The 55,726-nt window shown below is 74.0% G+C and carries 54 protein-coding genes and 1 riboswitch (2 of these 55 only partly in view); of the genes, 13 read left to right on the forward strand and 41 right to left on the reverse strand.

Annotated features, from left to right (window positions below; all coding sequences use genetic code 11):
• Nucleotides 1–7, forward strand: the 3' end of a protein-coding gene (locus tag CLT75_RS09930) for a hypothetical protein (RefSeq protein ID WP_135240532.1). It extends 2,543 nt beyond the left edge of the window; 7 of the gene's 2,550 nt are visible here — the last part of the coding sequence; its start codon lies beyond the left edge, outside the window; the stop codon is at nucleotides 5–7.
• Between the two features lie 43 nt (nucleotides 8–50).
• On the opposite strand, the gene CLT75_RS09935 is transcribed toward CLT75_RS09930, so the two are convergent.
• The gene (locus CLT75_RS09935) at nucleotides 51–503 is read right to left on the reverse strand and encodes a hypothetical protein (protein WP_135240533.1); all 453 of its coding nucleotides are present in this window, start codon (nucleotides 501–503) and stop codon (nucleotides 51–53) included.
• A 64-nt stretch (nucleotides 504–567) separates the two neighbouring features.
• Nucleotides 568–1,830 carry a hypothetical protein gene (locus CLT75_RS09940; RefSeq protein ID WP_135240534.1) on the reverse strand — a complete coding sequence of 421 codons (1,263 nt, stop codon included), beginning with the start codon at nucleotides 1,828–1,830 and terminating at the stop codon, nucleotides 568–570.
• 180 nt (nucleotides 1,831–2,010) lie between these two features.
• Between CLT75_RS09940 and CLT75_RS09945 the strand changes: the two genes are divergently transcribed.
• The 6 genes from CLT75_RS09945 to CLT75_RS09965 all read left to right on the forward strand — a co-directional run bounded on the left by CLT75_RS09945 (nucleotide 2,011) and on the right by CLT75_RS09965 (nucleotide 7,085).
• Nucleotides 2,011–3,486 (forward strand): NAD(P)/FAD-dependent oxidoreductase, encoded by a 1,476-nt coding sequence (locus CLT75_RS09945; RefSeq protein WP_135240535.1) that lies wholly within the window; start codon nucleotides 2,011–2,013, stop codon nucleotides 3,484–3,486.
• A gap of 109 nt (nucleotides 3,487–3,595) precedes the next feature.
• Nucleotides 3,596–4,246, forward strand: a complete 651-nt coding sequence (locus CLT75_RS09950) for a hypothetical protein (RefSeq protein WP_135240536.1) — start codon at nucleotides 3,596–3,598, stop codon at nucleotides 4,244–4,246.
• A gap of 55 nt (nucleotides 4,247–4,301) precedes the next feature.
• Nucleotides 4,302–4,412, forward strand: a riboswitch (SAM riboswitch).
• Nucleotides 4,413–4,445: 33 nt separating this feature from the next.
• The gene (locus tag CLT75_RS33120; RefSeq protein WP_013286752.1) at nucleotides 4,446–4,571 is read left to right on the forward strand and encodes a hypothetical protein; all 126 of its coding nucleotides are present in this window, start codon (nucleotides 4,446–4,448) and stop codon (nucleotides 4,569–4,571) included.
• A gap of 110 nt (nucleotides 4,572–4,681) precedes the next feature.
• Nucleotides 4,682–5,536: an ABC transporter substrate-binding protein gene (locus CLT75_RS09955; RefSeq protein ID WP_135240537.1), complete on the forward strand. Its 855-nt coding sequence runs from the start codon at nucleotides 4,682–4,684 to the stop codon at nucleotides 5,534–5,536.
• 38 nt (nucleotides 5,537–5,574) lie between these two features.
• On the forward strand, nucleotides 5,575–6,351 hold the full coding sequence (locus CLT75_RS09960) for an amino acid ABC transporter permease (protein ID WP_135240538.1): 777 nt from the start codon (nucleotides 5,575–5,577) through the stop codon (nucleotides 6,349–6,351).
• Nucleotides 6,348–7,085 carry an amino acid ABC transporter ATP-binding protein gene (locus tag CLT75_RS09965; RefSeq protein ID WP_135240539.1) on the forward strand — a complete coding sequence of 246 codons (738 nt, stop codon included), beginning with the start codon at nucleotides 6,348–6,350 and terminating at the stop codon, nucleotides 7,083–7,085. Before CLT75_RS09960 ends, CLT75_RS09965 begins: the two co-directional genes overlap by 4 nt.
• A gap of 13 nt (nucleotides 7,086–7,098) precedes the next feature.
• On the opposite strand, the gene CLT75_RS09970 is transcribed toward CLT75_RS09965, so the two are convergent.
• The 22 genes from CLT75_RS09970 to CLT75_RS10075 form a co-directional block, all read right to left on the reverse strand.
• On the reverse strand, nucleotides 7,099–8,019 hold the full coding sequence (locus CLT75_RS09970; protein WP_135240540.1) for a carbohydrate ABC transporter permease: 921 nt from the start codon (nucleotides 8,017–8,019) through the stop codon (nucleotides 7,099–7,101).
• The gene (locus tag CLT75_RS09975; protein WP_135240541.1) at nucleotides 8,016–9,041 is read right to left on the reverse strand and encodes an ABC transporter permease subunit; all 1,026 of its coding nucleotides are present in this window, start codon (nucleotides 9,039–9,041) and stop codon (nucleotides 8,016–8,018) included. The genes CLT75_RS09970 and CLT75_RS09975 overlap by 4 nt, the downstream gene beginning before the upstream one ends.
• Nucleotides 9,038–10,717 carry an extracellular solute-binding protein gene (locus CLT75_RS09980; RefSeq protein ID WP_135240542.1) on the reverse strand — a complete coding sequence of 560 codons (1,680 nt, stop codon included), beginning with the start codon at nucleotides 10,715–10,717 and terminating at the stop codon, nucleotides 9,038–9,040. The genes CLT75_RS09975 and CLT75_RS09980 overlap by 4 nt, the downstream gene beginning before the upstream one ends.
• A 107-nt stretch (nucleotides 10,718–10,824) precedes the next feature.
• A complete protein-coding gene (locus CLT75_RS09985) occupies nucleotides 10,825–11,514 on the reverse strand; it encodes a RibD family protein (RefSeq protein ID WP_135240543.1) in 690 nt (229 codons plus the stop codon).
• A complete protein-coding gene (locus tag CLT75_RS09990; protein WP_135240544.1) occupies nucleotides 11,511–12,140 on the reverse strand; it encodes a GTP cyclohydrolase II in 630 nt (209 codons plus the stop codon). Before CLT75_RS09990 ends, CLT75_RS09985 begins: the two co-directional genes overlap by 4 nt.
• 69 nt (nucleotides 12,141–12,209) lie before the next feature.
• The gene (locus tag CLT75_RS09995; protein WP_209310448.1) at nucleotides 12,210–13,115 is read right to left on the reverse strand and encodes a lysylphosphatidylglycerol synthase domain-containing protein; all 906 of its coding nucleotides are present in this window, start codon (nucleotides 13,113–13,115) and stop codon (nucleotides 12,210–12,212) included.
• 138 nt (nucleotides 13,116–13,253) lie between these two features.
• Nucleotides 13,254–14,063, reverse strand: a complete 810-nt coding sequence (locus tag CLT75_RS10000) for a class I SAM-dependent methyltransferase (protein ID WP_135240546.1) — start codon at nucleotides 14,061–14,063, stop codon at nucleotides 13,254–13,256.
• Nucleotides 14,060–15,097 carry a glycosyltransferase family 4 protein gene (locus tag CLT75_RS10005; protein ID WP_135240547.1) on the reverse strand — a complete coding sequence of 346 codons (1,038 nt, stop codon included), beginning with the start codon at nucleotides 15,095–15,097 and terminating at the stop codon, nucleotides 14,060–14,062. Before CLT75_RS10005 ends, CLT75_RS10000 begins: the two co-directional genes overlap by 4 nt.
• Nucleotides 15,098–15,101: 4 nt before the next feature.
• Entirely contained in the window at nucleotides 15,102–15,500 is a 399-nt protein-coding gene (locus CLT75_RS10010; RefSeq protein WP_013286764.1) for a 6-pyruvoyl trahydropterin synthase family protein, read from the reverse strand.
• A 2-nt stretch (nucleotides 15,501–15,502) separates the two neighbouring features.
• Complete coding sequence (locus tag CLT75_RS10015; protein WP_486485338.1) at nucleotides 15,503–16,522, reverse strand: zinc-dependent alcohol dehydrogenase; 1,020 nt, start codon at nucleotides 16,520–16,522, stop codon at nucleotides 15,503–15,505.
• Nucleotides 16,523–16,571: 49 nt separating this feature from the next.
• Nucleotides 16,572–16,844, reverse strand: coding sequence for a hypothetical protein (locus CLT75_RS10020; protein ID WP_135240549.1), 273 nt, complete (start codon nucleotides 16,842–16,844; stop codon nucleotides 16,572–16,574).
• Between the two features lie 95 nt (nucleotides 16,845–16,939).
• Nucleotides 16,940–18,007 carry an ABC transporter ATP-binding protein gene (locus CLT75_RS10025; protein ID WP_209310299.1) on the reverse strand — a complete coding sequence of 356 codons (1,068 nt, stop codon included), beginning with the start codon at nucleotides 18,005–18,007 and terminating at the stop codon, nucleotides 16,940–16,942.
• Nucleotides 17,989–18,786 (reverse strand): ABC transporter permease, encoded by a 798-nt coding sequence (locus tag CLT75_RS10030; protein WP_135240551.1) that lies wholly within the window; start codon nucleotides 18,784–18,786, stop codon nucleotides 17,989–17,991. Before CLT75_RS10030 ends, CLT75_RS10025 begins: the two co-directional genes overlap by 19 nt.
• Nucleotides 18,783–19,565 (reverse strand): molybdate ABC transporter substrate-binding protein, encoded by a 783-nt coding sequence (modA, locus tag CLT75_RS10035; protein WP_135240552.1) that lies wholly within the window; start codon nucleotides 19,563–19,565, stop codon nucleotides 18,783–18,785. The genes CLT75_RS10030 and modA overlap by 4 nt, the downstream gene beginning before the upstream one ends.
• On the reverse strand, nucleotides 19,562–19,969 hold the full coding sequence (locus CLT75_RS10040; protein WP_135240553.1) for a TOBE domain-containing protein: 408 nt from the start codon (nucleotides 19,967–19,969) through the stop codon (nucleotides 19,562–19,564). The genes modA and CLT75_RS10040 overlap by 4 nt, the downstream gene beginning before the upstream one ends.
• 94 nt (nucleotides 19,970–20,063) lie before the next feature.
• Nucleotides 20,064–22,127 (reverse strand): heavy metal translocating P-type ATPase, encoded by a 2,064-nt coding sequence (locus CLT75_RS10045; RefSeq protein ID WP_135240554.1) that lies wholly within the window; start codon nucleotides 22,125–22,127, stop codon nucleotides 20,064–20,066.
• Between the two features lie 73 nt (nucleotides 22,128–22,200).
• Nucleotides 22,201–22,494 carry a macro domain-containing protein gene (locus tag CLT75_RS10050; protein ID WP_209310300.1) on the reverse strand — a complete coding sequence of 98 codons (294 nt, stop codon included), beginning with the start codon at nucleotides 22,492–22,494 and terminating at the stop codon, nucleotides 22,201–22,203.
• A gap of 29 nt (nucleotides 22,495–22,523) precedes the next feature.
• The gene (locus tag CLT75_RS10055; RefSeq protein ID WP_135240555.1) at nucleotides 22,524–22,907 is read right to left on the reverse strand and encodes a DUF1622 domain-containing protein; all 384 of its coding nucleotides are present in this window, start codon (nucleotides 22,905–22,907) and stop codon (nucleotides 22,524–22,526) included.
• Between the two features lie 86 nt (nucleotides 22,908–22,993).
• Entirely contained in the window at nucleotides 22,994–23,659 is a 666-nt protein-coding gene (locus tag CLT75_RS10060; RefSeq protein WP_135240556.1) for a TcmI family type II polyketide cyclase, read from the reverse strand.
• 38 nt (nucleotides 23,660–23,697) lie between these two features.
• Nucleotides 23,698–24,924 (reverse strand): cytochrome P450, encoded by a 1,227-nt coding sequence (locus CLT75_RS10065; RefSeq protein WP_135240557.1) that lies wholly within the window; start codon nucleotides 24,922–24,924, stop codon nucleotides 23,698–23,700.
• Entirely contained in the window at nucleotides 24,921–25,241 is a 321-nt protein-coding gene (locus tag CLT75_RS10070; RefSeq protein WP_135240558.1) for an antibiotic biosynthesis monooxygenase family protein, read from the reverse strand. The genes CLT75_RS10065 and CLT75_RS10070 overlap by 4 nt, the downstream gene beginning before the upstream one ends.
• Nucleotides 25,238–27,517, reverse strand: a complete 2,280-nt coding sequence (locus tag CLT75_RS10075) for an FAD-dependent oxidoreductase (protein WP_135240559.1) — start codon at nucleotides 27,515–27,517, stop codon at nucleotides 25,238–25,240. The genes CLT75_RS10070 and CLT75_RS10075 overlap by 4 nt, the downstream gene beginning before the upstream one ends.
• A gap of 183 nt (nucleotides 27,518–27,700) precedes the next feature.
• On the opposite strand from CLT75_RS10075, the gene CLT75_RS10080 reads away from it, so the two are divergent.
• Complete coding sequence (locus CLT75_RS10080; protein WP_135240560.1) at nucleotides 27,701–28,459, forward strand: class I SAM-dependent methyltransferase; 759 nt, start codon at nucleotides 27,701–27,703, stop codon at nucleotides 28,457–28,459.
• Nucleotides 28,460–28,517: 58 nt separating this feature from the next.
• Here CLT75_RS10080 and CLT75_RS10085 read toward each other — a convergent pair whose 3' ends face one another.
• Both CLT75_RS10085 and CLT75_RS10090 read right to left on the reverse strand, forming a co-directional pair.
• The gene (locus CLT75_RS10085) at nucleotides 28,518–31,235 is read right to left on the reverse strand and encodes a LuxR family transcriptional regulator (RefSeq protein ID WP_135240561.1); all 2,718 of its coding nucleotides are present in this window, start codon (nucleotides 31,233–31,235) and stop codon (nucleotides 28,518–28,520) included.
• 93 nt (nucleotides 31,236–31,328) lie between these two features.
• The gene (locus CLT75_RS10090; protein ID WP_135240562.1) at nucleotides 31,329–32,219 is read right to left on the reverse strand and encodes a poly(ethylene terephthalate) hydrolase family protein; all 891 of its coding nucleotides are present in this window, start codon (nucleotides 32,217–32,219) and stop codon (nucleotides 31,329–31,331) included.
• Nucleotides 32,220–32,351: 132 nt separating this feature from the next.
• On the opposite strand from CLT75_RS10090, the gene CLT75_RS10095 reads away from it, so the two are divergent.
• Nucleotides 32,352–33,677, forward strand: coding sequence for an aminotransferase class V-fold PLP-dependent enzyme (locus CLT75_RS10095; protein ID WP_135240563.1), 1,326 nt, complete (start codon nucleotides 32,352–32,354; stop codon nucleotides 33,675–33,677).
• Between the two features lie 13 nt (nucleotides 33,678–33,690).
• On the opposite strand, the gene CLT75_RS10100 is transcribed toward CLT75_RS10095, so the two are convergent.
• From CLT75_RS10100 to CLT75_RS10135, 8 genes are all read right to left on the reverse strand, one after another.
• On the reverse strand, nucleotides 33,691–34,572 hold the full coding sequence (locus CLT75_RS10100) for a YwqG family protein (protein ID WP_135240564.1): 882 nt from the start codon (nucleotides 34,570–34,572) through the stop codon (nucleotides 33,691–33,693).
• 57 nt (nucleotides 34,573–34,629) lie between these two features.
• A complete protein-coding gene (locus CLT75_RS10105) occupies nucleotides 34,630–35,784 on the reverse strand; it encodes a glycosyl hydrolase (protein ID WP_135240565.1) in 1,155 nt (384 codons plus the stop codon).
• Nucleotides 35,778–37,646, reverse strand: coding sequence for a glycosyltransferase family 2 protein (locus CLT75_RS10110; RefSeq protein WP_135240566.1), 1,869 nt, complete (start codon nucleotides 37,644–37,646; stop codon nucleotides 35,778–35,780). Before CLT75_RS10110 ends, CLT75_RS10105 begins: the two co-directional genes overlap by 7 nt.
• Nucleotides 37,647–37,756: 110 nt before the next feature.
• Nucleotides 37,757–38,848 carry a glycosyltransferase family 39 protein gene (locus CLT75_RS10115; RefSeq protein ID WP_135240567.1) on the reverse strand — a complete coding sequence of 364 codons (1,092 nt, stop codon included), beginning with the start codon at nucleotides 38,846–38,848 and terminating at the stop codon, nucleotides 37,757–37,759.
• 149 nt (nucleotides 38,849–38,997) lie between these two features.
• On the reverse strand, nucleotides 38,998–41,322 hold the full coding sequence (locus CLT75_RS10120) for a beta-xylosidase/alpha-l-arabinosidase (protein ID WP_135240568.1): 2,325 nt from the start codon (nucleotides 41,320–41,322) through the stop codon (nucleotides 38,998–39,000).
• A gap of 39 nt (nucleotides 41,323–41,361) precedes the next feature.
• Nucleotides 41,362–42,228, reverse strand: a complete 867-nt coding sequence (locus tag CLT75_RS10125; RefSeq protein ID WP_135240569.1) for a carbohydrate ABC transporter permease — start codon at nucleotides 42,226–42,228, stop codon at nucleotides 41,362–41,364.
• On the reverse strand, nucleotides 42,225–43,223 hold the full coding sequence (locus CLT75_RS10130) for a carbohydrate ABC transporter permease (protein ID WP_013286792.1): 999 nt from the start codon (nucleotides 43,221–43,223) through the stop codon (nucleotides 42,225–42,227). Before CLT75_RS10130 ends, CLT75_RS10125 begins: the two co-directional genes overlap by 4 nt.
• Nucleotides 43,220–44,524, reverse strand: coding sequence for an ABC transporter substrate-binding protein (locus tag CLT75_RS10135; RefSeq protein WP_486485113.1), 1,305 nt, complete (start codon nucleotides 44,522–44,524; stop codon nucleotides 43,220–43,222). The genes CLT75_RS10130 and CLT75_RS10135 overlap by 4 nt, the downstream gene beginning before the upstream one ends.
• A gap of 141 nt (nucleotides 44,525–44,665) precedes the next feature.
• On the opposite strand from CLT75_RS10135, the gene CLT75_RS10140 reads away from it, so the two are divergent.
• Both CLT75_RS10140 and CLT75_RS10145 read left to right on the forward strand, forming a co-directional pair.
• Nucleotides 44,666–45,670, forward strand: coding sequence for a LacI family DNA-binding transcriptional regulator (locus tag CLT75_RS10140; protein ID WP_135240571.1), 1,005 nt, complete (start codon nucleotides 44,666–44,668; stop codon nucleotides 45,668–45,670).
• A 210-nt stretch (nucleotides 45,671–45,880) separates the two neighbouring features.
• Nucleotides 45,881–47,074 (forward strand): glycoside hydrolase family 10 protein, encoded by a 1,194-nt coding sequence (locus CLT75_RS10145; RefSeq protein WP_135240572.1) that lies wholly within the window; start codon nucleotides 45,881–45,883, stop codon nucleotides 47,072–47,074.
• Between the two features lie 69 nt (nucleotides 47,075–47,143).
• Here CLT75_RS10145 and CLT75_RS10150 read toward each other — a convergent pair whose 3' ends face one another.
• The 4 genes from CLT75_RS10150 to CLT75_RS10165 all read right to left on the reverse strand — a co-directional run bounded on the left by CLT75_RS10150 (nucleotide 47,144) and on the right by CLT75_RS10165 (nucleotide 49,651).
• Entirely contained in the window at nucleotides 47,144–47,704 is a 561-nt protein-coding gene (locus tag CLT75_RS10150) for a DUF5872 domain-containing protein (RefSeq protein WP_135240573.1), read from the reverse strand.
• A 37-nt stretch (nucleotides 47,705–47,741) separates the two neighbouring features.
• The gene (locus CLT75_RS10155) at nucleotides 47,742–48,266 is read right to left on the reverse strand and encodes a hypothetical protein (RefSeq protein ID WP_135240574.1); all 525 of its coding nucleotides are present in this window, start codon (nucleotides 48,264–48,266) and stop codon (nucleotides 47,742–47,744) included.
• A gap of 67 nt (nucleotides 48,267–48,333) precedes the next feature.
• Nucleotides 48,334–49,047, reverse strand: coding sequence for a hypothetical protein (locus CLT75_RS10160; RefSeq protein WP_135240575.1), 714 nt, complete (start codon nucleotides 49,045–49,047; stop codon nucleotides 48,334–48,336).
• Complete coding sequence (locus CLT75_RS10165) at nucleotides 49,040–49,651, reverse strand: RNA polymerase sigma factor (protein WP_135240576.1); 612 nt, start codon at nucleotides 49,649–49,651, stop codon at nucleotides 49,040–49,042. The genes CLT75_RS10160 and CLT75_RS10165 overlap by 8 nt, the downstream gene beginning before the upstream one ends.
• A gap of 40 nt (nucleotides 49,652–49,691) precedes the next feature.
• Here CLT75_RS10165 and CLT75_RS10170 point away from each other — a divergent pair, with 40 nt between their 5' ends.
• Complete coding sequence (locus CLT75_RS10170; RefSeq protein WP_135240577.1) at nucleotides 49,692–51,266, forward strand: FMN-binding glutamate synthase family protein; 1,575 nt, start codon at nucleotides 49,692–49,694, stop codon at nucleotides 51,264–51,266.
• Here the strand turns inward: CLT75_RS10170 and CLT75_RS10175 are convergent.
• The 3 genes from CLT75_RS10175 to CLT75_RS10185 all read right to left on the reverse strand — a co-directional run bounded on the left by CLT75_RS10175 (nucleotide 51,263) and on the right by CLT75_RS10185 (nucleotide 54,890).
• Nucleotides 51,263–52,165 (reverse strand): hypothetical protein, encoded by a 903-nt coding sequence (locus CLT75_RS10175; RefSeq protein WP_135240578.1) that lies wholly within the window; start codon nucleotides 52,163–52,165, stop codon nucleotides 51,263–51,265. The genes CLT75_RS10170 and CLT75_RS10175 overlap by 4 nt on opposite strands.
• On the reverse strand, nucleotides 52,162–53,304 hold the full coding sequence (locus CLT75_RS10180) for a WxL protein peptidoglycan domain-containing protein (protein ID WP_135240579.1): 1,143 nt from the start codon (nucleotides 53,302–53,304) through the stop codon (nucleotides 52,162–52,164). Before CLT75_RS10180 ends, CLT75_RS10175 begins: the two co-directional genes overlap by 4 nt.
• A 92-nt stretch (nucleotides 53,305–53,396) precedes the next feature.
• Nucleotides 53,397–54,890 carry an HtaA domain-containing protein gene (locus CLT75_RS10185; RefSeq protein ID WP_135240580.1) on the reverse strand — a complete coding sequence of 498 codons (1,494 nt, stop codon included), beginning with the start codon at nucleotides 54,888–54,890 and terminating at the stop codon, nucleotides 53,397–53,399.
• A gap of 191 nt (nucleotides 54,891–55,081) precedes the next feature.
• On the opposite strand from CLT75_RS10185, the gene CLT75_RS10190 reads away from it, so the two are divergent.
• Nucleotides 55,082–55,726 carry the 5' portion of a hypothetical protein gene (locus tag CLT75_RS10190; protein WP_135240581.1) on the forward strand. 192 nt of this gene lie beyond the right edge of the window, so only the first 645 of its 837 coding nucleotides appear in the window; the start codon lies at nucleotides 55,082–55,084; its stop codon lies off the right edge, out of view.

Genomic DNA, 55,726 nt, shown 5'->3' on the forward strand with positions numbered 1-55,726 from the left:
CGCCTGAGCCGGGCCGCCGACTGCGCGGGCACCCGCACCGGGCGGACCGGTCAGGTGCCGCTGTCCCGGGGCAGGTAGCCGCGCAGCGCGTCGAACTGGGCGACTGTCAGGTAGGACGGGTTGGCCGCCTGCGGCTGCCGGAACACCTCCGCACCGGCCAGCCGCGGGTCGGCGCGCAGCAGGTCACGGCGTACCCGCAGGGGCTCGTCCAGGATCGTCAGGTCCAGCGGCGCGGTCCACGGCTGGCCCGGCGTCCCGGGCTCGGGAGCGGCGGCGATCCGGCCGACGCCCCACACGCCGTACGGCGCCCGGCCCCTGCTGCCGCTGGCCCAGAACACCACCGGCTGGCCGGCGCGCATGAGGCGTACCCGGTAGCCGGGACGGACGCACCAGCCGGCCACACGCGGGTCGGCGGCGACGCGGGCCGTCAGGTCCACCGCGTCCGCGTTTCCCTTGATCAACCAGGCGCCGAGGTCGTCGAGTGTCACCCGCCGGTCGTTCATCCGCCCATTCTGCGGCCCGCCCGGCCGTCCCGCCGGGCAGCGCCCGCGGCCACAGCCGCGGCGGTCAGATGATCAGGTGGGTCCAGTAGGTGAGCCACACCGCGAACAACGCGCCCTGGAGCAGCGCCAGCGCGGCGGTGAGCCAGCCGTCGACGCCGCGCCGCCGCGCCCAGCGGGCCAGGACGAACGCGACCGGGAAGGCGGCGAGCAGGTAGCGCAGCAGGCTCTTGTACACCGGCGGCCCCATCGACAGCGGCACCAGCACCGTGACGAGCGTGTAGACCAGGTACGGCCAGTCGGCGCGGCGGCGCAGCCCGACGACCGCCACGGCCAGCGTCGCCACCGCGATCCAGACCCGCAGCGCGTCGGCGGAGTTACCGCCGGTCAGCGCGGACGCGGCGGTCCCGAGCGGGTTCTGCAGCCGGATCCCCCAGCCGGTCTCCTGGGCGTGCTGGTAGGCGAACCAGTCGCCGCTCTGCCAGCGGCAGAACGCCATGAACGTCAGCCAGCCCGCCGGGACCAGCAGCAGCGGCCAGCCCCGCCGCAGCAGGCGCGGCCAGGCCCGGGGTCCGGCCCGCCAGCCGTGCTCGCGCAGCAGCACCAGCGCCAGCGGCACCACCACGAGGAAGCCGACCGAGCGGCTCATCGCCAGGAAGTAGCCGACGACGCCGACGAGCAGCCAGCGACTCCGCTCGGCGTACCAGAAGGCGGCCAGCGCCAGGCAGACGAACAGCGACTCGGTGAGCGCCGCCTGGAACAGGAACGCCGTCGGCAGGAGCAGCAGGTACCGGACCGCTCGCCGGCCGCCGGCCGGTCCCGCAGCGCCGAGCAGCCGGCCCCCCAGCCGGTACGCGTAGTAGAGCTGGAACACCAGCGCCACGTTGCTCACGAGCAGCAGCGCCCATGCGGTGTGCCCGCCGAGCAGCGGCGCGATCGGCCGGGCCAGGAACGGGTAGAGCAGCGGGAAGCCGAAGTCCGGCCAGGGCCGGTCCAGCGGCAGCCGGGCCAGGTGCTCGTAGAGGAACGAGTCCCAGGCGAACCAGAGCGAGAACCAGCGGTGGGACGAGATCGCGTCCTGCTGGGCCCGCATCGCGGTCTCGCCGGGCGGCGGCGCACCAGGCACCCCGTCCCAGGCGGTGAGCACCAGCACGCCGATCAGGCTGAGCACGAGCTTCGAGCCGGCGAAGACGGCGAGCACGAATCCCCACGGCTCGGGCACCCGGCGAGCGACCGAAGCTGCCCGCGACCACCACCGGGTACGCCCGGCGCGCGCCGGGCGATCGGGCCGGGCCGTGTCGCCGGGGTCGGCCCGCCGTTCGTCCGCCATCGCGCTCCCACCGTCCGGCCCTCGGGCCGACTCACCCGGCCGCAAAACCCGGTGCGCGTTCCCCGTCCGGACCGGTCCACACCCGCGCAGCCGTCGCGGATCGGCGCATACCGGCAGGTGAGGACGCCGTCAGGGTGGGTATGCGCGCTGCCGCATCGGCAGGCGGGAGGCGCGTACGGCATGGGCGACGGCGACGGGACCGTGATCATCGGGGCGGGGCCGGCGGGGCTGACCGCCGCGTACGAGCTGCTGCGGCACGGCGAGCCGGTCCGGGTCTACGAGGCCGACGACGTGGTCGGCGGGATCAGCCGGACGGTGGAGCGCGACGGCTGGCGCTTCGACATCGGCGGGCACCGCTTCTTCACCAAGGTGTCCCGGGTCGAGGACTTCTGGCACGAGATCCTCCCCGACGAGGACTTCCTGCTCCGGCCGCGGATGAGCCGGATCTACTACCGGGGCGCGCTGTTCGACTACCCGCTCAGCGCCGGCAACGCGCTGCGCAACCTCGGCCTGCTCGAGGCGGTGCGCTGTCTGGGCTCGTACGGCCGGGCCCGGCTGCGCCCGCCGAAGGACCAGTCGCACTTCGAGGGGTGGGTGTCGGCGCGGTTCGGCTGGCGGCTCTACTCGATCTTCTTCAAGACGTACACGGAGAAGGTCTGGGGGATGCCGGCGGACCGGTTGCAGGCCGACTGGGCGGCCCAGCGGATCAAGAATCTGTCACTGGCCACGGCGATGCGCAACGCGCTGCTGCCCCGGCGCAACCGCACGGACGTGACGAGCCTGATCGAGGAGTTCCAGTACCCGAAGCACGGCCCGGGGATGATGTGGGAGCGGTGCGCCGAGGAGGTCGCCAAGCGCGGCGGCACCGTTCGTACCGGCGTCTGGGTAACCGAGGTGCACCGGGATCCGGCGGCGCGGCGGGCCACCGCCGTGACGGTGGCCGACGCGGGCGGGGAACGCACCGAGCCGGCCGCGCACGTGATCTCCTCGATGCCGATCTCCGCGCTGGTGCGGGCCATGCGCCCGGAGGCGCCGCCCGAGGTGCGGGCCGCCGCCGACGACCTGCGGTACCGGGACTTCCTGACCGTGGCGCTGGTGGTGCCGGAGGAATTCTCGTTCCCGGACAACTGGATCTACGTGCACGACCCGGCGGCCCGGGTGGGCCGGATCCAGAACTTCGGCTCCTGGTCGCCGTACCTGGTGAAGGACGGGCGGACCTGCCTGGGGCTGGAGTACTTCGTGTTCGAGGGCGACGAGATGTGGCGGACGCCGGACGCCGAGTTGATCGCGTTCGCCACCGCCGAGCTGGAGCGGCTGGGTCTGGTGAAGCCCGGGTGCGTGGAGGCGGGCTACGTGGTCCGGATGCCGAAGGCGTACCCGGTCTACGACGAGCGGTACCAGCGCAACGTCGACGTGATCCGGGACTGGCTCGCAGCGAACGTGCCGAACGTGCACCCGGTCGGCCGCAACGGCATGCACCGGTACAACAACGCCGACCACTCCATGCTGACGGCGATGCTGACCGCGGAGAACATCGCGCACGGCGCGGAACACGACGTCTGGACCGTCAACGTCGAGCAGGACTACCACGAGCAGCGCAGCCCGTCGCGGCACGGCACGGGCCGGGACGCGCCGGTCGTCCCGGCCCGGCGGTGAGGCCCCGGCGCGTGAGGTGGTCGTGACGGGCGGCGTTGTGCCGGTCACCTAGCGTGGACCGGGACCGGCCCCCTTCCGGCGTCGCCACCTCCGGGCCCTGCGAGGACTGATGACCTTCAGCATCGGCATCTTCGACCTCTTCACCTACCTCACCCCCGGGTCGCTCTACCTCACGCTGTCCGCCTACCTCGCGGTCCGGCAGGACTGGGTGCGGCTGGACGACCTGAGCCGACAGCCCACGCCGCTGCTCCTGCTCCTGGCCCTGCTGCTCGCCTACGTGCTGGGCAATGCCACGTACGGCCTCGGTCGTGTCGTCGACCGGGCGCTGCCGTTCTGGAACTGGGGCCGATTCGACGCCCGCCGGGTGTTCGCGGAGCAGGCCCTCGGCGCGGCCGGCTCGCGGATGCTCACCGCGCCCTGGGGGGTGCTGCTCGCCGCGGCCGAGTTGCACAACCGCGAGGTGGCCGCCGAGGCGACGCGGATGCGGGCGATCGGGCTGATGATGCGGAACGCCACGGTGCCGCTGCTTCTCGGCGCGGTCCTGGCCGTGGTCGAAGCCGGTCGCGGGTTCGGCGGGACCGCGACGGTCCTCGCCGGGCCGGCTCTGCTCGCCGTCGCGGGTGGCGCCGCCTGGCGGAGCGTCGTGCTGCGGTTCTGGGCCGAGTTGAAGACGTTGGAGATCTGCTTCGTCATCCCGGACATCGAGGACCGGCTCCGCGGTCCGGCCGGAACGGAACCGGCTGGAGGCCCCTGCGCGTGAGGGTGGTCATAACCGCTGGACGACCGCCGCGGCGGTGCTGCTAGCCTTCTGGGCAGGTCATGAGCGCCAGCGCGAAGCCCCGGCTCGCTGGCCGGCAACCCTCCTCCGCGGTGGGGTGCCCCGGGTGAAGACCAGGCACCGGCAGCCGCCGGTGCAAGCGTGGCCTGGCACCCAGGTCAGCAACAGACCAGGGAGACCGATGTCCGCACCACCCTCCACCCCGTCCGGCGACGTCGCCGCGTACCCGGCCCGCTTCGCGCTGGTCAAGCGCCGCCACGTCGACCTGATGCGGGTGTGCAGCGACGCCTGTCGCCTCGCGCGCTGAGCGAGCGCCACCCCTCCTTTTCCCGATCCGCCCTTCTCCGGCCCGGCCGTCCGTCCGTCGGGCCGGCGCCGACGCGCACCTCGCGCGTCCATCCACTCTGGAGAGACATCGTGCGTTTCCGTACCGCCCTGACCCGTGCCGCCGCCGTCGGCGCGGCCGCCCTGCTCGCCGTCACCGCGCTCACCGCCTGCGGCAACGACGACACCGCCGCGGCCGACAACCCGTACGGCCTGCTCCAGCCCGGCGTGATCCGCGCCGGCACGCTCACCGACGCCCCGCCGAACGTCTTCCTCAAGGACGGCAAGTTCACCGGCTTCGACAACGAGCTGCTGCGTGCCGTGGCCGCCAAGATCGACCTGAAGGTGGAGTTCGTCGGCACCGACTTCTCCGGCCTTCTCGCGCAGGTCAACAGCGGCAAGTTCGACGTGGGCAGCTCCTCGATCACGATCACCGAGGCACGCAAGAAGACAGTGGACTTCGGCAACGGCTACGACTTCGGCTACTTCGGCCTGGACGTGCCCGCCGGCTCCTCGATCACCGGCTTCGACCAGCTCGCCGGCAAGCGCGTGGTGGTGGTCCAGGGCACCGTGCAGGACGACTACGCCACCAAGCAGAACCTCGACCCGGTGCGGGTGCCCGACTACAACAGCGCGATCAACCAGCTCAAGGCCGGTACCGCTGACGCCTGGATCGCCCCGGCCGAGATCGGCGACAAGTCCGCCGCCGACAGCAACGGCAAGATCAAGGTCGCGGCGAAGCAGCTCAGCCCCACCCCGACCGCGTACGCGGTGGCGAAGGGCGACGACAAGCTGCGCGAGGCGCTGAACAAGGGCCTCGACGAGGTCATCGCCGACGGCACGTGGAGCCGCCTGCAGGCCGAGTACTACCCGGGGCGGCCGGTCCCGGCCGACTTCAAGCCGGGCAGCGGGTCGGTGGCGGTGCCGTCGCCGTCGGCCGCCTCCTGAACCGGTAACCGAGCACGAGCGGGGCGGACGGAGCGGACATGGATCCACTGAGCACGCTGTGGGAGACGTTCTTCGACTGGGACTCGATGCGCGAGGCGCTGCCCGAGATGCTCACCGTCGGGCTGCCCAACACGCTCACCCTGGCGGTCTCCGCCGCCCTGCTCGGCTCGGTGCTGGGCATGCTGCTGGCCGTCGCCGGCATCTCGCGTACCCGATGGTTGCGGTGGCCGGCGCGGGTCTACACCGACGTGTTCCGCGGCCTGCCGGCCGCGGCGACCATCCTGCTCATCGGCGTGGGCCTGGCGCCGCTCGGCATGCAGGTGTGGGGCCCGAACCCCTATCCGCTGGGCGTGCTGGCGCTGTCCCTGATCGCCGCCGCCTACCTCGGTGAGATCTTCCGAGCCGGCATCCTGAGCGTGGAGGCCGCCCAGTTGGAGGGCGCGCGGGCGCTGGGCTTCTCCTGGGGCGAGGCGATGCGCCTGGTGATCATCCCGCAGGGCGTACGCCGGGTGCTGCCCGCCTGGGTCAACCAGCTCATCGCACTGATCAAGGACTCCAGCCTGGTCTACTTCCTCGGCCTGCTGGCCAGCCAGCGGGAGCTGTTCCGGATCGGGCAGGACTACGCGGCCAACACCGGCAACCAGTCCGCGCTGCTGCTGGCCGGGTTGTTCTACCTGGTGCTGACCGTGCCGCTGACCCACGCGGTGAACTGGCTGGACCGGCGCCTGCGGCAGGGCCGCCCGGCCGCGCCGCCCGAGCCCGAGCCCGACGCCGAGCCGGCGGATCTCACCCCGTCCGGAAAGGACCCGCGATGACCACCACGACCTCGGTCAGCCTGGCCGTCCGTGACGTGCACCTGGCCTTCGGCGCGCACCGGGTGCTGCGCGGCGCGGACCTGGACGTGGCCCGGGGCCGGGCGGCCTGCGTGATCGGCCCGTCCGGCTCCGGCAAGTCGACGCTGCTGCGCACCATCAACCGGCTGATCGAGCCGGACCGGGGTGACGTGCTGCTGGACGGGCGCAGCGTGCTGCGCGACGACCCGGACGCGCTGCGCCAGCGCGTCGGCATGGTGTTCCAGCAGTTCAACCTGTTCCCGCACCTGAGCGTGCTGCGCAACATCACGCTGGCGCTGCGCAAGCTCAAGAAGCTGAGCGAGGACGAGGCGGTGGCGCTGGCCCGCGCCCAGCTCGACCTGGTCGGCCTGGCCGGCAAGGCGGACGCGCGGCCCGCGCAGCTCTCCGGCGGCCAGCAGCAGCGCGTCGCCATCGCGCGGGCGCTCGCGCTGCGCCCGCAGGTGATGCTGTTCGACGAGGCGACGAGCGCGCTGGACCCGGAACTGGTGAAGGGTGTGCTCGCGGTGATGGCGGACCTGGCCGCCGCCGGGATGACGATGGTCGTGGTCACCCACGAGATGGGGTTCGCGCGCAGCGTCGCCGACACGGTGGCGTTCATGGACGCGGGCGTGGTGCTGGAGGCCGGGCCGCCGGAGGCGGTGTTCGAGGCACCGGAGCACCCGCGGCTGCGACGCTTCCTGTCCCAGGTGCTGTGACAGACCCGCGGCCTCAGCCCTTCACCGCGCCGATCAGCACGCCCTTGACGAAGTGCCGCTGGATGAACGGGTAGACAGCGACGATCGGCGCGACGGTCAGCACCACCACCGCCATCTTGATCGCCTCGGTCGGCGGCATGGTCACCCCGCTGCTCGCGCCGGAGGTGTGCGGGGCCTGCCCGGCCAGCAGGTAGCTCTGGAGCACCCGCTGGATCGGGTACATGTCGTTGCGGTCGATGAACAGCAGCGCGTCGAACCAGACGTTCCAGTAGCTGACCGCATAGAACAGGCCGACCACGGCGATCACCGCGCGGGACAGCGGCAGCACGATGCGCGCGAGCGTCCGGAAGTCACTCGCGCCGTCGATGCGGGCGCTGTCCAGCAGTTCCGACGGGATGCCCTGGAAGAACCCGCGCACCACGACCAGGTTGAACACGCTGATCGCCGGCGGCAGGACCAGCGCCCAGATGGTGTCCTTCAGGCCCAGCCCGGTGACGACCAGGTAGCGCGGCACCAGCGGCGGATAGACCAGGAACGGGATCAGGAAGTACGCCAGCAGCCAGCGGTGGCCCAGCGAGCCTGGCCGGGACAGCCCGTACGCGGCGAGCACGGTGACGGTCAGCGCGATGGCGGTGCCGAAGACGGTGACCAGCGTGCTGATCCACAGCGCCCGGGTGACCGCCCCGCCGGCGAAGATCGTCTCGTACGCGGACGTGTCGATCCCCCGGGGCACGACCACCAGGCCGCCGGCCCGCGCGATGGTCTCCCGCGAGGAGAGGCTGGTCACCAGGATCACCCAGAGCGGGAACAGCACGCCCGCCACCAGCACTGTGAGCATGACGGCCTTGAGCCCTTGGCCGACCGGGGTGGGCGGTTCCTGCCACACCGGCCGGCGGGATCGGGTGCCGGACGCCCGGCGGATCAGCGTGGTCATGACTTGGAGTAGATCCCTCGTTCGCCGAGCATGTGCGCCACGCGGTTCGCGGCCAGGATCAGCACCAGCCCGATGACGGCCTTGAACAGTCCGGCCGCGGCGCCGTAGCCGTAGTTCCCGGTGGCGATGGAGAAGTGGTAGACGAAGGTGTCGAGCACCTCGGCGGCCTGCCGGCCGACGGCGTCGCGTTGCAGCAGGAACTGCTCGAAGCCGACCGAGAGTGCGTCGCCCAGGCGCAGGATGAGCAGCAGCACGATCACCGGGCGCAGGCCGGGCAGCGTGATGTGCCAGAGCCGCCGCCACCGGCCGGCGCCGTCCGCTGCGGCGGCCTCGTAGAGGTTCTGGTCGATGGTGGACAGCGCGGCGAGGAAGACGATGGTGCCCCAGCCGACGTCCTTCCACACCGCCTCGACGGTGACCAGGACGATGAACGTGTCCGGGTTGGTCATCACGTTCCACGGTTGCATCCCGGCCTCGCGCATGCTCTGGGCGAGCAGCCCGGCGCCGCCGAGCATCGCGACGAAGAACGTCACCACCAGCACCCAGCTGAAGAAGTGCGGCAGGTAGACGATCGTCTGGATCAGCCCGCGCAGCCGGCTGGACAGCAGGTTGTGCAGCGCGATCGCCAGCAGGATCGGCAGCGGGAAGAAGAAGACGAGCTGGAACGCGGTGATCGCCAGCGTGTTGCGGAACGCGTCCCAGAACGCCGGGTCGTCGAACAGCAGCTGGAACTGCCCGAAGCCGATCCAGTCGCTGTGCAGGAACGCCTGCCACGGGTTGTCGCCCAGGTAGGGGTTGTAGTCCTGGAACGCGATCACGTTGCCGGCGATCGGCAGGTAACTGAAGATCAGCAGGACGAGGACGCCGGGCGCCACCATGGCGAGCAGTTGCCAGTCCCGGCGCAGCCGGGTGCGCAGCGGCACCCGGCGGCGGGACGGGCGGCGTCGGGGCGGGCGGCCCGGTGGGGCCGGCGCGTCCGGCCGGGCCCGTTCGGGCCCGGCCAGGACGGCCGGCTCGTTCACCGGCCCTCCTTGGGCAGCGAGTCGGCGAGCAGTTTGCGGGCCTCCTCGCCGCCGTTCGCCTTCCACTCCGCGACGATGGCGTCCACGTCGCTCAGCGGACGGCGACCGCGCAGCACGTCGGTGAACTTGTCCTCGGTGGGCACCTGGTTGGCCTTGTAGGCCGCGGGCATCTCCAGCTTCACCCCGCCCCAGGGGTTGGGCTCCATGTGCTTGACCATCTCGTTGGAGTACGCGAGCACGTCCGGCACGAAGCGCGGGGTGTCCGGGAACGGCCCGATGGTGGGGTTGCGGCCGCTGATGAAGAAGTACTGGTTGGCGATCTCCTTGAACGCCAGGTCGGTCTTCACGGGACCGTTCGGCGACGGGGTGTGGTGTTTGCCCGCCACACCGAAGTCGCGCAGCTGGGCCTCCTGGCTGCCCAGCGGCGCGGAGCACCAGTTGATGATCCTCAGCAGTTCCTGGACCCGGTCCTTGCCGAGGCCCTTCTTGACGAACGTGTAGGAGATGGGCTCGTCGTCGCCCCAGACCAGCGGGTCGCCCCCGGTGGCGGAGAAGACCGGCACCGGCTGGATGTTCAGCTTGGGGTTGGTCTTCTGGTGCTCGGCCTGGGCGCCCTGCCAGAAGCCGACGCCGTCCTGGAGGAACACGATCGCGCCGTTCTTGGCGAACAGCTGCTTGGCGTCCGCGCCCTTGCTGGCCACGACGTCCGGGTGAACCAGGCCGTCCGCGTAGATCTTGGCCATGATCTCCAGCGCGCGGCGGAACTCCGGGGTCTCGTACTTGAACTCGGGCGTGCCGTCCGGCTTGACCCGCCACCCGCCCTTGTGGCCCGGCACCTTGTGGAACATCTGGATCATGGCGAAGACGTCGTTGAACGCCCACACCTTGCGCGCCGGGTCGGTGACTTGCTTGGCCGCGGCGAGCAGGTCGTCCAGGTTCGACGGCACGCCCAGGCCGCGCGCGTCGAGCACGTCCTTGCGGGTGAACAGCGCCCACGGGAACGGGCCGTCCGTGGGGTTGGGGACGGACATGATCCGCTCGTTCCACACCGCACGCCGCCAGGCCCCGGTGGGGAAGCTCGCCAGCATCGGGTACGCGCCGGCGGCGTCGCCCTTGAGGTGGTCGGTCAGGTCCTCGAAGAGCACCTTGATCGCCTCGGCGAAGCGCGGGATCTTCTCCACCTCCCACCCCGGCACACACAGCAGGTCCGGTACGTCCCGCGCGCCGAGCATCGCGTTGAGCTTGTCGGCGTACGTGTTGCCGTCCTGGATGGTGAAGTTGACGGGCACGCCCAGCTCGGCGTTCACGGCCTGGAGGTAGGCGCTCTGCGCGGCTCCGGGCGGCGCCGGTCCCCAGGCGGGGGTCATGGCGGTGACCTGCTTGCCGCTGGTGCCGGGCTTGTCGGTGATGGCGTCGACGAGGTTCGCCGGGTAGCTGGTGTAGCCGTCGGGCACCGGGCGCGTACCGGTGATGTCGGGTTTGATGCCGCCGGGCAGGTCCTTGCGGGTGGGCAGCAGGCCGGAGACGGCGTCGAGGTTCTGGGCGGCGCCGGAGCCGGCCGGCTTCTCCGAGCAGCCGGCGAGCAGCGGGCCGGTGGCGGTGGCGGCCACGCCGAGGCCGACCAGGCCGAGGAAGCGGCGGCGGGAGGAGCCCGGGTCGGGGTGGTGCGCGGTCATCGGTCCCCCTTCGGGAAGGGAAGCGCAGTGGATTAGTTCGTATGGATGGTCAACAAACTAATCAGGACCGTGAGCTTGCACAAGGGCGGACCGCATCGACACGACGGTCAGGCCGGGCAGCGGTCGGACAGCGCGTACCGGGTGAGGACCACGTCGCCGATCTGGCGCACCTCGACCACCCGGGCCCGGCGCCCCGGGTGCCACGGGAAGCGGCCGTCCCCGACGAAGCGCGGCGCGCGCCCGTCCCCCACGAAGAACGGCGCCACGACCAGGTGCAACTCGTCGGCCAGGCCGGCGGTGAGGAACTGGCGGTGCATCGTCCCGCCGCCCTCCACCATCAGGCGCGTGACCCCGCGCCCGGCCAGGTCGGCCACCACCGCCTCCGCGGTGGCCGGGTCGCCCGCGTCGACCACCGTGGACACCGCGCCTACCTGCTCGCGGGCCTTGTCCACCACGCCGCTCGGGCAGTACACCAGCTTGAGCCCGTCGCCCGCGGTGAAGAACCGGGCCCGCGGGTCGAGGTCGCCGCTGCCGGTGACGGTCACCTTCACCGGCGACGGCGGCAACCCGCGCGTCACCCGCTCGGCGCGCCGGTGCTCGCTGCGCACCAGCAGGCGGGGGTCGTCGCGGCGCACGGTGGCCGCACCGACCAGGATCGCGTCGCACCCGGCCCGTGTCGCGTCCACCCGGTCCAGGTCGTCGTCGTTCGACAGCAGCAGCCGCTCGGTGCTCGCGTCGTCGATGTAGCCGTCGATCGACATCGCGCAGCTGAGCAGCACGTACGGCCGGGTGGTCACGGCACGAACGGCAGGTCGAGGGCGTGATCGGCGCGGGTCACCTTGGCCGCCAGGTAGCCGGCGTTGGCGGGCGACAGGTGCACGCCGGTGGACACCCGGTCGGCCACCGTCACGCCCAGCCGTTCGAGCTGGGCCGCCTTGTCCGGGTTGTTGCTGAGCAGGGACACCCGGTCCACGCCGAGCGCGGCGAGCATCTGCGCGGCCACCGTGTAGTCGCGCTCGTCCGCGCCGCGCCCGAGCGCCAGGTTCGCCTCGTACGTGTCGAGGCCGCCGTCCTGCAGGGCGTACGCGTCGAGCTTGGCGTACAGGCCGATGCCGCGCCCCTCCTGCCGCAGGTAGAGCAGGTAGCCGCCGGCCTGGGCGATCCGCTCGACCGCCTCGCGCAACTGCGGCCCGCAGTCGCAGCGCTGGCTGCCGAACACGTCCCCGGTGAGGCACTCGCTGTGCGGACGGACCAGCGGCGGGTCGGCGTCGGCGTGCTCACCGAGACCGAACGCCAGGTGCTCGCGGCCGTCGACGAGACCGTGGAAGGTGTGCACGCGGGCCGTGGTCACGTAGCCGTCGGGGAACCGGAGCGGAACCGTCACGCGGGTCCGGACCGTCGCGGTGGGCAGCGTTTCGTCCATGGTTCTCCTGTCGTCCGGTCGCCGGGCGGACCCGGCGACGCACACCTCGCTCCCCCACCGTAGGCGGGATCACCGACAGTTGCCGGGCTCGCGCCGAGGCAGCCGCCGTGTGAGCAGCACCGCGGCGCCGGGGAGGCTGGCCACCAGGACCAGCGCGCCGTACACAGTGCCGGTCGCCACACCCTGCGCGGCGGTCAGCCCGGCCGAGGCGAACGCCCAGGCGGCCACCCCCTCGCGCGGCCCGAAACCACCCACGTTCAGCGGCACCGCCATGGCCAGCAGGGCCAGCAGCGTCAGCGGCAGCAGATGCGACAGCGGCGCGTCCGCGCCGGCCGTGCGGGCGGCCACCACGAACGTGGCCAGGTGACCGGCGAACACCACAGTCGAGGCGACCACCACGCCGGCCCAGGTCCGGCGGCCCAGCACCCCGGAGCGGACGTCGGCGAGCGCCGTCCGGGCGGCCCGGGCGAGGCGGGATGCCCCGGAGCGGGGCACCGCGCGGGCGGCGAGCACCAGCGCCAGCGCGACCACGGCGAGCACGGCCGCGAGGGCCGGCAGGTACCGGCGTACCGGCGACGGGAACGCGGCGAGCAGCGCCACCGCGATGACCACCTGCACCACCTGCCCGGCGGTGCGCTCCCAGACCACCGCCCGCACGCCCCGGGCCACGTCCCCGGCGTCGCGGCCGTGCCGTACCGCCCGGTGCACGTCGCCGAGCACGCCCCCGGGCAGTGTGGAGTTGAGGAAGACCGCCCGGTAGCAGTACGCCACCGCGGCGCGCATCGGCAGCCGTACGCCCAGTCCACCGGCGACCAGCGACCAGCGCCAGGCGCAGCAGACGGTGGTGATCACGCCGATGCCGAGCGCGGCGGCCAGCGCGGGCGCGTCGATCAGCCGCAGCCCGGCCAGGAACGGGCCGGTACCCACCGACGCGACGAGCGCGGCGAGCACCGCGAGCCCGAGCAGCGGGCGGATCCAGGCCCGGCGCGTCCGGGCCCGGCGCGGCGGCGCGGGCGTGACAGCCGGTACGGGTCCGGCGACGGCGACGGCGACGTGTGACAAACGGTCCTCCCTCGTTCCCACCGGTTGTCACGTGCCAGCAGCCGGTTCGGTTCAGCCGGTGAGCAGGTCCACGTGGTGCAGCACCACGTCGAGCCGTCCGGCGGCGGCCTCGGCGAGCCGCCACTTCTGATACGTCGCGGCGGGCCCGGACAGATGCGGTCGTTCCTCGATCGCCGCCTCGACCCAGCCGGTGAGCCACTCGGCGGCCAGTTCCGCCTGCTCCGGGCCGAGCCGCCACGGGGTGGGCCGCACCAGCGTCTCCACGCCGTGGCGGCGGAAAGCGGCCACCGTGACGTCCACGGCGTCCGGCCCGAGCAGCACCCGGCCGTCGACGGTACGGCGCTGGTGGGCGTTGAACGCGGCGGTCAGCTCGGCGTCCAGCGGGTCCGGCGGGGTGAACTCGGCCCGTCCGGTCACGGTGAGCGCGAACAGCGTCGGGTGGCCGGCGCAGGCCGCCGCCATCCGCTCGACCTCCTCGGCGGTGAGCATGTCCAGCAGCGCCGACGCGGTGATCAGGTGGGCGTCGGCCAGGTCGGCGGCGGTCAGCCGGGTCACGTCGGAGCCGCGCGTGGTCACCGTGACCTCGGCGCCGTCGGCGGCGGTGAGCCGTCCGGCCCGGGCCAGCGCCAGCAGGTCCACGTCGCGTTCGTGCAGCACCCAACGCTGCGGGCCGGGCAGCCGGGGCGCGAGCCAGCGGGCCATCGATCCGGTGCCGCTGCCCAGGTCGTGCACGACGAGCGGCCGGCCGGCGGGCAGCCGGTCACGGACCGCGTCGGCCAGCTCGGTGCTGCGGGCCGCCGCGTCGGCGGGCTCGCGCAGTCGCAGCCAGTCCGCGAAGCCGGGCGGGAGTGAGGTGGTCATGCCGCGGTCGCCTCCTTCAGTGCCGTCGCCAGCCGGTCCACTGTGACCGGCCAGCCGGTGAGGGTGTGCCGCCGCTGCCGGGCGGCGCGGCGCAGCCGGTCCCGCAGGCCCGGGTCGGTGAGCCAGCGGCGCAGCGCCGCGGCGGTCGCGTCCGGGTCGCCCGGCGGCACCAGCAGGCCGGGCCGGTCGCCGCCGGGGGCGTGCCCGAGCGTGTCCGGCAGGCCGCCGGTCTCGCTCGCCAGCACCGGTACGCCCCGGGCCAGCGCCTCGGTGACCACCATCCCGTACGTCTCCCGCCGCGACGGCTGAACCAGCAGATCGGCCGCCGCGTACGTGGCGGCCAGGTCGGGTCCGGTGCGCGGACCGGTGAGCCGGACCCGGCCGCCGAGACCGGTGGCGGTGAGCCGTCCGCGCAGCCGGTCCGCGAACGCCCGGTCCCGGTCCGGTGGACCGACCCAGTCGCAGGTCCAGTCAAGATCCGCCACCTCGGCGAGCGCGGCGGCGAGCACGTCGTGGCCCTTCACCGGGGTGACCGCCGCGACGCAGAGCAGCCGTCCCCCGCCGGGCGTGCCGTCGGCGACGGGCGCCGGGTCGACGCCGGGCGGCGCGACGGTCACCCGTTCGGGGCGCAGCCGGTAGCGGTCGAGCAGCCGGTCGCGGGTCCACGCGCTGGTGGCGACCACCGCGGTGGCCGCCGCCAGCGACCGCGCCTCCGTCTCGCCCTCGATCGGCAGGTGCACCAGGATCACCAGCCGCAGCCGCGCGGCGTGCGGGGCGAGCACGTCCGGCACGGTCGAGGCCACCAGGCCGTCGAGCAGCACCGGCACGCCGTCGGGCAGCCCACCGAGCAGCCCGGCCAGGTCGGCGCGCTCCCGTGGCCCCGGGTGCGGCCAGCCGCCGGGTACCTGGTGTTCGCGTACCGTCCAGCCGCGCGCGGCCAGGCCGCGGCAGACCCGGCGGTCGTAGGCGTTGCCGCCACTGGGGTCCGCCGGGTCGTCGATGTCGCCCGGCAGCACCACGTGGACGACTGTCATCCGGTCAGAGCGACCGCTCGTAGCTCGCCCACGCGATGTGCGACTCGTGCAGGGTGACGGTGATCCCGGCCAGGCCCCGCGCGCCCTCCCCCAGCCGGCCGGCGTGCACCGCGTCGGCGAGCCGGTCGGCGATCGTCCGCGCGAGCACCTCGGTGGTGGTGTTCACCCCGGCGAAGGCGGGCTCGTCGTCGAGGTTGCGGTAGTTCAGCTCGGCGAGCACAGCCTTGAGCTGCTCGGTGGCCAGCCCGATGTCGACAACGATCCCGTCGTCGTCCAGCTCGGCGCGGCGGAACGTGGCGTCGACGACGAACGTCGCCCCGTGCAGCCGCTGCGCCGGGCCGAAGACCTCGCCGCGGAAGCTGTGGGCGACCATCATGTGGTCCCGGACGGTCACGCTGAACACGATCACTCCTCGCCGTAGGTGATGAGATGGCACAGCGCCGGCAGCTCACCCGAGGCGAGCCGGTCCAGCACGTCGGGCAGGTCGTCGAAGCGGGACCGGCCGGTGAGCAGCGCGTCGAACACCGGGTCGGCCAGCAGGTCCAGGGCGAGCGCGAGCCGGTCGGCGTAGCTGCGGTCGGCCCGCCGGGGCGAGACGGTGCCGACCTGGCTGCTGCGGATGCCCAGCCGTCGGGAGTGGAACGCGCCGCCCAGCGCCAGCGTGACCGGCCGGTCGCCGTACCAGCTCAGCTCCAGCACGGTGCCCTCGGGGCGCAGCAGCTCCAGGCCGCGTTGCAGCCCGGCGGCGGTGGCGCTGGCGTGCACCACCAGGTCGCGCTCGCCGGTGGCGTCGGCGGGCGTGGCGAAACCGGCGCCGAGCGCGGCGGCCACCTCGGCGCGGGCCGGGTCGGCGTCGACGAGTTCGACGCGTACGCCGGGGAAGCGGGTCAGCAACGCGGTCACCGCGCAGCCGACCATCCCGCCGCCGATCACCGTGACCCGGTCGCCGACCAGCGGGGCGGCGTCCCAGAGCGCGTTGACAGCCGTCTCCACGGTGCCGGCCAGCACCGCGCGCTCGGCCGGTACGCCGTCCGGCACGACGGTCACGGCGTCGGCCGGGACCACGTACGCGCTCTGGTGCGGGTAGAGGCAGAAGACGGTACGACCCAGCAGCCGCTCGTCGCCCGCCTCGACGGTGCCGACGCTGAGGTAGCCGTACTTGACCGGTGCCGGGAAGTCGCCCTCCTGGAACGGCGCCCGCATGGCGGCGTGCTGGTCGGCCGGGACGCGGCCGGTGAACACCAGCGTCTCGGTGCCGCGGCTGACGCCGGAGAAACGGGTCCGGACCAGCACCTCACCGGGGCCGGGCGCGGCGAGCCGGACCGGCCGGATCTCGCCCTCGCCGGGTGCGCGGAGCCAGAACGCGTGGGCGTCGACCGTCACGAACTCTCCTCTTCCCCGCATTCCGACCGAGTTGTCGATCATAAACACGGAAGCGGGGCGTCCACGGTTCGAACCGCCCGCGACCCGATGCTCAGGCGGCGCGCCGGCGCTGCTCCGTACGCCAGGTCTCCGGCTCGGCCCGGTCGGCGTGGCGGTCCCCGGCCAGTTCCATCGCGCGGTGAGCAGCGGTCAGCGCGTCACACGGCGCGACCTGACCGTCACACAGCAGGCTCTCGCACCGGCCGGCCTCGTCGGGCCGGTGAGCGACTGCAACGTCGTACGCGGCCCGCCAGAGCAACGGGTCGGCGACTCCCCGTGGCAGGTCGGCGTCCAGACTGGACCTGTTGCGGATCGTGTCGGGCACCGTGTCCCCCTTTGCGTCGTCGCTACCGTCCCAGTGACCGGTTGAGCGCAGATCAAACCTCTCACCTGCGCACATGTCGCGACCAGCGGTGTTTGTCACGCCGGATAGGCGCGCGTCTCGGCTGCCTTGACCGCCGCCCAGACCGCGCGGCCGGGGATCAGTCCGAGATGGGCCGCGGCGGCGGGCGTGACGTCGGCGGCGACCTCGACCGGCCCGGCCAGTTGCACGCGCAGGTTGTCGCCGTGGCGTTGCACACCGGTGACGGTGGCCGCCCACACGTTGCGCGGGCTGCCCTCCGGCCGGGACGGATGCAGCGCGACAGCGGCCGGCGGGTACGCGACGAACGCCTCACCGTGGACGGTGTCGGCGGTGGTGAGCGTCAGCTCACCGACCGTGACGGCGTGTCCGTCGGCGCGGCCGCGGTGCAGGTTGAGGCCGACCAGCCGGGCCACGTAGTCGGTGCGCGGCCGGGCCGTGACGGTTGCGGCGTCGCCCTCCTGCACCACCCGGCCGTGCTCCACGATGACCAGTCGGTCGGCGAGCACCAGGGCGTCGAGGGGGTCGTGGGTGACCAGCAGCGTCGCGCCGGGGTGCGCGCCGAGGTGACGCTGGAGTTCGGCGCGGGTGTCCAGCCGGGTCCGGGCGTCGAGCGCGGCGAGCGGCTCGTCGAGCAGCAGCAGCGCCGGGTCGACGGCGAGCGCGCGGGCCAGCGCGACCCGCTGCGCCTGCCCGCCGGAGAGCTGCCGGGGCCGGCGCCGGGCCTGGTCACCGAGGCCGACCCGGTCCAGCCACCCCTGGGCACGGGCGCGGGCGGCGCGCTTGTCGGCGCCCCGGCGGCGCGGCCCGAACGCCACGTTGTCCAGCGCGCTGAGGTGCGGGAACAGCAGGTAGTCCTGGAACACCACGCCGACCGGCCGGCGCTCCGGCGGCGTCCACACCCGGCGGTCCGGCCGGTCCAGGTCGGCGCCGTCGAGCGTGAGGTGACCGGCGGTGAGGGGATGCAGGCCGGCCAGCACCCGCAGCGCTGTGGTCTTGCCGGCGCCGTTGGGGCCGAGCAGCGCCACCACCTCACCGGCGGCGATGCGCAGCCGCACGTCGAGGGTGAACCCGTCCCGCTCGGCGACCAGATGCGCGTCCAGCACACTCATGTCGTCCTGACCCATTTGTCGCGCAGGGCGGCGAGGATGACCACGGAGACGGTGAGCAGGATCAGGCTCAGCACGATCGCGGCCTGCAGGTCGGTCTCCAGCGCCAGGTACACCGCCAGCGGCATGGTCTGGGTGCGGCCGGGATAGTTGCCGGCGAACGTGATGGTGGCCCCGAACTCACCGAGCGCGCGGGCCCAGCAGAGCACCGCCCCGGCCGCCACGCCCGGGGCGACGAGCGGCAGCGTGACCCGGGTGAAGGTGGTGAACCGTCCGGCGCCGAGCGTGGCGGCGGCCTCCTCGTACCGGGGGTCGGCGCCGCGCAGCGCCCCCTCGACGGCGATGACCAGGAACGGCATCGCCACGAACGCCTCGGCCAGCACCACCCCGGCGGTGGTGAACGGCAGCGTCACCCCGAACGTCTCGTCGAGCCACGACCCGATCAGCCCGCGCCGGCCGAAGACCAGCAGCAGCGCCACGCCGCCGACCACCGGCGGCAGCACCAGCGGCACCGTGACCAGCGCCCGGACCAGCCGCCGGCCGGGGAACTCCACCCGCGCCAAGAGCCAGGCCAGGGGTACGCCGAGCGCCACGCAGAGCAGCGTGGCGACGGTGGCGGTCTCCAGCGACAGCCGCAGCGCGGTGAGCACACCCGGCTCGGCCAGCCGCTGGGGCAGCGTGGTCCAGGGCGTCCGGAGCAGCAGGCCGGCGAGCGGCAGGACGAGGAAGGTCAGGCCGAGCCCGGCGGGCACGAGCAGGGCGATCGGCACCCGCTGCCGGCGTACGGTGCGGCTCATGCGCCGGGCGGCGCCTGGAACCCGGCTGCGGTGAGCACGGCGAGCCCGGCGTCGGAGCGGACGAAGTCGACGAAGGCGCGGGCGCCGGCCGGGTTCCCGGCGGCGCGCAGCACCACGATCGGGTAGTCGTTCACCGCGCGCGCCGACTCGGGGAACTCGACCGCGTCGAGTCCGGGGGCGGCGCGGACGTCGGTGCGGTAGACCAGTGCCGCGTCGACCTCGCCGAGACGCAGCTTGGCCAGCGCGCCCTTGACGTCCTGTTCGAGCGTGGCGGGGGTGAGCCGCACGCCCGCGGCGTCCAGCGCGGTGCGCGCGGCGGCGCCGCAGGGCACCTGCTCCGCGCAGAGCGCCACCTTGACGCCGGGGCGGGCGAGGTCGGCCAGGCCGCCGACCCGGGCCGGGTTGCCAGGGGGTACGGCGACGACGAGCTGGTTGCGCACCAGCACCGCCGGTTCACCGGCCGCGTCGCCGGCGTCGGTGACCGTCTTCATGGTCGCGGGGGATGCGGCGGCGAACACGTCGGCGGGCGCGCCCTGGGTGATCTGGGTGGCGAGGCCCGAGCTGCCGCCGAAGTTGAACGTGACGGTGCTGCCGGGGTGGGCGGCCTCGTACTCCTTGCCGAGTGTGGTGAACGACTCGGTGAGCGAGGCGGCGGCGAACACGGTCACCGGGCCGGCGCCGTCGGGACCGGCCGGTTCGTCGGCGCCGCCACAGGCGGTCAGGCCCAGCGCCCCCACGAGCGCGGCGGCGAGCGCGGCGCGGATCCACCGTACGGTCACGGGCTTGTCCTTCCCCTGGGGGTGGCGGCGGGGGCGCGCTCGACCACGACGGTGGTCGACTTGATCACCGCGACGGCGACGGAGCCGACCTGGAGGTCGAGGTCGTCGACGGCCTCGCGGCTCATCAGCGACACCACCCGGAACGGCCCGGCCTGGATGTCCACCTGGGCCATGACGGTGTCCTTGACGACGGCGGTGACGATGCCGCGCAGCCGGTTGCGGGCCGAGGACAGTTCGGGGTGGCCGGGCGCGCGGACGAACGCTGCGACGTCCGCGCCGTCGAGCACCCGGTGGCCGTGCTCGTCGCGGGTGGCCGGCAGCTTCCCAGCGTCGATCCAGCGGCGGACCGTGTCCGCGCTGACCCCGAGCAGTTCGGCTGCCTCACCGATCCGGAACACCGTCACGCGCCCACCCTAGCGGCCCGCAGGTGCGAGCCGGAAGGGGCTTGAGGGCTCGCATCCACGAACCGCCAGGCGGCTCGGGAACCGGAACTGCGGTTCAGTCGGCCGGGGCGATCCGGACCCGGCGCAGCAGCTGGGCGTTGAGCGCCACCACGATCGTGGAGGCGGACATCAGCACCGCGCCCAGGGCCGGGCTGAGCGCGATCCCGGCCCAGGCGAGGACACCGGCGGCGAGCGGGATCGCGACCACGTTGTAGCCGGCCGCCCAGGCGAGGTTCTGCCGCATCTTCCGGTACGAGGCGCGGGACAGCCGGATCACGCCGCCGACGCCGCGCGGGTCGGAGCCGGCGAGCACCACCCCGGCGGACTCGATCGCCACGTCGGTGCCGGCGCCGATGGCCAGCCCGACGTCGGCGCGGGCAAGCGCCGGGGCGTCGTTCACGCCGTCACCGACCATCGCCACCGTCAGTCCCCGGCCGCGCAGCTCGGCCACCGCCTTGTCCTTGTCGGCCGGGAGCACCTCGGCGAAGACCTCGTCGACGCCGGGCCGGAACCCGAGGTCGGCGGCGACCGCCTCGGCGACCGGGCGCGCGTCGCCGGTGATCATCACGATCTTGCGTACGCCGAGCTCGCGCAGCTCGGCCACGGCGGCCCGCGCCTCCGGGCGGACCTGGTCCTCCATCCCGAACGCGGCGGTCACCTCCGGCGGGCCGCCCTCGGGCAGGCGGACCAGGTGCAGCACCGCGGCACCCCGGCCCGACCACTCCTGCGCGGCCCGGGCCAGGTCGTCCGGCACCGTGGCGTCGAGTTCGCGCAGCAGCGCCGGCCCGCCGACCGCCCAGTCCACGCCGTCCACCGAGGCGCGCACGCCCCGGCCGGTCAGCGCCCGGAAGCCGCCCGCGGCGGGACGGCTGCCGCGGGCGTCGGCGGCGGCGACCAGCGCCCGGGCCAGCGGGTGCTCGCTGTCGGCCTCCACCGCGCCGGCCAGGGCCAGGGCGGCCGTCTCGTCCGTCCCGCCGGTGGTGGCCACCCCGGTCACCGTGTGCCGGCCGGTGGTGAGCGTGCCGGTCTTGTCGAACAGGACGGTGTCGACGGTGCGCATCCGCTCCAGCGCGAGCCGGTCCTTGACCAGGATGCCGGCGCGGGCCGACAGCGCTGTGGACAGCGCGACCACCAGCGGGATCGCCAGGCCGAGCGCGTGCGGGCAGGCGATCACCAGCACCGTCACGGTGCGTACCACCGCCTGGTCGGGGTCGCCGAGCAGCGCCCAGACCGCGAACGTCGCCAGGCCGGCGAACGCCGCCAGGTAGAACAGCAGCGCGGCGAACCGGTCGGCGAGCACCTGCGCGCGCCCGCCGGAGGCCTGCGCCTGCGCCACGAGCCGCCCGATGCCGGCCAGCGCGGTGTCCGCGCCGACCGCCTCGACGCGTACCCGGAGGGTGGAGTCGGTGGCGACGGTGCCGGCGACCACCCGGTCCCCGGCGGCGCGGGCCACCGGCCGCGACTCCCCCGTGATCATCGACTCGTCCAGCTCGGCGGCGCCCTCGACGATCCGCCCGTCGGCCGGCACCCGCCCGCCGGGGCGCACCAGCACCAGGTCGCCCACCCGCAGCTCGCCGACCGGGACCGGATGCGGCCGCCCGTCGTCCAGGCGCTCGGCGTCGTCGGGCAGCAGCGCCGCGAGGGCGCCGAGCGCGCCGCGCGCCTGACCGACCGCCCGCATCTCCTGCCAGTGGCCGAGCAGCATGATGGTGACCAGCGCGGCCAGCTCCCACCAGAAGTCCAGGTCGAACAGGCCGAGGCTGGTGGCGGCCGAGGCGAGGTACGCGACGACGATCGCCATCGAGATCAGCAGCATCATGCCGGGGGCACGTTCGCGCAGCTCACGCAGCCCGCCGACGAGGAACGGCCAGCCGCCGTAGAGGAAGACCACCGTGCCGAGCACCGGGCCGACCCAGCGCACACCGGGGAAGTCCAGCGAGTAGCCGAACCAGTCCATCACCATGTGGCTGGTGGCGACGATCGGCACGGTCAGCGCCAGGCTCAGCCAGAACCGGCGGCGGAACTGCTCCGGGTCGTGCCCGGCGTGCGCGCCGTGACCGCCGCCGTGGTCGTCGTGGTCGCCGTGGTGGCCGGTGTCGTGACCGGATCCGTGCTCCATCGCACCACCATACCCCCTGGGGGTACCTGTCGGTGCCGGCTCGGCGAAGTGACGCGGGCGACAGTGGAGGTCACTACCTGTCGTAGACGGTCACCGGGATGCCGCGGTCGGACAACGCGCGCCGGATCAACGGCTCGATCCGCTGCCACGAGCCGCCGGCCAGCCCGCAGCCGATGCGCGGCATGTGGACCGACGCGCCCAGCTCCTCGGCGTGGTCGGCGACTGTCGTGAGGCAACGTTCCACCGCGTCGTACCGGATCGGCGGCCCGGCGCTGCCCCGGCGCATGCCGCGCCGGCCGACCATGTTGGCCACCCACACGTCCGGCGCGCTCGTCGCGTCGCCGCGCACGATCCGGAACTCCGCCATGCCGGCATGCTGCCGCAGGGGTACGACGCTCAGCGCTGGGGGCGGGCGCCGACGCTGGGCCGGTCGGCCGGAGTCCGGCCCTGCCAGGGCCAGCGGCCGTCCAGCTCCACCTCCAGGGAGAAGCTGAGGAACGTGCGGACCAGCACGATCAGCGCCAGCACGCCGACGCTGGTGAACGTGGGCGACACCGCTACCGTACGGATGATGTCGCCGCCGACCAGGAACTCCAGGCCGAGCAGGATGGCCCGGCCGACCCCCTGCCGGTACGCCCGGTAGTGCGCGACCACCTGGCGGGTCCGGGCGCAGCGCACCGCGAACACCGCCGTGGCGACCGCGACGCCGACCGCGATGACGAGCACCCCGGCCAGGTCCAGCAGCGCCCCGATGTGCTGGACGATCTCCTTCGTCGACACCCGGCACCCCCGCACCAGCCTGGCGTACGGCCGGTCGCGGGGGCGGCGTTTCCGCGCTCCCGGTCGACGGGGAGCGCGGAGCGTGCTCAGTCCTGGGCCTGCCAGCGGTAGAAGACGGTGGCGACGGAGTCCTGCGGGCCCTGCCACCGGTCCGGCCGGTACGGCTCGATGTACGGGCCCAGGTCCTGCATCACCTTGCCGAAGGCGGGCTTGTCGCCGTGCTGGTCCCGGGTCGCCTCGGCCGCCGACGTCTCCTGTTCGAGCAGGTGCACGTAGACGTCGTCGATCGAGTAGAGCCAGCGCCCGGTGACGCCGAGGTCGGTCGGGAGCGACCCGGCGTCGGACTCGGCGAAGACCCGTGCGACGTCCGGCTCGGCGCCGGGCTTGATCCGCCCGACGATCACGGTGAGCGTGGTGTCGGCGGGCGGCTCCCCCTCGGGCGCCCAGTGGTAGAACTCCTTCGCCACCGAGTCCGACGGGTTCTTCCAGTAGCGCGGGTACGGGGTGACGTACGGGCCGATCTCCTCGGCGATCTTCTGGAAGGCGGGCAGCCCACGGGTCTGCCCGGAGATCCGCGGGTCCTGCTCCCGCTCGATCACATGGATGTAGAGGTCGTGGTGCGACAGCAGGTACCGGCCGATGACGCCCAGGTCCTGCGGCCGGGTGGCCTGGTCGTAGTGGCCGAACACGCCGCCGACGATCTGCTCGCTGCCGGGGACCATGTGACAGACGATCACGTTGCGGAAGACCATGACTGCTCCTTGGTGGGTGGGTTCGGACGGCGGCGCCGTCACGCGGTGAAGGTGACAGGCAGTTCCAGCAGGCCGCGGAACGGCGAGGCGGCGGGGAGCCGGCGCACCTCGGCGAGCGGCACGCCGAGACGCAGTCCGGGCAGCCGGCGCAGCAGCGCGCCGAGTGCGAGTTCGGCCTCCATCCGGGCCAGCGAGACGCCCAGGCAGTAGTGGACGCCGTGCCCGAACCCGAGGTGCGGGCCCCGGACCCGGCGCAGGTCCAGCCGGTCCGGGTCGGCGAAGTGCGCCGGGTCGTGGTTGGCCGCGTTGATCGCCACCCCGACGATCGCGCCGCGCGGGATGCGGACGCCCTGGTAGTCGACGTCCTCGGTGGCGATGCGCGGGCTGGCCACGGGCAGCGGCCCGTCGAAGCGCAGCAGCTCCTCGATCGCGGCGGGCAACAGGCGGGGCGAGTCGCGCAGCAGTTCCATCTGCTCGGGGTGGGTGAGCAGGGCCAGTACGGCGTTGCCGAGGAAGTCGGCGGTGGTCTGGTGCCCGGCGAACAGCAGCAGGAACGTGGTGGTGACCAGTTCCGCCTCGGACAGCGTCCGGTCCCGGTCGACGGCCTTGACGAGCGCGCCGATGATGTCGTCGGCCGGGTCGTCGCGTTTGGCGCGGACCAGCCCGGCCAGGTAGTCGTGCAGCCGGAGCTGGGCCTCCTGCACCGCGGCCCGTTCCTGCGCCGGCGGCCGGCTGGTGGAGCCGGAGGTGCGGATGACCTGGGTCCAGTCGAGCACCCGGCCGTGGTCGGCGGGCGGCACGCCGAGCAGCTCGCAGATGACAGTCATCGGCAGCGGGATGGCGAAGTCGTGCATCAGGTCGGCCTCGCCGTGCGGCGCCATCTTGTCGATGAGCTGCTCGACTATCGACGCCACCCGGGGGCGCAGCGCCTCGATCCGCCGGGGCGCGAACGCCTGCGACACCACCCGGCGCAGCCGGGTGTGCTCGGGCGGGTCGGAGTTGAGCATGTTGCGGTTCAGGCCCTCGGAGTTCGGGCCGAAGATCTTCAGGTAGTGCTGCCCCGGGCCGTACAGGTCCTTGGACAGGCGCGGGTCGGTCAGCGCGGTGCGGGCGTCGTCGAATCGGGTGATCAGCCAGGAGTCGAAGCGCGGCGAGCCGACCGGGCAGACCGGCCGCTCGGCGCGCAGCCGGGCCAGCGCGGGGTACGGATCGGCGGCGAACCCGTCGGTGTAGAGCTCGCTCGCCGGCATCACGTCGTCGGTCATCGCCCCTCCCCCGGCTCGCCGGCCACGCTGTGCAGCACCTGGTAGGTGTGCCGGTCGGCGGACTCACGCAGCTCACGGATGATGCTCAGCAGCCGGTCGCGGTGCGTGCTGCGGCCGAACGCGTCAAGCCGCTCGCGGTCCGCCCAGTCGCTGATGATCAGGTAGCTGCGCGGGTCGTCGGCGTCGCGGACCAGGTCCTGGTGCAGGCAGCCGTCCAGCGTGCGGATCTGTTCGGCGGCGGTGAGCCACTCCGCCTCGAAGCGCTCCTCGCAGCCCTCCCGGGTCCGCATCGACAGCACGGTCCGGACCCGGTTCACCGGACGCTCCCGAAGACCAGGTGCAGGTGCTTGCGCAGCGCGTCCGGGTCGACCGGCGCGCCCCGGAACCCGATGTGCCCGTCCGGGCGGATCAGGTAGAGGCCGGTGCCGGCCAGGCCGTACCCGCCACGGAAGCGGCGCTCGGCGTCGCGCACCACCGGCGGGTCGGGCAGTCGCGGTTCGTCGGCGTCCGGGTCGAGCAGCAGGTACGCGTCGAGTTCCCCGCCGGCGAGCCGCCGCGCGTCGGCGCACAGGCCGGTGAACCCGGCCAGCTCCTCCGCACCGGCCGTACGGTCGGCGTAGAGCAACAGCGTGTGCCGGGTGCCCCGGGTCAGGTCACGCAGCCGCAGCGGGTGGCCGACGCCGCGCCGGCGCAGCCCGTCCACGTCGGGCGCGATGTCGCCGGGGCGGGGCGCGTCACCGAGCGCGGCCGGGTCGGCGACGGTCTCCCCGACCAGCGGGCTGCCGGCGTAGCTGAGCAGCATGGACATCTCCTGGAGGAACTGCCGTTCCAGGTCGGCGCGGTCCACCTCCTCGGTGCCGGCCATCCGTACCGCCCGGCCGACGATCTCCTCGCCCTCCGGGCGGCGCTCGGTCTCGTAGCTGTCCAGCAGGCCGGGCGCGGCGAGACCGCGTACCGCCAGGGCGAGCTTCCAGGCCAGGTTCCAGGTGTCCTGGATGCCGGTGTTCATGCCCTGGCCGCCGGCCGGCGGGTGCAGGTGGGCGGCGTCCCCGGCGACGAACACCCGGCCGTCGCGGTAGCGGTCGACGATGCCGTGGCTGATTCGGAACACCGACGACCAGCGCAGGTTGCTCGCCCGGGTGCCGGCCGGCGCGAGGCGGTCCAGCGCGGCCTGCACGTCCTCGATCGTCGGTTCGTCGAGTTCCTCGCTGAATCCGGGCGGGGCGTCGCGCCCGCCGGTCTGGGCGAAGAACCGGGGCGGGGCGAGGGTGGCGATGCGGTAGCGGTGCTCGCCGCGCAGCGGTACGCAGACGAGCATCCCGTCCATCTGCCCGTCGGTCATGTGCAGGAACCGCAGCAGGTGCCCGTCCGGCATGTCCCAGTCCACGTCGACGTCCACCAGCATGAACAGTTGCGGGAACCGGCCGAGCCCGCCGGTGAAGGTGAGCCCGAGCCGCTCCCGTACCCGGCTGTGCGCTCCGTCGGCGCCGACCAGGTACGCCGCGCGTACCGTCTCGGTGCCGCCGTCCGCGGTGCGGACGGTGGCGGTCACGCCGTCGGCGTCCTGGGTGAAGTCGACGAGTTCGGCGCCGCGCTGCGGGCGGACGCCGAGGGTGGCCAGCCGGGTGGTGAGGATCCGCTCGGTCTCGTACTGCGGCAGGCCGAGGTGGTCGTACGGCAGGCCGGGCAGTTCCCAGCTCATCCGGTGGGTCTGCTCGCCGTTGACGAAGACCGTGTTGCCGGTGAGCCAGATGCCGGCGTCCATCGCCTCGCGGACGACGCCCTGCTCCTCCCAGATCTCCATGGTGCGGCAGTGCACACCGATCGCCTTGTCGGCGTGGCCGGGCGGGGTGGCCTGCTTGTCGATCACCAGGCAGTCGATGCCCCGCCGGGCCAGTTCGACGGCGGCGGTCAGCCCGGTGGGCCCCGCCCCGACGACGAGTACGTCTGTTGTCCTGTGCACGTCGGCCTCCCAGCCCGTGGTGGGGTGTCGGCGGCCGTCCGCGTCGGGCACGACGTGGAACAGCCGGCGCCGGATGTCGAGAAGGAACGGCGCGATCGGCCCGGCCTGCGCGGAGGCGTGGGCCGGGTCGCCGATCCAGGCGAGGAACGGCGCGGCGCCGTCCCACTCGGCGAAGATGTGGTGGATGTCCGAGCCGGGTTCGCGCAGCAGTTGTTCGCGGCGGTAGCCGGGTATCGCCGCCATCCGCCGGACCACCTCGGGGTAGCCGCTGTGGAACTCGGCGAGCCGGTCGAGCGGCACTGTCAGTTCGACGTCCACGTAGACCGGACCCGTCCCGTCCCGGGTCTCGCGCATCAGCGGGTAGCCGGGGTCGCCGTCCGGCTCGGTCAGCGGCCGGAGCAGGTCGGCCAGGCGGGCCGCGACCGGCCCCCGCCGGTACGCGCGCAGCGCCGCGTCGTCGGCCCACTCGGTGACGACGACGAAGCCGCGCGGGTCGAGGGCATCGCGCAGCAGCTCGTGCCGCAGGTTGCCGGGAAGTGCGCCGAGCTGCCCGGCGACCGTCTCGAAGGCCGGCCCGATCGCGGGCTCGCAGCCGGGGCGCGCGCGCAGCCGGAGCATCGTCCTGATCATGCAGCCCCCTCGAGCGGTGCCGTCGTCGTGCCGCGACCCTGCCGCAGCGCGCGTCACCGCCTCGTCACCGTCGGCCCGCCGGACGTCCGGCCCCGGTGACGCCACCGCGACGGTGAACGCTTATTGCAAAGTTTTGGCAACAAGCCTCGACAGGGCCGTGGATCGGTAACTATCGTGAGCGTCATGACTCCTTACGACTTGGATGTGCGGGCCTGGCAGGAGAGCTGGGACCGGCAGCAGGAGGCGTACCTGCCCGACCGGGAGCACCGCTTCGCCGCGATGCTCGACGCCGTCGAGGCGGTCGCCGGCGACCGGCCGCCACGCGTCCTCGACCTCGCCGGTGGCACCGGATCGATCAGCCTGCGGGCGCTGGCCCGCCGGCCCGACGCCGAGGTGACGGTGCTCGACCTCGACCCGGTGCTGCTCACCCTCGCCGAGGCGGCGCTGGCCGGGCGGGCCACCGTGGTGACCGCCGACCTCAACCGGTCCGACTGGGCCGCCGCGCTGCCGCACCGCGACTACGACGCCGTGCTCACCGCCACCGCCCTGCACTGGCTCGACGGTCCACGCCTGGCGCGGCTGTACGGCGAGATCCGCGACGTGCTGCGCCCCGGCGGCGTGTTCGTCAACGCCGACCACATGCCCGACGAGGGGATGCCGACGCTGACCGACCGGCTGCACGCACGGGCGGGCGAGCTGCGGGCGGCCCGGCACCGCGCGGGCGCGGCGCTGTCCTGGTCGGACTGGTGGGAGCGGGCAGCCGACGATCCGGTGCTCGGGCCGCTGGTGGAGAAGCGGCGGCAGATCTACCCGACCGGGCACAGCCCGGAGTGGAACCCGCCCGCGACCTGGCACCTGGACGCGCTGCGCGCGGCCGGCTTCACCGAGGCCGGCGTGCTCTGGCGCGGCGGCGCGGACGCCGCGGTGGCCGCGCTGCGCTGAGCCGGGCGCCGCCCGGCCCGGCGGCCGACGCCACGCGGGCCCCGAGGGCGGCGGGCGGTCAGGCCAGCAGGCGGGCCAGTTCGGTACGCGAGCGCACGCCCAGCCGGTGGAAGACGTTGCGCAGGTGATGGTCGACGGTCCGGGTGGACAGGCACATCCGGGTGGCGATCTCCCGGTTGGTCGCCCCCTCCGCGACCAGCCGGGCGATGTGCAGCTGCTGCCCGGTCAGCAACTGCTCCGGGCCGCGCCGCACCGGGCCGACCGACTCCCCCGCCGCGCGCAGCTCCTCCCCCGCCCGGTCGGCCCACACGGTGGCGCCGAGCAGCGTGAACGCCTCCCGGGCCCGGTGCAGGTGCGCCCGGGCGTCCCGGGGGCGGCGCCGGCGGCGCAGCTCGCGCCCGAACAGCAGCTCGGTGCGGGCGCGCTCGAACCGGTCGGTGTCGGCCGGGTGCAGCCGCAGCGCGGCGTGGAACTCCCGTTCGGCCTCCGGGCCGCCGCGCGGCGCGAGCAATGCCCGGCAGCGCGCGGCCAGCGCCCGACGCGACGGGCTCGCCGTGCTGCTGGCCCAGTGGTCGAACACGGCCAGCGCGGCGGCCGGCCGCCCGCCGTCGTGGGCGGCGGCCTCGACGAGGTACGGCGTGGCCATCACCTGGACCAGCACCTGACCCCGGCCGGTGCCGGTGCGGGCCAGCGCGGCCAGCCGGGCCACCGCGTCGGCGTACCGGCCGTCGATCAGGTCCAGCACGCCGAGCGCCCAGCGGGCGTACGCGTCGGGCCGGCTCCCCGGCGCGGCCCCGTCCCCGATCTCGGCGATCCGGGCCAGCGCGGCGTCCCGGTCGGCGCGGACCGCGGCCAGCACGGCGAGGATGCCGAGGTGCACCTGGGCGCAGACGTGCTGGCCGGTGGCGCGGGCGGCGCGCACCCCTTCGCGGGCGGTCTCCGCCGCCGCCTCGTGCCGGCCCAGCCAGTACTCGGCGACTGCTCGCAGCTCCAGCGCCCGGGGCAGCAGGGACAGCTCGCCGCGCGAGCGGGCCACCTCGACCGCCCGGCCGGCGAGCCGGTGCGCGGGACCGTCCACGGCGACCAGCAGTGCCGCAGCGGCGGCGCAGACGAGCGCGCCCGGGGTGAGCGCGGGACCGGTCAGCCGGCCGCCGAGGACGACGACGCGGCGCAGCGCCGGCCCGCCACGGGTGTGGTCGCCACGCAGCGTCGCCCCGACGCCGGCGGCGAACGTGGCCAGCAGGTCGAGATCGGGCGGGTCGCCGGGCCGCCGCAGCGCCTCCGCCCGGCGGGCCACCTCGGCGTACCGGTACTGGTCGCCGGTGACGCAGATGGCCTCGCCGGCCCGGACCAGCGCCAGCAGCGCGGCCCGCCGGTCGGCCGGCGCGACCGCGTCGGCGGCGGCCAGCAGCGTGGCGACCGCGGCGGCAGGCGCGTCGCAGCGCAACTGCATGTCGCCGCGGACCAGGTCGGCCCGGCCACCGGCGGGCGACCCGTCGGTCACCTCCCGCAGCAGCGCCCGGGCCCGGTCCGGGTCGCCGGCGGTCCAGGCGCACCGCGCCGCCGCGATGGTCAGCTCGGCCGCGCGCCCGGGGTCGGGGCTCAGCTCGGCGGCCCGGCGCAGCACGACCGCGGCGGCGGCGCGGTCCGGCACCTCGTCGACCGCCGCGGTCAGCTCGGCGGCGAGCACGTCGGCCGGGCAGTCGGCGGCGGTGGCGTGGCGCAGGGCCCGGCCCAGCGTGCCCTCGGCGAGCGTGCCGGCCAGCAGCAGGTGCGCCGCGCGCAGGTCGGCGAGCGGCGCGACGGCGGTGATCATCGTGCGGGCGAGCGGGTGCGGGAACGTCACCCCGCCCGGCCCGGTGCGCAGCAGGCCGGCCGCTTCGGCGGGGGCGAGCGCCTCGAGGGTCAGCCCGGCCGCCCACGCGGCGCGGACCAGCGTGGCCGGGTCGTCGCCGGGGTCGAGCGCGGCGAGCAGCACCATCCGCCGGGTCGGGACGGGCAGCCGGTCCAGGCGGGCCCGGTACGCGGCGGCGAGCGCGCCGTCCACCGGCGGCGTGCCGGGCAGCGGCGCCTCGCCCCGCCACTGGGCCGGGGTGAGCGTGCCGGCCAGGTCGGCCAGCGCCGCCGGGCTGCCCCGGCTGAGCGCGGCCAGCGCCGTGGCCACCGCCACGGGCGGCCGCTCCCGCAGGCCGGCGAGCATCGCGTGGCACTCGTGGGCGTCCAGCGGGCGCAGCCGGTGGGCGGGTACGCCGTCGACGGTGGCCGGTGCGGTGGCGGTCAGCAGCATCGCCACCGGCAGCCGGCGCAGCCGGCGCGCCACCACCGCCAGGGTCCAGGCGCTCTGCGGATCGCCGGTGTCGAGGTCGTCCACTGTGCACAGCAGCGGCCGGTCCGCCGCGACGGCGGCGAGCAGGGACCGCACCGCGGCGGCCAGGGCCAGGCGCTGCTCGGCCGGGCACCCGTCGCCGCCGAGCGCGCGTCGCAACAGCCGGCGTTGCCGCACCGGGAGTGCGGTGTCCGCGTCCAGCACCGGGTCGAGCAGGCGGTGCAGCCCGGCGTAGGGCAGTGTCGCCTCGTCGGCCAGGCCGGCGCCGGCGAGCACCGCGCGCTCCCCCGCCCACCTGCGGGCGTACGCCAGCAGGGCGCTGCGCCCGGAGCCGGGTGGCCCGTGGAACAGCAGCGCGCCGCCGTCGTCGCGGTCGAGGAGCCGGCGGATCGCGTCGCACTCGTCGTCCCGGCCCCACAGGTCTATATGCACTGTCGATGCAGAAACCATGCCTGCAGTGTCACAGATGGGCAACCCGTCGGAAAAGAGGCGGACACGATCCCGGGGTGGTCGCCGCGGCGACCACCCCGGGATCGGACCGGATCAGGCGCTCGGGCAGGTGTTGCGGTACTCCTGGATCGCCGACCCGCTCGGGCCGGGGCAGAGGAACTGCTCGTAGCGGGTGTCGTCGTCGACGAACCGCTTCAGCCAGGCGACCGTCTGCTTCGCCGTCGGCGTGTTCGTCGTCTGCGGGAAGAAGTGGCTCGCGCCGTTCAGCTCCAGGTACGCCTTCTCCGAGGACGCCGGGATGCTGCTGTAGAACGGGATCGAGTGGGTCGCCACCGGCGCCACGCTGTCGCTCTCGCCGCCGATGATGAGCGTCGGCACCCGTACGTCGGACCAGGTCTTGTCCAGGTTCCACGGTGCGAGCGGGACGGCGGCCTGCAACGACGGCCGGGCCGCCGCGGCCTCCAGGCTGCCGCCGCCACCCATCGAGTGCCCGGCCACGGCGAGCCGGGACGAGTCGATCCGGCCCCGCACCGAGCTGCGCTGGGTCAGGTAGTCCAGCGCGGCCAGGAGCTGGCGGCCCCGGCTGTCCGGCTGGTCCAGCCGGGTGATGGTCTCGATGCCGATGACCACGAAGCCGTGCGAGGCGATCCGCGGACCGAGCCAGCTCAGGCTGGACCAGGAGGCGGTGTAGCCGGGCGAGATCGCGACCGCGCCGAAGGTGCCCTCGGCGGTGCTGGTCGGGTAGTAGATGACGCCGCCGCCGAAGCCGGTCACGCTCAGCGAGGAGACGTTGATCGACGAGGTGGCGAACGGGCCGCGGCTGGCCTCCAGGATGGCGTTCGTGGGCGCCGGGCCGCGCTCGTAGGGGCTTGCCGCGCTCGCCGCGGCCGGGACGGCGAGGGCGCCGCCGGTGGCGAGCAGCGCAGCCACGGCGAGGCGGGCGAGGGCACGGACGGGGGTACGGGAACGGGTGGTGGTGGGCACGTCGGTCACTCCTTGCGCCGGAATTACATCGACATGCGTCAGCATCGATGCCCGGCCGCCGGTGCGCATCGGTGAAATCACCGGTCCCCCGGCGGTGACCCGGCCGTGACATGCACGGCGGACGATTGCCCCATGCACCCGACGCGACGGCACCTGACCCGGCGGCATCTGCTCGGCGCGACGGCGGCGGCAGGCGTCACCGGCCTGGCCACCGGCTGCGAGCCGGACCGCCCGGCGGGCGGGACCGCGGCGCCGGACGACGCGCCCGCCCTGGATCCGGCCAGCTGGGACAGCGTCCGCGCCCAGTTCGCGCTCGATCCCTCCCGGGCGCACCTGGCCACGTTCGTCTTCGCCCCGCACCCGGCCCCGGTACGAGCCGCCGTGGCGGTCCACCGCGCCGGCCTCGACCGGGACGCCTCGGGTTACCTGGGGCTCCACGAGGAACGGCTGGACCGCGCGGTGCTGGACGCGGCGGCCGGGCACCTCGGCACCCGGCCGGAGCAGATCGCGCTCACCGACTCCACCACCATGGGCCTCGGCCTGGTCTACAGCGCGATCCGGCTGCGACCCGGCGACGAGGTGCTGACCACCGAGCACGACTTCTACGCCACGCACGAGTCGCTGCGGTTGCGCGCCGAACGCGACGGGGTGACAGTGCGCCGGGCCCGCCTGTACCGGGACGCCGCCACGGCCGGCGTGGACGAGATGGTCGCGGGTCTGACGGCTGCGCTCACGCCCCGCACCCGCGTGGTGGCGCTGACCTGGGTGCACTCCAGCACCGGGGTGAAGCTGCCGGTACGCCGGCTGGCCGAGGTGGTCCGCGAACGCAGCCCGGAGGCGTTGCTCTGTCTCGACGCGGTGCACGGCTTCGGCGCGGACGCGTCCACACCGGAGCAGCTCGGCTGCGACGTGCTCGTCTCCGGCTGCCACAAGTGGCTGCTCGGGCCGCGCGGCACCGGCCTGGTCTGGGCCGCCGAGCGGGCGTGGGCCCGGATGACGCCGGTGATCCCCAGCTTCGACAGGCGCGGCATCGGTCGCTGGCTCGCCGGCGGCGCCGGCGGGCAGCCCGTGCCGCCGGGCCCGGCGCACACGCCCGGCGGCTACCACAGCTTCGAGCACCGGTGGGCGCTCGCCGACGCGTTCGCGTTCCACAGCCGGATCGGTCCGGCCCGGGTCGCCGAGCGCACGCGGGATCTCGCCGACCACCTCAAGGAGGGGCTGGCCGGGATCCGGGGCGTCCGGCTGGTCACGCCGCGCGCGGCCGACCTGTCCGCCGGCGTGGTCTGCTGCGAGGTGCCGGGCGTACCGGCGGACCGGGCGGTGGACCGGCTGCGGTCGGCCGGTGTGATCGCCAGCAGCACCCCCTACCGGCCGTCGTACCTGCGCTTCGGCGCGACCATCGCCAACGGCGAGCAGGACGTGGAGGCGGCGCTGCGGGCGGTCCGCACGCTGGTGTGAGCCGGTCCGGCTGTCACTCGGTGAACTCGCAGAAGGACAGCACCCGGTCGAACCGCCGGGCGGCGAGGTCGTCGTGGCGGATCAGGAACCGCGCGTTGACGTACTCCTCGTCCGGTACGCCGAACTGCGCCAACGGCACCCATTCGCGCATCACCCGCTGCTGTTCCTCGTACCGGGCCACCATCCGCTCCGCGCGGGGCAGGGACCACCCCTGCCGAACCCGCTCCGAGTCCATCATGATCACCTCGGGCGGGTCCTGCGCCGAGATGGCGTAGCCGCCGACGAAGACGTCCTCCGGCAGCCGCCAGTTCCGCTCCGGCCAGAGCTGATCGACCAGCGCACTCATCTCCTTGCGGTGCGGCATGTCGCGCAGGAGCTGGATCTGGGTGTCGCACAGCCACTCCTCCGGGCGGTCGAGCCAGTCCGGCAGCTCCGCCTGGACGGCGGCGTACATCTCGTGCTCGGGGGCGAGGAACGGTTCCATCTCGGTTCCGGCGGGCACGACGTAGTCACCGTCCGCCGTCTCGGCGCCGGCCGGGACGTACACGACGCGCGCGTACGCCTTCTCGTGCTCGATGCCGCAGGCGTCCTGTGCGCCCTCCTGGTCGAGGAAGAACAGCAGCGTGCCGTCGGCCGGCAGGGCGAGGTCGGGAACCCGGGGCAGCGCCGCGCAGTCGAGCCGGAGCAGGAACGGCAACGGGAAGCCCTCCGGGCACGTGGGCCACGGCATGCCCACCGGCAGCCGCGGCCGCCCGCCCCGCCGCCCGACGTGCACGCCCTCCTCGCGCTGCCAGGCGTGGATCGGGAACCGGATCAGCTCCGCGAAGCGGGCCACCTCGTCCTCGGGCACGCCCTGCCCGATCGCCGCCCGCCGGAATTGATCTCTCTCATCCATGCTCGTGGAGGGTAACCCCACCGTCCGACAGGGGAGTGTGCCCGGCGCGGGACAAGATCAGGGCCCGGCGCGCGGCCGCACCGCCGGTGACCAGGTCACGTCGTAGCGCTCGGCGGCCACCGCCTCGGCGAACGCGGTCGCCGCCGCCGGTGAGCCGGCGATGCGCCAGTCCTTCTCCTTGTCCACCTCGAACCAGATCAGCCCGATCAGGCCCGGATAGCGGGGCAGGGCGCGGAACGTGTCCCGGATCCACCGCGCCTTGTGCCCGGCGGCGTCGGCCGCGCCGGTCTCGGTCACCACGAGCGGCTTGCCGGTGACCTTGCGGATCTCGGCGATCGTCGGGCCGAAGATCTGGTCGAACGACCAGTACGTCTTGGTGAACGCACCGCTGCCGTAGTAGCCGGTGACGCCGACCCAGTCGACGTACTCGTCGCCCGGGTAGAGCCCGGTGACCCCGGCGGTCGTCTTGTCCCAGCGGGCGTTCGGGCTCCACACCCAGGTGACGTTCGTGGCGCCGGCCTCGGCGAAGAGGTCGTGCACGTGCCGCCAGGCGCGGACGTAGTCGCCGGGGCGGTTGCCGTTGGCCCGCTCGCACCAGGGGTACCAGTCGCCGTTCATCTCGTGCGCGAAGCGGATCGCCACCGGATAGCCCAGCGACCGGACGCCGTCGGCCCAGGAGCGCACGTACGCGTCGAAGTCGCCGCGTGCGATGCGGGCCAGCCGGTAGTCCGGCTGGGTGGCGCGCAGCCGGTCGATCTGCCTGTCGGTCAGGCCGGTGCGGCGGGCCGCCTTGTCGACCGTGTGGTCCCACGGCTCCCAGCCGAGCATCGGCATCATGCCCCGCTCGGCGATCCGGTCGAACAGGCTCCGGTCGAACGCGGCCGACGCCCAGTCGGCGCCGAAGAGCATCACCTGCGGCGCGCGCCCGGCCGCCTGCGCGAACCGGTCGACCGGCGCGAAGTCGTACGGTCCCTTGTCCGTCATCACGCCGAAGAACGCCTGCCCGGCCGGCGGGAACGGGCCGCCGCGCGGGCTCGGCACGACCGCCGCCGGCACGTCGGTGCTCGCCTGCGGCGTCGCCGGGGCGGGCCGCCGCGCCGCGGCGTCGGTGCCCGGGTCGCGCCACGCGCCCGGCGCCACGACGAAGGCGTACGCGAGCAGCAGCAACCCGGCCAGCGCCAGGCCCATCCGGGGCAGCGTCGGCCTCAGCACGGCACACCGCCCTCGGTCACGGTCCGGGGCACCACCTGGGGTTCCCGGGCCGGTTCGGCGGCCCGGTCCCGGCGGGCCCGCAGACTCTCCACCCAGGAGATCAGCGGTGGCGCGAGCCCGGTCAGCAGCGTCAGCACCGGCCAGACCCGCAGCAGCGGGTAATCGTGATCCAGCGCGAAGCTCGCCGCGAGCAGCCCGGCGGCGGCGAGCGCCCAGCACAGGTGCAGCCGGAACGTACGCGCCGACTCGACGGTGCGCAGCGCGCCCTTGGCGGTGACCACGAAGCCGAGCTTGCGGCGCAGCAGCGCGCCCACCGCAGCCGCCACGTACACCGGTCCGGCGAACAGGGCGAGCGCCATGCCGACCATGCCCACCTCCTCCCGCTCGTGCGGGGCGATGTTGAAGCGGCGCAGCCACAGCCAGAGCAGGAACCAGGTGCCGATGGTGGAGCCCCACAGCGTCGCCCAGACCTGCGGGTCGAGCCGGCCCGCGTCGACGCCGGTCAGCAGGTAGAGCGCGGTGGCGGCGTTACCAAGCAGCAGGCTCACCGCCACGCTCGGGTAGTAGAACTGGAGCAGGCGGTACTGCCAGCGGCGGCGGGACGGCAGGTCGCGCGGCGTACGCAGCTCGCGGCGGAGCAGGATCTCGCAGATCCCGGCCGCCCAGCGCTTCTGCTGGTTGAAGTAGTCCGCCCAGGAGGTCGGTCCCTCGCCGAGCGCCACCACGTCCGGGGTGTAGACGCCCTTCCACCGGTTGCCGGTGGCCGGGTTGACGGCGGCGTGCACGCGGATGCTGGTGAGGTGGTCCTCGATGATCGAGTCCTGGTAGCCGCCGATGGTCCGCCAGGCCGCCGGGCGGTAGAGGTGCCCGGTGCCGGTCAGCAGCGGCGCGTCCAGTCCGTTGCCGCCGCGGGCGATCAGCCCGTTGTAGAGGTACTGCTGCACCGAGGCGCCGTGGGCGACGAAGTTCTGGTGCATGTTGCCGTACACCTGGGGCGTCACCACGAACGCGACGTCCGGGTCGCGGAAGTAGCCGAGCGTGCGTTCCAGGAAGTTCGGCAGCGGCACGTGGTCCGGGTCGACGTTCGCGACCACGTCGTAGCGGTGCTCGTGCTCGGCCCGCCAGGCGTTGTGGTTGCCGGACTTGGTGCGGGCCCGGAACTCGCCGCCGGGCCGGTTGTACTCGGGCCGGCCCTTGCGGGTGAAGTGGCGGACGCCGAGCCGCGCGGCCATCGCCCGGACCGCCGGGTCGTCGCCCTCGTCGAGGATCCACACGTCGACGTGCCCGCAGTAGACGATCTCCCGCAGCCGGCGCAGTGTCCGCTCGGCGACCTCGATCGGCTCCTTGCTCGGCACGATCGTGGTGAGCAGGGCGACCCGCAGGCCGACCGGCGGGTCGACAGGCACCGGGTCCCGGGCGTGGTAGGCGAAGACCCAGACCACCACGTTCTGTGCCAAGCGGATCAGCTCGACGCCGACGACGACGCAGAACGCGAGCCGGGCGGCGACGGTCTGCCAGCCGCCGAGCCCGACGACGCCGGGCCCGGGCACGTGCTGGGGCAGCAGCAGCCAGCCGACGAAGACCAGTCCGGCGGCGCTGTTGACGAGCACCAGCAGCGTCAGGACCAGCCGCGCGGCGACCGAGGCGGTGGGGCGAAACTCGACCGCCGCGTCGGGGCGGCGGGGTGGTCGCAGCGGGCCGGCGGTGGCGCCGCAGCGCGCGTACGCGAGGCGGGCGCGGACGTTGCGCTGCCGGCGGTCCGGATCGGCCGGTGTCCCGGGCGGGACGGGTGCGATCGGGCGGGCGCCCGGCGGCCCGGCCGTCGTGGCGCGGGACGGGCGTGTATCGGCGGCGACGGCCACGTTTCCCCCATGGTCTGCAGGCTCTGGAGCCGACCGAATGCTAAGCCGACAATCAACCGCAAAAAGGGCGAATCAGGCAGACATCGCCCGTTCGTCGACGGGTCACGCGGTCAGCCGGGAAGCTGGGCCGCCACGGCGAGCAGCGCGACGAGCGCCAGCACGGCGACGGCCCCGGCGGCTCGCGCGCGGGACAGGGCGACCCCGCCGAGCACCGCCCAGGCGGGCACCGTGAACAGCAGGTTCACCGCCGACCAGACCGGCACGGCCTGCGCCAGCGCCAGCAGTCCGAGCGCCGGCACCAGCGCCCAGGCGGTGCAGATCGCGGCGGCGTACCGCAGCGGAAGGCTGAACAGCGCCAGCCCGGCCAGCACGCCGCCGAGCGCGGCGACGCCGAACAGGTCCCCGGGCGTGGCCGCCAGCACGGCGACGCCGGGTCGCACGCCGGACGCCAGATGACCGCCGTCGCGCAGGCCGGAGGCGAGCAGCGCGGCGACCGGGAGCAGCCCGAGGACCACGGCGGCCAGCCACCTGAACGCGACGCGGCGGCGGAACGCCAGCACGACCCAGCCGTGGCCGGCGAGCAGCAGCAACGCCACCGGCTGGCACAGGCCCAGCAGCAGCACCGCGCCCGCATAGGGCACGAGCCGCCGCGGGCCCGGTCGGTCCAGCGCGGGCACCAGCAGCCAGGTGGCGAGCACGGCGGCGAACACCGCCAGGGCGTACGGCTGCGCCTCCTGCGCGTACCGGATCGAGGTCGGCAGCACCGCGAAGATCGCCCCGGCCGCCAGGCCCGCGGCGGGCGTGGCGATCCGGGCGGCGAGCGCGCCGACGAGCGCCGCGGCCCCGACCATGGCCAGCAGGGACGGTACGCGCAGCGCCAGGTCCGCCGCGCCGAACAGCGCCGCCCAGCCGCGCATCAGCAGGTGGTACGGCCCGAGCGCCAGGTCGGCGCCGATCCCCGGCCAGGGCGACGTGACCGCCCGCCGGGTCGCCACGTCTGCGGCGCTCGGCCCCGATGCGGTGATCCGAGCGGCGCCGAGCGCGCCCATCACTGCCGCCGGCAGCAGCCAGGCCGCGATCCGCCAGCGCCGCGCGGCGGTCGCGGCGCGGGCGGTGACCCGGCGCGGCCGGTCCTCGCCCCACGGGTCCTCGACCGCGGCGTCCCCGAGCCGGGGCAGGACCATGGTGTCCGCGTCCATCATCGTGACTCACGCATCCCTGTGGGTGCCGGCGACCGGGATCCAGCCGGGGCTGGATGACATCCTGGAGCCTACTGAGCCAAAAACGACATGACGCCAATATGAGGTGAAAGGGTCCGCCGACCGCCCCGTGGACGACCGGCGGACCCGGCTCAGCGAAGGTCGGTGGTCGTCCAGCGGGGTGACGCGGCGGTGATCTCGACGGTGTCGCCGGTCAGCGTCGTCCGCGCCTGGACGTCGCGCCGGGCGCTCGTGCCCACCCAGACGTCGACCTCTCCCGGCTCCACCACGCGCGTGAGCGTGCGGTCGGTGAAGGCCAGCCGCGTGTTCGGCACGGTCAGCTCGACGGTCACCGAGGCACCCGGCTCCAGGCGCACCCGCCGGTAGCCGAGCAGCTGCGCCACCGGCCGGGTCACCGAGGCGACCAGGTCGCGGCCATAGAGCTGCACCACGTCGTCACCGGCGACCGGGCCGGTGTTCGTCACGCGCACCGACACCCGCAGCGCCTCGCCGGTCGGCACCTCGGCCGGCACGGTCAGGTCGGTGTACGCGAACGTGGTGTAGGACAGTCCGTGCCCGAACGGCGCCACCGGCGTCGCCGGCAGGTTGGTGCCGTTCATGCCCGCCCCCAGCTCCGGGTGCAGGTACGAGTACGGCTGCGCGCCGGCCGAGCCGGGCAGGCTGACCGGCAGCCGGCCGGACGGGTTGACCCGCCCGGAGAGCACACCCGCGATCGCACCGGCGCCCTCCTCGCCCGGGAAGAACGTCTGCACCACCGCCGCGCACCGGGACAGCGCCCAGCCGAGCGCGTACGGACGGCCGGTGAGCAGCACGAGGACGACGGGGGTGCCGGTGTCCAGCACCGCCTCGACGAGCTGGCGCTGCACGCCGGGCAGCTCCAGGTCGTCGCGGTCGCAGCCCTCACCCACGGTGCCGCGGCCGAACAGGCTGGCGTGGTCGCCGACGACGAGGACTGCCACGTCGGCGGCGGACGCGGCGGCGACCGCCTCGTCGAACCCGGAGCGGTCCGCCGAGTCCACCTCGCAGCCGGCCGCGAACGTGACCTGGTCGGCGCCGAACTCGGCGCGCACCGCCTCCAGGACGGTCGGCACCTCGAAGCCGGTCTCCACGCCCGGGTGGTGGGCCAGCACATGGTTGAGGAAGGAGTAGCAGCCGAACAGCGCGCCCTGCCGGTCGGCGTTCGGGCCGACGACCGCCACCCGGCGGCCCGCCGGCAGCGGCAGCACGCCCTCGTTGGCGACCAGGACCACCGACTCCTCGGCGAGCCGGCGGGCGATCGACCGGTGCTCCGGCGAGTCGAGGTCGATCGCGCCCGGCGGCTCGTCGTCGAACGTGGCGTCGAGCAGCCCGAGTTCCTGCTTCTGGCGCAGGACGCGCAGCACCGCCCGGTCGACAAGCGCCTCGTCGACAGTGCCGGCCCGCACCGTCTCGGTCAGGGTCAGGAAGGCGTCGCCGGTGGGCAGCTCGATGTCGAGGCCCGCACTCAGCGCCTGCACCGCCGCGTCCGCGTTGTCGGCGGCGACGTGGTGCAGCAGGTTGAGGAAGGCGACGCCGTAGTAGTCGGCCACCACCGTCCCGTCGAAGCCCCACCGGTCCCGCAGCAGGTCGGTGAGCATGGTCGGGTCGCCGGCCACGGGCACGCCGTCGATCTCCGCGTACGAGTGCATGACGCTGCGCGCGTCGCCGTCACGGATCGCCATCTCGAACGGCGGCAGCAGCACGTCGGCGAGTTCCCGGGGACCGGCGTGCACCGGGCCGAAGTTGCGCCCGGCCCGCGAGCCGGAGTAGCCGGCGAAGTGCTTCAGCGTCGCGAGCACGCCCTGCGACTGGAGTCCCCGCACGTACGAGGTGCCGATCGTGCCGACCAGGTACGGGTCCTCGGCGATGCACTCGTCGACCCGGCCCCAGCGCGGGTCCCGGATCACGTCCAGCACCGGGGCCAGTCCCTGGTGGATGCCGAGCGCGCGCATCGAGGCGCCGATCGCCGCCGCCATCTCGGTGACCAGGTCGGGATCGAACGCGGCGCCCCAGGCCAGCGGCGTCGGGAAGGTGGCCGCCTTCCACGCCGACAGGCCGGTCAGGCACTCCTCGTGCACGATGGCCGGGATGCCCAGCCGGGTGCCCGTCACCAGGTCCCGCTGGAACTTCCACAGCCAGGCGGCGCGGGCCGCGGCGTCGACCGGGCGGGTGCCGTAGGCGCGGGTGAGGTGACCCAGGCCGTGCCGGGAGAAGTCGTCGAGCCGGCCGGTGTCGGCGAACTCGCCCTGCAGGGGCGCGACCGCCTCACCGTCCTCCTTCTCCCAGAACCCGACGAGCTGCGCGACCTTCTCCTCGATCGTCATGCGAGCGAGGAGTTCCCGTACGCGCGTCTCGGCGTCGGGCCCGTCCGGCCGGTCGTGGTCCGAACCTGCCTGAGCCGGTACCGGCCCGTCCACCACCGCGTGGACCTCTGTCATGGTGTGCCTTTCCACTGGTTGTGCTGGTGCCGCTGCCGCTCAGCCCTTGACCGCGCCCTGGAGACCGCCCACGATCTGCTTCTCCGCCAGGGTGAAGAACAGCAGCGCCGGCAACATCGCCAGCGACGTGAAGGCGAGGACGCCCGCGGTGTCGGTGGTGTACTGGCTGGAGAAGTTCTGCACGCCCAGCGGCAGGGTGTGCAGGTTGACGTCCCCGAGGACGAGCAGCGGCAGGAGGAACGCGTTCCAGCTCGCCACGAACGCGAGGATGCCGACGGTGACGACCGCGGGCCGCGACAGCGGCAGCACGATCCGCCAGAGGAAGCCGAGCCGGCCGGCGCCGTCGATGGCGGCCGCGTCCTCCAGCTCCCGGGGGATGGCCGACAGGAACGGCCGCAGGATGACGATCGTCAGCGGCAACGAGAAGGCCACCTGCGGAAGGATCACCGCGTAGTAGGAGTTGATCAGGTTCAGGTCGCGCAGCATGAGGTACAGCGGCAGGATCGCCGCGCCGGCCGGGAACAGCAGGCCGAGGGTGAAGAAGGTGTAGAGCCCTTCGCGGCCCCGGAACGTGTAGCGGGCGAGCACGAACGCGGCGGCCATGCCGAGCACCACCACGCCGAGCGTGGTGCCGAGCGCGACCACCGCGCTGTTGAACGCCTGCCGCCAGAAGTCGCTCTGCGTCAGCACCCGGTAGTAGTTGTCCCAGACCCACGGGTCCGGCAGACCGGCCGGGTCGTTCACGATCTGCGGAGTGGTCCGGAAACCGCCGACGACGACGTACACGACTGGTGCGATCGACACGGCCGCGACCGCGAGCGCGATCGCGTACGTCAGCGGCGAGCTCCACTGCACCGGCCGGCGCCCGGCCGAGGGGGCGGATACGGAGTTCACGGCCACTGTCACTTCCCCTTCCGGGTGATGGCACCCTCGATGTCCCGGCGGAGCAGGAAACGCTGGAACAGCAGCGCCGCGACGAACGAGATGGCGAACAGGATCACGGCGACCGCGTTGCCGTAGCCCCAGAGCCGGGCGAAGAAGCCGTTGTCCACCATGTACGTCGCCATGGTGGCCGAGGCGCCGAGCGAGCGCACCGCCGGCACCGAGGTCACCCAGACCATGTCGAAGACCTGCAGCGAGCCGATCATCGACAGGAACATCCAGATCCGGATGGTGGGGCCGAGCAGCGGCAGCGTGACGTGGCGCTGGATCTGCCACCAGCTCGCGCCGTCGATCTCCGCGGCCTCGTTCAGCTCCTGCGGCACGTTCGACAGGCCGGCGAGCAGCAGGATGATGGCGAAGCCGACATACTTCCAGGTGAGGACGAACAGCAGCGTCCAGATCACCACGTCCAGGTCGGCCAGCCACGCCTGCACCAGGCCGCCCAGCCCGATCGACTGCAGCAGCGCGTCGAGCGTGCCGTTCTCGGTCAGGATCAGCTTCCACATGATGCCGACGGTGACCTCGGCCAGCACGTACGGCACGAACACCAGCAGGCGGAACGCCGAGCGCCCGCGGAAGCGGCGGTTGAGCAGGAGGGCGATGCCCAGCGCGACCGGGCCCTGGATCAGCAGCGACCCGAACACGATGATCGCGTTGTTGCGCAGCGCGTCGAGGAAGATCGGGTCCTGGAAGGCGAGCGTGTAGTTGCGGAAGCCGACGTACTCGGTGGGCGGGCCGACGCCGCGCCAGCGGAACAGGCTGTAGTAGAACGCGAAGCCCATCGGCACCAGCACGAACATCACGTAGATGACGATCGCGGGCGTGGTCAGACCGATGATCTCGTACCACTTGCGACGGGTCTCGGCGCGGCGGGAGGCGGCCCGTGCGCCGGGCCGGAGGCCCGCCGGCGGCGCTTGCGCGCCGACGGCGGGCGTACGGGTCTGCGATGCGGACGTCACTTGCTTGCGGCCGCCTTCATGGCCGAGACGACCTTCTCAGGTGTCCCGTTGCCGGCGAAGATCGCGACGATCGCGTCGTTCATCGCGGTGCCGACGGTGCTGCCGAAGGCCGTGTCCAGCCAGAGCTGCACGTACGTGGCCGAGGAGGTGGCCTCCAGGATGGACTTCAGCGCCGGGTCGGTGACGCCGTCGGCAGCGCCCTTGGCGACGGGCAGGCCGGTGCCGGTGGCGGCGTAGCCCTTCTGCACCTCGGGGCTGACGATGTACTTGAGGAACTCGACGCACTCGGCCGGGGCGTTCTTGGAGCAGGCGAAGCCGTCGCCGCCGCCGAGGGCCGCCTTCGGGTCACCGGCGGAGCCGGAGATCGCCGGCACCGGGAACCAGCCGAGGAACTTGCCCAGGGCCGCCTTGTCCGTGGCGACGGTGTCCAGCGTGCCGCGGTTCCAGTCGCCCATCAGCTCCATCGCGGCCTTGCCGTTGGCGAGCAGGCCGTTGGCGCTGGTCGGGTCGTTCTGACCCGGCGTGGCGATGAAGTTGTTCTGGAACGGCTTGGTGTCGATGAAGGTCTTCAGGTCCTGGCCCGCCTTGACGAAGCACGGGTCGTCGAAGGTCCGGTCCTTGGAGGCCTTCTTCAGCGTGTCGACCGAGCAGGCACGCAACGCGAAGTTGTACCACCAGTGCGCGGCCGGCCACTTGTCACCGGCGCCGAGGGCGATCGGGACGACGTTGATGGCCTTGAGCTTGGTGACGGCGGCGTTGAGTTCGTCGAAGGTGGTCGGCGGCGCCGTGATGCCCGCCTTCGCGAACATGTCCTTGTTGTACCAGATGCCCTCGATGCCCATCCGGAACGGCAGGCCGTACTGCTTGCCCTCCACCTGCCAGATCTCGGCGGCGCTGCCGATGTCGGCCACCTCGCCCTTCACCTGGTCGGTGATGTCCTTGAGGTAGTCGGCCTCGACCTGCTCGCGCATCTCGCCGCCGCCCCACGCCTGGAAGATGTCCGGCGGGTCGTTGCTCAGCAGCGCGGCGGGGAGCCGGGTGCGCTGGAGCTGGTTCGTCTCGATCGCCTCGATCTCGATCTTGACGGTCGGGTGGGCCGCGGAGAAGTCCTTGGCGACCTTCTCCCAGTACGTCTTGCCGGGCCCGTCCTGCGACGCGTTGTGCCACCAGGTCAACGTCACCGGGTTCTTGTACAGCTCGCTCTCGGCGGCCTTCTCCTCGTCGCCACCACCACTGCACGCGGAAGCCAGCAGAGCGCTTGTCACAAACAGTGCCAGGACGGCGCCAGCACGGCGCTTCATCACCATAGATGTCTCCTCGACCACTCAGTCGGGTTACCTGCCGGGGAGTTTTACAGGGCCGTAACGTGAAGTCAATCGGTATCGATAACGTTTTCGACATCGTCCTCGATCGCCCTGGAAGAGCCCTCTATCATCGTCGGCGTGGTGTTCCAGGAGCGCGTCAAGATGTCGGACGTGGCACGTACGGCCGGCGTCTCGGTGGCAACTGTATCGAAGGTTGTCAATGGCCGGTACGGCGTCGCACAGGCCACCGTCGAGCGCGTCCAGCAGGTGATCCACGAGCTCGGGTACGAGGCCAGCCTGGGCGCGCAGAGCCTGCGCAGCCACCGGACGAACGTGCTGGGCATCCTGGTCGCCGAGTTCGAGCCGTTCTCCACCGAGCTGCTCAAGGGCGCGTCCCGCGAGGTCGCCGGCAGCGGCTACCAGTTGCTCGCCTACTCCAGCGGTGACGGCGAGGGCGCGGCCATAGGGTGGGAGCGGCGCTCCCTGGCGCGGCTGTCCGGCACGCTCATCGACGGCGCGGTGATCGTGACGCCGACCGTGGTCGAGACCAAGCACGGCTTCCACGTGGTGGCCGTCGACCCGCACACCGGCCCGTCCGGCCTGCCCACCGTCGACTCCGACAACTTCGCCGGCGCGGTGCTGGCCACCGACCACCTGCTGTCGCTCGGGCACCGGCGGATCGCGCACATCAGCGGCCGCCCCGACCTGGAGTCGGCCCGCCTGCGCGAGGCCGGGTTCCGCAAGGCGATGGCCGACGCGGGCGTGCCGGTGGACGAACGGCTCGTGCGGGTCGGCGGTTTCCGCACCGAGACCGCCGCCAGCACGGCCGCCGACCTGCTCGCGCTCGCCGACCGGCCGACCGCGATCTTCGCCGGCAACGACCTCTCGGCCATCTCCACCGTGGACGTGGCCCGCGGCCTCGGCCTGCGCGTACCGGAGGACCTGTCGGTCATCGGCTTCGACAACATCCCCGAGTCGGCGCTCGTCGACCCGCCCCTCACCACGATCCGGCAGCCGCTGCAACGCATGGGCGCCGAGTCGCTGCGCCTGCTGATCGACCTCATCGCCGGCGTCGAGCGGGACACCCACATCCAGCTCCCCACCGAGCTGGTCATCCGGGCCTCCTGCCACCCGCTGCGCTGAGGCGCCGGCTCACCCTCCCCGCCCAGGTGATTGACGGACGGCTATCGGCGTCCGTAATGTTTCGGGCTACTTCCGGAAGGTTGATCGGAAGTTTCGGAAGCCGCATCGTCAGTCCACCCTGGCGCCCGCCGAACCGTTCCACGGCGCGGCGTCTCCGGCACCGCCACCGCCGGCCCCCGGGCCGCGCGCACCCTCCCGAAAGGAACGACCATGAAGCTGAGACGATGGCTCGCCGCCGGCGCCGTCGCCGTCGCGACCGCCACCGCCCTCAACGTCGTCCCCGCGACGGCCGGACGCCCGTACGACCCGGCCGCGCAGAGCCTGCGTGAGCTGGCCAAGCGCCACGGCCTGTACGTGGGCACCGCGGTGGACATGGCCGCCCTCAACGACGCCTCCGAGCCGCGCTACCGCGAGCTGGCCGCGTCCGAGTTCTCCACCGTCACCGCCGAGAACGTCATGAAGTGGGAGAGCCTCGAACCCACCCGGGGCACCTACAACTGGGGCCCGGCCGACGAGCTGGTCGAGTTCGCCCGCAAGAACAACCAGCGGGTCCGGGGCCACGTGCTGGTCTGGCACAACCAGTTGCCCGCGTGGCTGACCAGCGGCGTCGCGGACGGCTCGATCAGCAAGGCCGAGCTGCGCCAGATCCTGCGCGACCACATCACCGCCGTGGTCACCCACTTCAAGGGCAAGATCTGGCAGTGGGACGTGGTGAACGAGGCGGTCAGCGACCCCTGGGACACCCCGTCCACCCTGCACTACAAGGGGTTCTGGGCGCAGAACCTCGGCCCCGGCTACATCGCCGACGCGTTCCGCTGGGCCCGCGCCGCCGACCCGAAGGCGCTGCTGTTCTACAACGACTACAACATCGAGGCGTTCGGCTCCGGCAACCCGGCCGACGACAAGACGCAGTTCGTCTACGACATGGCCCGTGACCTGCGGGCCAAGGGCGTGCCGATCGACGGCGTGGGCGCACAGGGCCACCTGGGCACCCAGTACGGCAACTTCAGCACGCTCCAGGTGGCCGCGGCGCTGCGCAAGTTCGCCGGGCTCGGGCTGGCCACGGCCCTCACCGAGGTGGACGTGCGCAGCCAGATCACCGAGGGGGTGGAGGCCGGCGACTCCGCGGAGATCAACCCGCGCCTGCAGGCGTCCGCGGCGAACTTCAGCGTGCTGATGCAGGCGTGCCTGGCCGAGCGGCACTGCCTGTCGTTCACGCTCTGGGGCTTCACCGACAAGCACTCCTGGGTGCCCGGCGCGTTCTCCGACCCGCCGGAGGGCCTGGCCACCGTGTACGACGAGAACTACCAGCCGAAGCGCGCGTACCACGAGTTGAAGGCCGACCTGATGTTCTCCGGTCCGCCGTACGTGCTGCCGCGCATCCCGCAGCACCCGCGCCGCTAGACGACTGGCGCACCACGGCGGGGCCGGTCCGGTGACCGGCCCCGCCGCCGGTTTCCGGCCGGTACGCGTTCAGGCCGCCCGGCGCCGGCCCAGTTCCGACTCCAGCCGTCCGATGAGCGTCTTGCGGGCCTTGCCGCCGCGTTCCCGGCGCAGCGCCGCGTCGAGCTGGCGGGTGTCGAGGTCCCGGACCAGCTTGACCGCCTCGGTCACCGGCAGCTCGTTGATCTGCTCGGCGGCGGTGGCGTCCCGGCGGGCCCGCTTCGCCGGGCCGGTGTTCGGCACGTACTGGCGGCCGGAACGCGACGCGCGGCGCTTGCGGGTGTCGGTGGCCCGCCGTTCGGTCTCCGACAGCTCCTTCCACGCCTGTTCGGGCAGGTAACGACGGGTTTCGCCGCCGTTGCGGGCGCGCGTGTCACCGCTGCGGGTCTGCCACTTCTCGCCGCCCCAGCGTTGCAGCGAGCGCTGCCGCGCGTCCTTCGGGCCCTCGAATCCCCCGCCGGCCTTCTTGTACTCGTTCGTCAGCAGCTGCGACTTGCGGGCCGACCACTGCCCCGGCCGTCCGCCCTTGTCGGAGGCGCGGATCTCGGCCTTGAGGCGCTCGCGCAGTTCCGGCTCGGTGTACTTCGCCATGACGAGGCGTTACCCGGACCGGCAGCGGCCATGCCGGTCAGCCGGACGCCGGCCGGTAGACCAGATCCATCGTGTCGGTGCGGCCGGACCAGTCCAGCCGCAGCCGCCAGCACCCGGCGGCCGGCAGGTCGACGATGGACGGCCCGGGTCCGCCCTCCACCTCCCGGACGACCGGGGTGTCCGTCCCGTCCCGCGTCGCGGTGATCACCAGCGGGGTACGCGGCGCCGGCTCGGACCGGCCGGGCTCGGGGCGCGCCACCCAGAGGATCTTGTTGTTCGCGCCGTCGCCGCGCGCGTGCACCAGCGGGTACGCGAACAGGATCGCCACGATGTCGCCCCGGTTGCCGAACACGTGCCGCACCCGGGTGTCGCCGGTGAACCCGGCGTCCGCCCAGTCCGGCAGCCGGCCGGTCTCCAGCCGCTCGGCGCAGGCCGCCGGCACGGCCGGTCCGGTCGTGGTCGGTTCCACTGACGCCGGCGCGCCGGCCGGGACCGTGGCCGGACCGGAGCACCCGGCCAGCAGCAGGACCGGCACCAGTAGGACTCTCCTCGGAACGGACATCCGGCCTCCCCCGTCGACGACTCTCGTCACCAGGACACCGCCCGGCGCCCCGAGGTTCCCGCCGCTGTCACTCAAGCGAGGACGCGACGTCGAGCGCCTGCTCACGCGTCAGGTCGCCCTCCAGCCGGTAGCTCACCCCGGCCCGCTCCCAGATCAGCGTGGCGGCGGACAACCGCGCGGCGGCGACCCGTTCCGTCCCGGACCGGTCCACGTACGCCAGCGCGTGCGGACCGCCGACCCAGATCGCGAACTCGCCGCCCACGTGGGTGAGCGTCACGTCCGCCCCGAGGGACCGCTTGTGGAACACGATGTCGAGCGAGCCGTCGAAGGCGTCCAGCCGGACCGTCCCGCCCCGGTAGAGCAGGCTGGCGACCCGGTGGGCGCCGGTGCCGTCCGGATCGGCGACGAGCACCCGTTCCGGCGCGCCGAGCCGGGCCGGCACCCGGATCGGGAAGCGCACCTGCCGCTGCGCCTCGGCCAGGGCGACCTCGTGCTGCGCGGGCAGCGGCGACGGCGTACCCGTCGGCGGCGGGGCGGGCGCGGTGTCCACGACGACCCCGGAGAACCGCAGCAGCCCGGTCACCGCGCCGGCGAGCGCGGCCCGCCCCGGAGGCAGCGCCGCCACGAGCAGGGCGGCGAGCGCGGCGGCCAGCACGTACCGCCACCGGCGGCGCGGCGCGGGCACGTCGAGCCGGGCCCGGACCCGGGCGGTCAGGTCCGGCGTCCGTGCCGGCTCCAGCCAGCCGGTCAGCTCCCGCAGCTCCCGTTCCAGGTCATCCACGGTGCGCCACCTCCCGGTCCAGCAGGGCCCGCAGCTTCGCCAGCGCCCGGTGGGTCCGGGACTTCACGGTGCCCCGGGCCACCCCCAGCACTGTCACCGTCTCGTCCTCGCCGAGGTCGAGCAGATAGCGGCAGACGATCACCTCGCGGTCGCGGGCGGGCAGCCGGCGCAGCGCCCCGACCAGCGCGGCCCGGCGCTCGGCCGCCAGCACCGCGTCGAGCCCGTCCCCGGCGGTGACCGCCGCGACCGGGTCGGCCGCCGCCGCCCGCAGCGTCAGCCCGTCCCGCCGGGTCCGCGTCCGGTGCAGGTTCCGGGTCTCGTTGGCGACGATCGCGAGCAGCCAGGACCGGAACGACGCCTCGGCCCGGTAGCGGGACAGTTTCCGGTACGCCTTCACGAACGCCTCCTGGACCACGTCCTCGGCGTCCGGACCGGCGCCGAGCAGCACCGCCGTCCGGTACGCGGACGCGGTGTGCCGGGCGACCAAGGCGTCGTACGCCTCCCGGTCGCCGGCGCGTACGCGGGTGACGAGGTCGTCGTCGTCCAGGGCAGCCTCCGCCGTCGGTCCGCTTCCATGACACCGCCCGGGGCGGCCGGGTTCCATCAGGCGTTTGACCGGGTGCCGGGCCGGAAAGAGTGGCGGGATGAGCTGGGCGAGAAGAGCCGTACCCGCAGCCGTCGCCGCCGTCGCCGCGCTGGCGGCGCGGGACCTGCTGCAACGCGACCACGCGCTGCGCCGCAACTTCCCCGTGCTGGGCCGCGCCCGGTACCTGATCGAGTCGATCGGCCCGGAGCTGCGGCAGTACATCGTGGCCGGCAACGACGAGGAGCGGCCCTTCACCCGCGACCAGCGGCGCTGGGTGTACGCCTCGGCCAAGCAGGAGAACAACTACTTCGGGTTCGGCACCGACAACGACATCGAACACACCTCCGGCTATCCGATCATCAAGCACCGCACGTTCGGCCGGGCGGTGCCGCCGTCGGCGCCGAACGCCGGGCACGACGTGACGCTGCCCTGCGCAAAGGTGCTCGGCGCGGCGCGTGGCCGGGCGCGGGCGCTCCGCCCGGAGTCGGTGGTGAACATCTCCGGGATGAGCTTCGGCTCGCTGTCCGCAAACGCGGTGGAGGCGCTCAACCGGGGCGCCGCGCTGGCCGGCTGCCTGCAGAACACCGGCGAGGGCGGGCTGTCGCCGTACCACCGCAACGGCGGTGAGCTGGTCTTCCAGCTCGGCACCGCGTACTTCGGCTGCCGCGACGAGCAGGGCCGGTTCAGCCTGGAACGGCTCAGGGACCTGGTGGCGTCGGCACCGGTACGCGCGCTGGAGATCAAGCTCAGCCAGGGCGCCAAGCCGAGCCTCGGCGGCCTGCTGCCGGCGGCGAAGGTCTCCGCCGAGATCGCCGCCACCCGGGGCGTCCCGGCCGGTCAGGACTGCGTCAGCCCGTCCCGGCACGCCGAGTTCTCCGACTGCGACAGCCTGCTCGACTGGGTGGAGCTGCTCGCCGCCGAGACCGGCCTGCCGGTCGGCATCAAGTCCGCCGTCGGCGACCTGGGGTTCTGGGAGGAACTGGCCACGCTGATGCGCGACACCGGGCGCGGCGTGGACTTCGTGACTGTCGACGGGGGCGAGGGCGGCACCGGCGCCGCGCCGCTGATCTTCAGCGACTCGGTCTCGCTGCCGTTCCAGCAGGGCTTCTCCCGGGTCTACCGCACCTTCGCCGAACGCGACCTGCACGAGAAGGTGGTGTTCGTCGGCGCCGGCAAGCTCGGCCTGCCGGACAACGCCGTGGTGGCGTTCGCGCTCGGCGCCGACATGGTCAACGTCGGGCGGGAGGCGATGCTGGCGATCGGCTGCATCCAGGCCCAGAAGTGCCACACCGACACCTGCCCGACCGGCGTCGCCACGCAGAACGCGTGGCTGGCCCGGGGTCTGGACCCGGCCCGCAAGTCGGTGCGGGCCGCGAACTACATCCGTACGCTGCGCCGCGACCTGGTCAAGGTGGCCGAGGCGTGCGGCGTCGAGCACCCCGGGCTGATCGGCACCGACGCGGTGGAGATCCTCGACGGCCGGACCTCGTCGATCCCGCTGGACCGGGCGTTCGGCTACCGGCCGGAGTGGGGAATGCCGTCGGCGGCCGACCGGGCGGAGATCGTCCGGCTGATGACTGCCGAGGCGCCGCAGGGCGGCAGCGCGCCGCCCTCCCCCACCGCCGTCGGCTAGCCGGCGCCCTCGCCGGTGCGGTGCCGCCCCCGGCGGCGCGGCGGGCGCGGCCGGAGCACGACCGGCGCCACCACCAGGACCGCCGCCGCCCCGAGCAGTCCCCAGGGGTGGCGGCTGGTCTCGACCACGAAGGCCACCGGCCGTTCCGGCAGGTCGACGCGGCCGTGGAGTTCGTGCGCCCCGAGCACGGCGACGTCCACCGGCACCGGGATCTCGTACGTCCGGACCTGCCCGGCGCCGATGGTGCCCAGGGGCGGGGCGGCGACGATGGTGTGCGCCCGTCCGGGCCGGCCGAACAGCAGCGTGAACGGCGGGTCGACCACGTCGGCCGGGCCGGGGTTGCGCAGCGCGACGCGTACGGTGAGCGTCTCGGGCAGCCCGAACCATTCCCGCAGCGGGCGGCGGCCGGCGACGCGCAGCTCGTCGAGGTGCAGTCGCGGCGTGGCGGCCGGCGCGGGCGCCGGGGCGGCGGTCACGCCCCGGACCGGCAGCGCGGCGGTGGCCCGGACGGTGCCGGTCAGCGCATGCGCGCGCAGCACGCAGGGGCAGGCGACGGGTGGTGCCGCCAGCACGATCGGCGCCGCCGTCGTGGCCGCCGGCACCTGGACGGTGGTGGCCTGCTCGTTGGCGCAGTCGAGCGCGCCCCGGCGGGCCTCGTTACCGCAGACAGTGAGGTGGACCGGGCCGGCCGGCCAGCCGCGCAGCGTGACGGTGACCCGCTGCCCGACAGTCAGCGGGCCGGACGGCACGACGACAGCGGGCCGCGGCGCCGCGGAGGCCGCGGTGGACGACGGCGCGGCCGGGGCGGAGACGGCGGTGCCGTCCGGGGTGGACGGCGGCGCCGGGGCCACCACGGCCAGCGCGAGGATCGCGGCGGCGGCCGGCAGGACCGGGGTCACCGGGCACCGGCCGCCGTGCCGCCCGCCGGGGGTTCGGACACCGACGCCGGCCCGGCGGGTGCAGCCGTAGCCGGAGGCTCGGACACCGGCGCCGGCCCGGGCGTGGTGGGGGGCGCGGCCGAGGTGGGACGGCGGCGACGGCGCAGGTAGAGCCAGGCCCCGGCGGCCGCCAGTGCGGCGATCAGCAGCCAGGGCGGCGCCCACACGCTCGCGGTGCGCCGCACCGGGGGCAGCGCGGTGTCGACGGTGGTGGGTGCGAGGTCGACTGTCGCGGTCAGCCGCAGCGCGGGCGGCACCCCGGTGACCCGCTCGGTGACGGTGAACTCGGCGCCGGGCAGCAGCTCCGGCAGGTCGACCGGGCTGGACCGGGACAGCGTCCAGCCACCGGGGCCGTCGACGACCACCGCGCCGGTGCCGCCGACGCGGACGTTGCCGCTGTTGCGGATCCGGTAGGTGACCGTGAGGTCGGCGCGGCCGATCGGGTTGAGCGGGGTGTCGTAGTCGACGCGTACCGATTCGACCGTCACGGCGGGGCGGACCTCGCCGGCGACGCGGAGGTAGACCCGGGCGGCGATCCGCTGGTCGAGCCGGACCCGCTGCCCGTCGGCGGTGACGCCGTCCTGGGCGACCGCGGCGATCACGCCGCCGGTGTGGTCGCCCGGCGTGGCGTTGCGCGGCACGGTGAGGCGGAACGGGATGTCCGCGCGCCGGCCGGGCTGGACGGTCCAGCTTCGCCGCTCGACGCCGATCCAGGCGCCGACGTCGGTGGCGGCCCGGTCGGAGGGCAGCAGCGCGAAGGCGCCGTCGGTGGTGGTGTACGCGTCGGTGCCGTACACCGCGAAGGTGAGCGGGCGGTCGCCGAGATTCGTGACGCCGACGTGGTCGGTGACGGTGTCACCGGGCGCCAGGTCGTACGTGAAGTAGTTGCGCCCGGTCGGCCCGCCGGGCCCGGACGGCTGGACCGCCCAGCGGACGGCGCCGGGGCCGGCGGACGGTGCGGGCCGGGGGGCGGCCTCGCCGGCGGCCGGCGGCCCGAGCAGCACCGCGAGCAGCGCGGCGGCGAGCGCGGCGCCGAACCGCGCGGCCGGGCCGGGCGTGCGCCGCCGCGGGGTGCGGGTGGAGGGCGTGAGGAGTGGCATACCGTGCTCCGCTGCGAGGTGGTCGCCGGGACGCGGCTGGTGGGGCACGGGCGACGTGCCCGCGCCCCACCAGGTCCGACCCGGTCGGTGAATCAGGAGAGGGTCAGGGTGAGCGTGGCGACGTAGTCGCCCGCCGCGGCGGACGCCGGCACACCGAGGTTGAGCTCGGCGCCGCAGGCGAAGACGCCGTTGCTGGTCCCGGCTCCGGCCGTGCACAGGGCACGGGCGTCACCGAGACCGGCGCCGGGAGCGGCCACCGCACCCGGCGTGACGGCGCCGGTGGTGCCGCCCAGCGGGTCGTTCACCACGCTCGCCGTCGGCGCCCAGCCGAGGTAGTTCCCGGCGATGACGCCACCGGCGGCGGAGGTGAAGTCGGAGACCTGTCCGACCAGGCTCCAGCCGGTGCCGGCCCCGCGCAGGTCGGCCACCGTGGCCGTGTTCAGCGGTGCCCGGGCGTACTCGCCCTTGCCGACCGCAGGCAGGGTGACGTTCGCGCCGGCGACGCTCAGGCTGAGCGGACCGCCGGTCACGGTGCTGGTGATCCGCTGCTGGGCCGAGTTCCCGCCCGCCCCGGTCCGGGTGAACGTGATCGGGGTGAACGTGTCCTGGCCGCGGTCGGCCGAGCCGCGGGCGGCGAAGGTGATGACGTAGCACTGCACCTCGGTGCAGTCCACCTGGTCACCGTTGCGGTCGGTGTAGACGGCGCTGATCGGCAGCGTCGTGGTGAAGCTGCCGTCGGCGGCCATCCGGTCCCGCGCGTCGGTCGGCTCGTTGGTCTTGTTGACCCACTTGGTGACCTGGAGGACGCCGGCGTTCGCCCAGTGCTCGTCGACCTTCGGTCCGAACGAGACGTAGATGCCCGCCCCGTTGTTGACGTCCGGGTCGAAGCCGGTGCCGCGTACGGTGACGGTCGCCCCGGCGGGGTCGAGGCCCTGGGCCGGGTCGACGGTCACCGCCGGGGTGGCGGGCGCGGTGCCGCCTGCCGTGGTGAACGTGAACGACACCGGGTCCAGCGCCTCACCGGCGGCGTAGAAGCCGTTGAACGCACCGGCTCCCACGCTGGTGAGCGCCGCGGCGAGGTTGCTGCCGGTCACCGTGTTCCCGCTGGTGGCGGGACTTCCGGTGAGGGTGGCGATGGTGGCCTGCTTCACCGAGACCGGCTCGGTCATCGTGGTGGCCAGGTCGACGTCCGCCTTCAGCGAGGCGGTGCCGCCGGAGACGGCGACCGTCGGGTTGTCCAGCGTGATGGTCAGCAGGTGCGCCGGGTACGAGAACACCACCGTGCCGCCGTACGTCGCGTTCGTCGTGCCGGCGGCGGCGTCGTGCGTGCCGCCGGTCGACGGGAACGTGAACGTGCCGTCGGCGTTGACAGTGGCGCCGTTGCTGACAGCGATCGGCGGGTCCCCGTTGCCGGCCTTGACGTAGTTGCGGAAGCTGGCCTTGAAACCCCAGGTCAGGCTGCCACTGGCGATCTCGGCCTCGGCCGCCGAGGCGGGTCCGGTGCCCACGAGCGCGCTCGACACGCCGAGGGCGAGCACCGCCGCCCAGCGCATCGACCGGAGGGCTCCGGCTCTGGATCTGAACATGCTGTTCCTCTCGGAGGGGAAGCGAAGGCATTAGGTTAGGCAAACCTAAGATGATCGGGTGATCCGCGAAGCGTCTCAAGATCTTCAACCGAACGGACCCCTTGCCACCTGCGCGTTTGCCACTTAGGTTAGGCAAACCTAAGCACTGCTCGGCCGGTGTTTCCGGCCGGACCTGTCGTGTGAGGAGCCCGATGCGAGCACGGCGCCGCACCATCTGGACCACCGTTCTGCTCACCGCCGCCGTCGTCGCCACGCCCGCGCCGGCCCACGCCGGCACCGCCACCGGCAGCGGCGGTCAGAAGCTCACCGTCACCCCGAGCGCCGGCCTGAGCCGCTCCGGCGCCACCGTGTCCGTCTCCGGGCGCGGCTACGACGTCGACAAGGGCATCTACGTCGCGTACTGCGTCGACAACGGACCGGGCGTGGCAGCCACCCCGTGCGGCGGCGGCGCCGACACCACCGGCAGCCTCGGCGCCTCGCAGTGGATCTCGTCGAACCCGCCCGCCTACGCCGAGGGCCTGACCAAGCCGTACGGCCCCGGCGGCTCCTTCTCGGTGACGGTCAAGGTGACCCCCACCATCGGCGACGTCGACTGCACCGTCCGGCGGTGCGCGGTCGTCACCCGCGCCGACCACACCCGGCCCTCCGACCGGTCCCAGGACGTACGGGTGCCGGTCACGTTCGCCGCCGGCGCCACGAGCGCCCCGTCGAAGGCCGGCCCGGCGCCGAAGGCGACCACGCCCGCCGCCACGCCCCGGACCACCACCGGACAGGACGCGCCGGCCCCGGCCGCCTCCGGCAGCGCGCCGGCCGCAGCGGGCGCGGCAGGGGCGACG

This window comes from Micromonospora sp. CNZ285 (genome assembly GCF_004637285.1).

Excerpts from the sequence above, each read along its gene's own strand:
- CLT75_RS09935 (WP_135240533.1), bottom strand. The coding sequence starts at position 503 with ATGAACGACCGGCGGGTGACACTCGACGACCTCGGCGCCTGGTTGATC.
- CLT75_RS09940 (WP_135240534.1), bottom strand. The coding sequence starts at position 1,830 with ATGGCGGACGAACGGCGGGCCGACCCCGGCGACACGGCCCGGCCCGAT.
- CLT75_RS09945 (WP_135240535.1), top strand. The coding sequence starts at position 2,011 with ATGGGCGACGGCGACGGGACCGTGATCATCGGGGCGGGGCCGGCGGGG.
- CLT75_RS09950 (WP_135240536.1), top strand. The coding sequence starts at position 3,596 with ATGACCTTCAGCATCGGCATCTTCGACCTCTTCACCTACCTCACCCCC.
- CLT75_RS33120 (WP_013286752.1), top strand. The coding sequence starts at position 4,446 with ATGTCCGCACCACCCTCCACCCCGTCCGGCGACGTCGCCGCGTACCCG.
- CLT75_RS09960 (WP_135240538.1), top strand. The coding sequence starts at position 5,575 with ATGGATCCACTGAGCACGCTGTGGGAGACGTTCTTCGACTGGGACTCG.
- CLT75_RS09965 (WP_135240539.1), top strand. The coding sequence starts at position 6,348 with ATGACCACCACGACCTCGGTCAGCCTGGCCGTCCGTGACGTGCACCTG.
- CLT75_RS09970 (WP_135240540.1), bottom strand. The coding sequence starts at position 8,019 with ATGACCACGCTGATCCGCCGGGCGTCCGGCACCCGATCCCGCCGGCCG.
- CLT75_RS09980 (WP_135240542.1), bottom strand. The coding sequence starts at position 10,717 with ATGACCGCGCACCACCCCGACCCGGGCTCCTCCCGCCGCCGCTTCCTC.
- CLT75_RS09990 (WP_135240544.1), bottom strand. The coding sequence starts at position 12,140 with ATGGACGAAACGCTGCCCACCGCGACGGTCCGGACCCGCGTGACGGTT.
- CLT75_RS10000 (WP_135240546.1), bottom strand. The coding sequence starts at position 14,063 with ATGACCACCTCACTCCCGCCCGGCTTCGCGGACTGGCTGCGACTGCGC.
- CLT75_RS10005 (WP_135240547.1), bottom strand. The coding sequence starts at position 15,097 with ATGACAGTCGTCCACGTGGTGCTGCCGGGCGACATCGACGACCCGGCG.
- CLT75_RS10015 (WP_486485338.1), bottom strand. The coding sequence starts at position 16,522 with ATGATCGACAACTCGGTCGGAATGCGGGGAAGAGGAGAGTTCGTGACG.
- CLT75_RS10025 (WP_209310299.1), bottom strand. The coding sequence starts at position 18,007 with ATGGGTCAGGACGACATGAGTGTGCTGGACGCGCATCTGGTCGCCGAG.
- CLT75_RS10030 (WP_135240551.1), bottom strand. The coding sequence starts at position 18,786 with ATGAGCCGCACCGTACGCCGGCAGCGGGTGCCGATCGCCCTGCTCGTG.
- CLT75_RS10045 (WP_135240554.1), bottom strand. The coding sequence starts at position 22,127 with ATGGAGCACGGATCCGGTCACGACACCGGCCACCACGGCGACCACGAC.
- CLT75_RS10050 (WP_209310300.1), bottom strand. The coding sequence starts at position 22,494 with ATGGCGGAGTTCCGGATCGTGCGCGGCGACGCGACGAGCGCGCCGGAC.
- CLT75_RS10060 (WP_135240556.1), bottom strand. The coding sequence starts at position 23,659 with ATGGTCTTCCGCAACGTGATCGTCTGTCACATGGTCCCCGGCAGCGAG.
- CLT75_RS10065 (WP_135240557.1), bottom strand. The coding sequence starts at position 24,924 with ATGACCGACGACGTGATGCCGGCGAGCGAGCTCTACACCGACGGGTTC.
- CLT75_RS10075 (WP_135240559.1), bottom strand. The coding sequence starts at position 27,517 with ATGATCAGGACGATGCTCCGGCTGCGCGCGCGCCCCGGCTGCGAGCCC.
- CLT75_RS10080 (WP_135240560.1), top strand. The coding sequence starts at position 27,701 with ATGACTCCTTACGACTTGGATGTGCGGGCCTGGCAGGAGAGCTGGGAC.
- CLT75_RS10085 (WP_135240561.1), bottom strand. The coding sequence starts at position 31,235 with ATGGTTTCTGCATCGACAGTGCATATAGACCTGTGGGGCCGGGACGAC.
- CLT75_RS10095 (WP_135240563.1), top strand. The coding sequence starts at position 32,352 with ATGCACCCGACGCGACGGCACCTGACCCGGCGGCATCTGCTCGGCGCG.
- CLT75_RS10100 (WP_135240564.1), bottom strand. The coding sequence starts at position 34,572 with ATGGATGAGAGAGATCAATTCCGGCGGGCGGCGATCGGGCAGGGCGTG.
- CLT75_RS10115 (WP_135240567.1), bottom strand. The coding sequence starts at position 38,848 with ATGATGGACGCGGACACCATGGTCCTGCCCCGGCTCGGGGACGCCGCG.
- CLT75_RS10120 (WP_135240568.1), bottom strand. The coding sequence starts at position 41,322 with ATGACAGAGGTCCACGCGGTGGTGGACGGGCCGGTACCGGCTCAGGCA.
- CLT75_RS10135 (WP_486485113.1), bottom strand. The coding sequence starts at position 44,524 with ATGAAGCGCCGTGCTGGCGCCGTCCTGGCACTGTTTGTGACAAGCGCT.
- CLT75_RS10145 (WP_135240572.1), top strand. The coding sequence starts at position 45,881 with ATGAAGCTGAGACGATGGCTCGCCGCCGGCGCCGTCGCCGTCGCGACC.
- CLT75_RS10150 (WP_135240573.1), bottom strand. The coding sequence starts at position 47,704 with ATGGCGAAGTACACCGAGCCGGAACTGCGCGAGCGCCTCAAGGCCGAG.
- CLT75_RS10155 (WP_135240574.1), bottom strand. The coding sequence starts at position 48,266 with ATGTCCGTTCCGAGGAGAGTCCTACTGGTGCCGGTCCTGCTGCTGGCC.
- CLT75_RS10165 (WP_135240576.1), bottom strand. The coding sequence starts at position 49,651 with ATGGAACCCGGCCGCCCCGGGCGGTGTCATGGAAGCGGACCGACGGCG.
- CLT75_RS10170 (WP_135240577.1), top strand. The coding sequence starts at position 49,692 with ATGAGCTGGGCGAGAAGAGCCGTACCCGCAGCCGTCGCCGCCGTCGCC.
- CLT75_RS10180 (WP_135240579.1), bottom strand. The coding sequence starts at position 53,304 with ATGCCACTCCTCACGCCCTCCACCCGCACCCCGCGGCGGCGCACGCCC.
- CLT75_RS10185 (WP_135240580.1), bottom strand. The coding sequence starts at position 54,890 with ATGTTCAGATCCAGAGCCGGAGCCCTCCGGTCGATGCGCTGGGCGGCG.